Raw genomic sequence first — 57,059 nt, forward strand, 5'->3', positions numbered from 1 at the left:
CGCTTGCAGGCCATGATTGATATGAATGGCTCGCAGGGGGCGTTCTGCTTGTTCACAGACCTGTACGGCTAACGTGAGCAGCAGACAGGAGTCCAAACCGCCTGAGAGTGCCACCCAAATAGAGCGCCCCGGCGGGGTTTCCGCCAGGGCGTCATTAAGCAGGCCTTGAAGCGTACTACGCGGCTGAGGCGCCATAGCTCATCAAGCGCTTGTAGCGACGTTCAAGCAGCGCATCGGTATCCATTGCCTGCAAGCGCTCCAGGCTCGCGGTGAGCGCTTCCTTGACGCGCTCGGCGGTAGAGAGAGGATGGCGATGAGAGCCGCCTAACGGCTCTTTAATCAGCGAATCAACAAAACCCAGCTCCTTCAGGCGCTCGGCAGTGATCCCCATGGCCTGGGCGGCATCAGAAGCCTTGGTGGCACTTTTCCATAGAATCGAGGCGCAGCCTTCCGGTGAGATCACCGAGTAAGTGGAGTACTGCAACATCTGCAGCTCGTCACATACGCCAATGGCCAGCGCGCCGCCGGAGCCACCTTCGCCCACCACGGTCGAGATAATAGGCGTTTTCAGACGCGACATAACGGCCAGGTTATAGGCAATAGCCTCGGACTGACCACGCTCTTCCGCGTCGATACCGGGATAAGCACCGGGGGTATCGATAAAGGTCAGAATCGGCATTTTGAAGCGCTCGGCCATCTCCATCAGACGGCACGCTTTGCGGTAGCCTTCTGGGCGCGGCATACCGAAGTTGCGGCGCACTTTCTCTTTTACATCGCGGCCTTTTTGATGACCAATCACCATCACTGGTGCATCATTCAACCGCGCAATGCCACCCACCAGCGCGGCATCATCGGCGAAGTTGCGATCACCGTGCAGCTCGTCAAAGTCGGTGAAGATATGTTCGAGATAGTCCAGCGTATAAGGGCGCTGGGGGTGACGAGATAGTTGCGAAACCTGCCAGGGAGTCAAATCCTTGAAGATCGATTCCGTCAGCTTACGGCTTTTCTCTTCCAGCCGAGAGATCTCGTCAGAAAGGTTTACTTGGCTATCAGAGCTGACCAAACGCAGCTCTTCAATTTTTGCCTGAAGTTCGGCAATGGGCTGTTCAAAATCGAGATAATTAGGATTCATCGGCTCTGCCTGGTCAAAATAAGCATGCATATGTGTGAAAGAGTATAAAGAGCATTATCGCACCCTGGCCCTGCTGCGCAAGGTGGGTGCTCGCCCGATTACCCGTTGGCGATACTTTTAACGATAACGTAGCTGCACGCCCGCCTGGCCTTGTACATCCCGCAGTGCCAGCAGTAAATCGTCGCTCGGCGCGACTTTCCACTCATCGGCGAGCTCCAACCACGCGACGGCTGCTGGATGGCGGTACTGCAGGCGTACCGGTAAGCCTTCCTGATCGCGATACGGCGTCAGGCTGTCACGCAGGGTTTCAATTAAGCGACCATTGATCTGCCCCGCGTCCAGTGCCAGTTCCACGGCTTGGCCGTAGCGAATACGCGCTGTCACCATGGGTGTAACATCTTTGCCACGCAGGCGCAGACCGCCGGAGAACTCATCGCTGGAAACCTCGCCCTCAACGATCAACACTTGATCGGCCTCAATCTGACCGCGTAACTGCTCAAAAAGCTCCCCAAACAGCGAGGCTTCAATACGCCCGGTGCGGTCGTCAAGGGTAATAAACGCCATGGTGTCGCCGCGCTTGGATTTCATGGTGCGCACGCCGACCACCAGACCGGCGACACGCTGGGGATCGCGGGAGGGCTTTAAATCACTGATCCGGGTAGACACAAAGCGCTTTAATTCCCGCTCGTACTCGTCGATCGGGTGGCCCGTTAGGTAAAGCCCCAGGGTGTCTTTCTCCCCAGAGAGACGCTCGCGATCAGTCCACTCTCGAGCGTTGATATATTCGGCGTAAACGTTGCTATCGCTGTCGTCAGCTTCAACGAAGGCGTCACCGAACATATCCAGCATACCCAGGTTTTGATTGGTATGGTTCTGGGCGGCGGCTTTCAGCGCATCTTCCATGGCAGCGAATAGCACCGCGCGATTGGGACCGATGGTATCCAGAGCGCCGGAGCGAATCAGTGCTTCCAGGGTGCGCTTATTCATCCGTTTAGGGTCCATGCGACGACAGAAGTCGAAGATATCCTTAAACGGACCGTCTGCCTCGCGAGCTTCAACAATGGCACCAATCGGTCCTTCGCCCACGCCACGAATCGCACCCAGGCCGTAAACCACTCGGGCATCGGTATCGACGGTAAACTTGTAACCGCCCACGTTAACATCCGGCGGCGTCACGGTGAGCTTGAGGTTGCGGCACTCCTCAATCAGCGGCACCACCTTATCCAGGTTGTCCATTTCGGTGGACATTACCGCGGCCATAAAGGGCCCCGGATAGTGGGCTTTTAGCCACGCCGTTTGGTAGGAAACCAAGGCGTAGGCGGCCGAGTGCGACTTGTTGAAGCCGTAACCGGCGAATTTTTCAACCAGGTCAAAGATGTTACCGGCAAGATCTTTATCGATACCGTTGGCGGCGCAACCTTCCATAAAGCCATCGCGCTGCTTGGCCATCTCTTCGGGCTTTTTCTTACCCATGGCACGGCGTAGCATATCGGCCTGGCCAAGGCTGTAGCCCGCCATGACCTGAGCGATCTGCATGACCTGCTCTTGGTAGAGAATGATGCCATAGGTAGGTGCCAACACTGGTTTCAACAGCTCGTGCTGGTAATCCGGGTGGGGATAAGAGACTTCGGCTCGGCCGTGCTTACGGTTGATAAAGTCATCCACCATGCCCGACTGCAGCGGGCCGGGGCGGAACAGCGCCACCAGGGCGATCATATCGTCTAGCGAGTCAGGCAGCAGGCGCTTGATTAACTCTTTCATGCCACGGGATTCGAGCTGAAACACCGCGGTGGTTTCAGCGCGTTTGAGCATCTCAAAGGTCGGCGCGTCGTCCAGCGGGATGCTGTCGATATTGAGCGGCCCCTGGTCATTGACGCTGCGCACCTTATCGACCATCTCCAGCGCCCAGTCGATAATCGTCAGCGTGCGTAGGCCCAGGAAGTCAAACTTAACCAGCCCCGCCTCTTCGATATCGTTTTTGTCGAATTGCACCACCAAGCCTGAACCGTCCTCGTCGCATAACAGCGGAGAGAAGTCCGTCAGTTTGGTCGGCGCAATGACCACGCCCCCGGCGTGCTTACCGGTCCCCCGGGTGGTGCCCTCGAGCTTTAGGGCCATCTCCCAGATTTCCTCAGCTTCTTCGTCGTTACCGATAAACTCTTTGAGCGCGGGTTCCTGCTCGATGGCTTTGGCCAGGGTCATGCCCACTTCAAAGGGGATCAGCTTGGAGAGCTTATCCCCCAGCGAGTAGGGCCGCCCCTGAGCGCGTGCAACATCACGCACCACGGCCTTGGCGGCCATGGTGCCAAACGTCACGATCTGAGATACCGCATTGCGTCCGTAACGCTCGGCCACGTACTCAATTACCTTATCGCGTTTCTCCATACAGAAATCGACGTCAAAGTCGGGCATGGAGACACGTTCCGGGTTCAGGAAGCGCTCGAAGAGAAGGTCATAGCCGATCGGGTCAAGGTCGGTGATCTTTTGCGCATAAGCCACCAGCGAGCCAGCACCTGAGCCGCGTCCAGGGCCTACAGGAACGCTGTTATCTTTTGCCCACTGGATAAAGTCCATTACGATCAAGAAGTAGCCAGGAAAACCCATCTGGATAATAACGTTAAGCTCAAACTCCAGCCGATCGCGGTATCGCTGGTCGATCGCCTTGTATTCATCGCTGTCGCGGGGATAGCGTTCAGCAGGGAAGAGAAAATCGAGTCGATCCGTCAGGCCATCGTGAGAGACCTTGCGGAAGAACTCATCCTGGGTCATGCCCTCAGGAATTTCGAATTCAGGTAGGAAAATCTCGCCCAGACGCACGTTCACGCTGCAGCGTTCTGCGATCATGACGCTGTTTTCCAGCGCTTCGGGAATATCCGCAAACAGCGCCGCCATCTCGTCGGGGCTTTTTAGGTACTGCTCTTCGGTGTAGCGGCGTTCACGGCGTGGGTCATCCAGCGCTTTACCTTCGCCGATGGCGACGCGGGTTTCGTGGGCCCAGTAATCGTCGCGCTCTAAAAAGCGAACGTCGTTGGTCGCCACCACCGGTGTGCCTGTCTCAATGGCCAGCTTGACGCTGGCGTGAACGCAGGCCTCTTCCAATGGGCGCCCAGTGCGCACTAGCTCTAAATAAAAACGTTCGGGAAACGCAGCCTGCCACTCTTCGAGCAGCTGACGCGCTTCAGGCTCATGATCAGAGAGCAGGTGCCGGCCAATCTCACCCTCACGCGCACCGGAAAGCGCTATCAGCCCTTCGCTCTGCTCTAATACCCACTGCTTATCGAGAATGGCCCGCCCCTGGCGCTGGCCATAGGTCCAGCCTTTAGAGATCAGCTCGGTAAGGTTGCGATAGCCAACGTCATTTATGGCCAGCAGCGTTAGCCGATAGGGGTGAGACTCGTCATGAGGGTTTTGCAGCCATAAATCGCTGCCGATGATCGGCTTCAACCCCGCCCCCTGGGCGGCTTTGTAGAATTTAACCAAACCAAACAGGTTAGTTTCATCCGTCAGCGCCAGCGCTGGCATCGACCGCTCAGCAGTAGTGCTGACCAGCGATTTGAGTTTAACCAAGCCGTCGACCAGGGAGTATTCACTGTGCAAACGTAAATGAACGAACGGGACCGTCATGAGACTCTCAGAAATACGCTAGATGAAGAAGAAATACGTTAAAGCAGCGCCAACTGACGCTGCACCGGCGCAAAACTACGACGATGTTCGGCCAGTGCCCCGTGAGCTGCAAGCGCCGTCAGGTGCTCTTTGGTCGGGTAGCCTTTATGGCGCGCAAAACCATACTCAGGATAGCACTCATCCAAGGCAACCATTTGGGCATCCCGGGCAACCTTGGCCAGAATCGAGGCGGCGGCGATGGCCGCGTGGCGCGCATCGCCCTTCACCACGGCCTGCCCAGGCAGCAGATGGCCAGGTAATTTATTGCCATCGACAAGTAGATATTCCGCCGCCGGTGCCAGTGCATCAATGGCTCGACGCATGGCCAAGTGGGTGGCGTGGTAAATATTCAGCTCATCCACTTCGGCGGCGCTGGCTTCTGCCACAGCAAAGGCTAACGCTCGCTCGCGAATCTGACTGTCGAACGCTTCACGCTTGCGCGCAGTGAGCTTTTTGGAGTCGCTGAGACCTTCAATCGGATTAGCAGGATCAAGAATTACCGCGGCGGCTACCACGCTGCCGATCAGCGGCCCACGTCCTACCTCATCCACTCCTGCCAGACGCTCACCACTGTAGGTAATTTCTAGCGGTTGAAAATCCTTGTGCTCAATTAACCAATGCTCAATGGCCATCAACAGTCTCCAGTGGCTGACCTGCTACTAGCTGGCTGATCGCCTCGGCGGCGCGCCGACTGGCGTTGCGCTGTAGCGTAGCGTGCATCTCGGCAAAACGTGCTTCCAACGCATGGCGGCTTGCCTCATCTGACAGCATGGCACTGAGCTGGTCGGCAATCGCATCGGGTGAGGCGGCCTCTTGAATCAGTTCCGGCACCAGCGTCTCCTGAGCGATCAGATTGGGCAGCGACACCCACTGAGTTTTCACCATTCGCTTGGCTAGCCAATGCGTCATTGGTGCCATCTTGTAGGCCACCAGCATGCTGCGATGGCACAACATGGCTTCCAACGCGGCGGTACCCGAGGCCAGCAGCACGATATCGCTGGCTACCATCGCTTCACGGGCTTGTCCATTGAGCAGCGTGACGCGCTGAGCCAGCAATGGGTAGTGCGTCAACAATTCGCTAATTTCACGATGACGATCCACCGTCGCGGCAGGAACCACCACGCGCAGCGCTGGGTGGCGCTGGCAGAGCAGTTCGGCGGCGGCAAGAAAGGTATCGCCCAAAAACCGAATTTCATTGGCCCGAGAGCCTGGCAACAGCGCCAACACCTGGCTATCAGGCGCCAGCTCCAGCGCTTGGCGGGTGGCAACACGGTCATTTTCCAGCGGCATTTCGTCGGCCAGAGGGTGACCCACAAAGGCGACGGGGACACGGTGTTCGCGATAGAAGGCGGCTTCAAAAGGCAGCAGTGTCAGCATGCCGTCTACCGACTTGGCAATACCTTTTACCCGCCCCTGTCGCCACGCCCATACGGAAGGGCTCACGTAGTGGGCGGTCGTCATGCCCGCTTCACGGAGCTGGCGCTCCAGGCCTAAATTGAAATCAGGGGCATCGATACCGAGCATGATATCTGGCTGCCAGGCCAAGGCTTCGGCTTTCAGGGTTCGACGCACACGGATCAGTTCTGGGAGGTGCTTGAGCACTTCAACCAGCCCCATTACCGCGAGGGTCTCTAAAGGAAAGCGGCTCTCCATGCCTTCTGCCTGCATGCGCGGCCCACCAATACCGCGAAACTCGACATCTGGATGACGTGCTTTGAGTTCACGCATCAGCCCAGCGCCAAGAATATCGCCGGAGAGCTCTCCGGCCACGAGGTAGACGCGGTGCAGGGTCATCATTGCAAGATCACAGACGATGTAGCATGGGTTAGCGGGTAATGCCGCGGGTCGAACGCTCAATAGAGGCGGCAAAATGCTCGACTTCAGGCAGTTCAAAGCGGCTGCGCATTTCAACTAGCGCCTGCTCTGTCGTCAGCCCCTGACGATAGACCATTTTATACGCGGAGGTTAATGCACTAATCGCTTCGCGGCTAAAGCCACGCCGTTTCAAGCCCACCAGATTGAGACCACGTGCTTCTGCAGGATTGCCATTAATCATAATGTACGCGGGCGTGTCTTTGGTGATGATCGAACCGCCACCGGCCATGGCGTGATCGCCAAAGTGGCAGAACTGGTGCACTGCCGCCAAACCACCCAAAATGACATGATCGCCAACGGTGACATGACCCGCCAAGGTGACCTGGTTGGCCAAAATGCAGTCGTTACCGATCACGCAGTCATGCCCGACATGCACGTAGGCCATCAACAAATTGCGCGAACCAATAGTCGTTTCGCTGCGATCCTGAACGGTACCACGATGGATCGTGGCGCCTTCACGAATCACATTATCATCGCCCATGACTAACCGCGTCGGCTCGCCTGCGTATTTCTTGTCCTGGCAGTCTTCGCCTACCGAGGCAAACTGAAAAATACGCGTACGCTCGCCTAACGTGGTGGGGCCTTTCACCACCACATGCGGGCCAATCACCGAGCCAGCGCCGATAGTGACGTCTGGCCCGATGATGCTAAAAGGGCCTACCTCAACATCGTCAGCAAGACGCGCCGTCGGGTCGACAAGTGCAGTAGGATGTATCAAGCCACCTTCCTCTCGGCACAAATAATTTCTGCTTCGCAAGCCAATTCGCCATCCACCGTGGCTCGGCATGCGAACTTCCAAATACCCCGCTTGCCTTTGATAACGTCAGCTTCGAGCGTGAGCTTGTCACCCGGCATGACAGGACGCTTAAAGCGCACGTTATCACTGCCTACCAGATAATAAACGTAACCATCAGCAGGCAGTTTATTAACCGTTTTAAAACCGAGAATGCCACATACCTGAGCAAGGGCTTCGAGCACTAATACACCGGGCATAATCGGGTGATGGGGGAAATGGCCGTTGAAGAACGGTTCATTAATGCTGACGTTTTTGTACGCAACGATGGATTCGCCGGTGGTTAATTGCGTTACTCGATCCACCAACAAAAAGGGGTAACGGTGGGGCAAGTACTCGCGAATTTCATTAATATCCATAACCATCGTAGCGACCTCTAAAATGACAAAAAACCTGGAACTCATGAAGAGCTTCAGGCAAATATCAGCACGCCTGCTGATTAAAAGGCTGAGAATTATACCCCACTGCTACTTAGCCTCAAGCCAGCAGTGGTAAAACGCACAGCGACGACCCAAAGCGCTTACTCATTGCGCTGTTTTTTTTCCAGCCTCGCTAGACGTTTAGCGATGTCATCAAGCTGTTTAAATCGAACTGCGTTTTTACGCCATTGGGTGTTGGCCATGGCGCCGGTACCAGAGGAGTAGACCCCTGGTTCATGGATTGAGTTCGTGACTAAACTCATCCCCGTCACTTGAACACCATCGCAGATGGTCAGGTGCCCTGAGAGACCCACGCCACCCCCTAGCATACAGTGTTTACCTACCTTGGTAGAGCCCGCGATTCCCACACAGCCAGCTAAGGCACTATGATCACCAATGGTCACGTTATGAGCAATTTGCACCTGACTATCGATTTTGACGTCATTGCCAATCACCGTATCACCCAGCGCACCACGGTCGATGCTCGAACAACTGCCAACCTCAACGTCATTTCCCAGGACAACGCCACCCAACTGGGCAATCTTATGCCAGCCTGCGCCATCGTGGGCAAAACCAAACCCGTCGCCACCGATGACACAACCGCTTTGTAAGATGCCGCGTTTACCCACCACCACACCATGGCAAAGCGTGACATTGGCGTGCAAGCGCGTTTCTTCGCCGATAATGCTGTCAGCGCCTACCACGCTGCCAGCCCCGATCACCACGCGATCACCCAGTACCACACCTGCTTCAATCACAGCATGGGCTTGAATGGAGACATCGGCACCTAACTGAGCGTCTTCCGCCACTACTGCCGTGGGATGTACCCCCATAATGTCGCGAGCGGGTAAGGGATCAAACAACTGCGATAGTTTGGCGTAACCCAAATAAGGGTTATCAATCTCAAGACGCGGTACAGGGCAGTGTTTGCCATGCTCAGGGTGCAGAAGCACCGCCGCCGCTTTCGTCGTCGCCAAATCTTTCAAATAGGCGCGATTGGCTAGAAAGGCCACTTGGTCCGGCTGGGCCTCTTTTAGCGTCGCCAAGCCGCGTATCGGCTGCTGGGCATTACCGCTAACGGCGATGCCCAATTGGCGCGCAATGTCTGCGAGGGTAAGGTGATGAGAAGCGTGCGTCATGGGAGCCCAGAGAAGCGTTGGTGTGGCTAGGCCACATCAATTATCGTTTAAAATTAGTTCAAGGTATCAAAAATCTGGGTGACTTCGTTGGTCACGTTAGGTAGGTCAACCCCTGAGTGCAGTACGCCCTGAGGCTCGACCAGCACATCAATACCGTGGCGCTCGAGCACCTGCGCAACCGCCTGCTCCAGCTTCGGTTCAGCACCTTCTAAAAACTGCTGTTCAGAGCGTTGCTGGGCCTGCATGACTTCCTGGCGCAGCTGTTCAAAGCGGCTGCCCTTTTGCTGTAGCTCGCTAATCAGTGATTCACGCTGGGACTGCGCCATGGTTTCGCCTTCGTTCTGCAAACGCTCTTGCAGCTGCTGTAACTCATTACCCAGGTTCTGCGCTTCGCGCTGTTGATTGCCAATCTGCCCTTCCAGGCTGCTCATTGATGCCTGTGCAGATTGGGTATTCATCAGCGCTGCTCGCCAATCCAACACCGCGACTTCTGCAGCGTGAGCGGGCAAGATCATCGCGCCCAACAGGCATACCACCGCTGTTAGTCTACGCATCTTGTTATCTCCTTAGGTCACGCTAGCGCGTACCGCCATGGCACGCGGTCTAGCAATATTAGAACGACGGCTCTTTTGAACAATTGCCTCTTAGAACGTTTGCCCTAATGAGAACTGGAAGAACTGAGTATCGTCACCGCTTTCATCGTTCAGTGGTTCGGCAACGCTAAAGGTCAACGGGCCGACCGGCGTCAACCAGGATAGACCGATACCGGCGCTGTAGCGCAAATCACCTAAATCTACCCCAGAGTTACACTGCTGCCGGCCAGCATCTTCCTCAAGCACATCGTAGCAGGAGCTCAGGAAGGTATTCCCCGCATCCAGGAACAGCGTAGGCTGTACCGAGCGCTGGTTCTCGACGAACGGCATCGGGAAGAGGACTTCGGCACTGCCTTCGATGGAAACATTACCCCCTAGGGTGCGATCACGACCGCCTTCGGTTGCCGGTGTTGTGCGCTGACCAAGCGTATTCGAGGTGAAACCACGCACTGAGCCAAGGCCGCCTGCGTAAAAGTTTTCATAGAAGGGGAAGGGTTCGTTGCCGCCCAGCGTATCGGCATAGCCGACATTGCCGGTAAATTTGAACGCCCAGGTTTCATCATTATTAATCGGAAACAGCTGTTGAGCGCGCGCGCGCAGCTTGTAGTACTCCGAATCACTGCCCGGCACGCCGGTTTCCAGCGACAGGCGCTGATAGCTGCCATCGGTAGGCATAATACCGCGGTTAAGATTATTGCGTGTCCAGCTGGCGGTCAGCTTCAGGCTTTGCGCATCTTCGCCCTGATCTTCCACGTAGCGACGAATTTCTGAGGCCGTGTCGAAGTAGGTTTTCACCGTTAGGTCTTCAACGCTGGCCCCAAAGTTAAGCCGCGACAGCTCACTGACGGGATAACCAAAGTTGATACCAGCACCGTAAGCATCGGTTGAGAATGTCGATATATCAGAATTGGCATAGTCGGTTTCGCGATAGAACAGATTATAACCGCGCGATATGCCATCCAGCGTCCAGTAAGGGTCGGTGAAGCCAAAGTTCACGCTAGTAAAAGTGTCGCTGCGCTGAGCGCCTACGTTGACGCGATTACCCGTGCCTAAGAAGTTATTTTGTGACAAACCAACGCCATAAATAACGCCGGCACTTTGCGAGAAACCGACACTGGCCGAGATGGAGCCGGAAGGCTGCTCTTCCACGTTGTAGGTGACATCCAGCAGGTCGGGCTGCCCCGGTACGGGCTGAGTGTCGACTTCCACCTGGCTGAAGAAACCAAGGCGCTCTAGACGTTGACGCGACTGGGTAATGGACTCCGTGGAGGCAGGCGCCCCCTCCAGCTGAATCATTTCCCGACGCAGTACTTCATCCTGTGTCGTGGTATTGCCGTAGAACTCGATGCGGCGAACATAGGCCCGCTGGCCGGGATTAACGGCAATGACCAAATCGACGGTTTCACCGTCATCGGCCATTTCAGGGACACCCTGTACATCGGCAAAGGCAAAGCCCTCGGCGCCTAAACGCTGGCGCAATGCTTCTGTGGAGGCGTTCACCTCTCCGCGAGAGAAAATATCACCACTGCTGATTTCCAGCAGATTACGAGCTTCGTTCTCGCTGATTTGAAGGTCGCCAGCGAAACGAATATCGCCCACGCGATACTGGTTGCCTTCATCAATATTCAGGGTGATAAAGATTTCTGACTTTTCAGGGCCGATAGAGACTTGCGTAGAAGTAACATCAAAGTTGACGTAGCCACGGTCAAGATAGAACGAGCGTAGGCGTTCGATATCACCAGAGAGCGCTTCTCGGGAGTACTCATCTTTCGAGAACCAGCCGAAGATACGGCCAGGGCGGTCGTTTAGCTCGAACACTTCACGCAGGGTTTCATCGTCGAAATCCTGGTTACCGACGATATTGATCTGGCGGATCTTGGCGACTTCACCTTCATTGATATCGATGCTGACCTGGACCCGGCCCTCATCAATCTCTTCCACCTCAACATTAATGCCAGCGCTGTAGCGACCCTGAGCCTGATACACGCCCTCAAGCTCGCGCTCAATCTCGTCAAGGGTAGAGAGTTGCAGTACCTGACCTTCCGACAGGCCCGACTCACGCAGGCCGTTGCGCAGGTCTTCGTCCGAAATCTGGTCGTTGCCTTCGATGTTCAAGCGCGCGATGGTTGGCCGCTCGACGACCTGAATAACCAGCACATCTCCTTCGCGTGCCAACGCAACGTCGTCAAACAGCCCCGTTTCAAATAGGTCACGTGCTGCCGCGGCTAATTGCTGCTCGCTGACGCGCTCATTGGCACTCACCGGAAATGCATTGAAGACCGAGGCGGCGGACACCCGCTGTAGTCCTTCCACTCGAATGTCTGAAACATCAAAGGATTGTGCTTGGGCGCCGCTGGCGCCTGCCAGCAAGAGTGCCGCCATTCCAAGGGTCTTGATTTTCATGCAGTCAATTCGCTCGCGTTGGTCTGCCGATCATTCCAGAAAGGCACCATATACATTTGTGCAGGCAGATGACAAGGCATCTTGCGCGCTACACGCGTCATTACCACAGGCGCATCAGATCAAAATAGAGGGCCATCAACATTAGGGTACCGACCATGGCAAGCCCAATGCGCAATCCTACGGCTTGAGTTTTTTCAGATACTGGCCGTCCACGTACGACCTCCATAAAATAATAAAGCAAGTGGCCACCATCGAGCACGGGGATAGGTAATAGGTTAAGCACCCCAAGGCTGATAGAAAGATACGCTAGAAAGCCGACAAACGCTTCCATCCCAGCACGTGCCGAATCGCCAGACACCTGCGCGATGGTAATCGGCCCCGATAAATTAGAAGGCGAAATAAGCCCGACCAACATTTTTCGTATAGCGTCGACGGTGAGTAGTGTCATCTCACCGGTGCGTGAAAGCGCTTGGCCTAACGCTTCGATGGGCCCATAACGTATTTCACGCTGAAACTCTGCCGGCCACTCAACCTGCTGAGCTCCAGCACCGATATAGCCAATCTCAACCCCTGTATCCAAGTTGTTACGCCCGGGAGTGAGGCCAACGGTTGATTGCTCGCCGTCTCGCTCGTAGGTAAGTTGCAGCGTTTCACCAGGACTACCCCGGACGATATTAACGAAATGCATCCAATCATCGACTGGTTCACCGTTAATCGCCACCATTGTGTCGCCCGCCACCAGGCCCGCCTGCTCAGCGGCCTCACCACTCACCACTTGACCCAAAATAGCCGGAAACTCAGGCTGCCAAGGCGTTATACCGAGCGTTTGTAGTGGCTGTGGCGGATCCTGACGAACCAAGTAATCAGTGACTGGCAGGGTATAGCGCTGCGCACCTGACGAATTTTCAGGCCGCACGGCGATAGCTAAATCGCCACTGAAGCCAATAATCGACACCAGCTTTAGGTTAACATCTTCCCAAGAGCGCATCTCATCGCCTTGAATGGCGATAATTTCATCACCCTGCACAAGCCCTGCCTCTTCGGCAGGTGAATCAGGTGCAACGCTCCCCACCATCGGCGAAACCACCGTGGTACCCGCGACAAACAGCGCCCAGTAAGCGACGATAGCGAGGAGAAAATTAGCGATCGGGCCTGCCGCTACAATAGCAATGCGCTGCCACACTGTCTTGCGATTAAACGCTTGGTCGAGCTGATCGTCCGGCACCGGCGCTTCGCGCTCATCAAGCATTTTGACATAGCCGCCGAGAGGAATCGCGGCAATCGCATATTCAGTGCCCTGACGGTCAACCCGTGACCATAACGGCTTGCCAAAGCCGACTGAAAAACGCAGCACCTTAACCCCGCAGCGACGCGCCACCCAAAAGTGGCCGAACTCATGAAAGGTGACTAACAGGCCCAGCACCACAATAACCGCTAAAATATTCTGTATCAGGCCCACACTGGACTCCTTTAACGCCCCACTCTACAATGCCCAGCTCAGCAAATGCTTAAGCGGACCACCTTGCCACCAACTCTTGCGCTTGCTGTCGCGCCCACTGATCGGTGGCTAATACGCTTTCAAGGCTGTCTACATGGCCATGAATGGGCCGCGATAGGACGTCAGCCACTAGTTGCCCAATCGCCATAAAACCGAGCCGACGCTGCAGAAAGGCGTCGACCGCGACTTCATTAGCAGCGTTTAATACGACAGGCGCCATACCACCCTGCTGCATGGCGTCACGTGCAAGCCCCAAACAGGGAAAGCGCGTTTCATCAGGTGCTTCAAAATCGAGCCTTGCCACCTGAAAAAGATCCAGTGTTTCGACTCCGGCGTCAATACGCTCAGGCCACGCAAGCCCGTAGGCGATCGGCGTGCGCATATCTGGATTACCTAATTGGGCAATCACCGAACCATCCTGATACGCCGCCATGGAGTGAATCACGCTTTGTGGGTGCACCACCACCTGGATCTGCTCAGGGGTTGCATCAAATAGCCAACAGGCTTCAATAAGCTCCAGCCCTTTATTCATCAGCGTGGCGCTATCCACCGAAATCTTACGGCCCATTGACCAGTTAGGATGAGCGCAAGCTTGCTCAGGCGTCACGTTATTAATATCAGCCTGGCTCCAGGTACGAAACGGCCCCCCAGAGGCCGTTAGCATCAGTTGACTAATGCCGTGGCGCGCCAAGCCGCCGCGATGCTCCGCAGGTAGACACTGGTAAATGGCATTATGTTCGGAATCAATTGGTAATAGTGTTGCCCCCGAACGCGAAACAGCGTCCATAAATAGTGCGCCGCTCATTACTAGCGCTTCTTTATTGGCCAGCAGCACGCGTTTGCCCGCTTCGGCAGCGGCTAGTGCGGGCAGCAATCCTGCAGCACCTACGATAGCCGCCATTACACAGTCAACGTCAGCATCCCGGGCGACATTACAAAGCGCTTCAGGCCCAGCGTTTACCTCGGTTGGTTGGCCAACACGCTTGAGCTCTTGGCGCAGCCAAGCGGCATCGACTTCGCCATCCAGCACGGCGACGGCTGGCCGATACGTTAAACACTGGGCGAGCAGGGCCTCTTTGGAGGTGTGCGCAGTCAGGGCATGAACGACATAGCGGTCGGGATGACGGCCTATCACATCCAGCGTGCTGGTACCGATGGAGCCTGTCGACCCAAGTACCGTTATACGTTGCAAAGACGCTTGATGCGATTGCTGACTCATAAGGGCTGCACCCGAACAAGCACTTCGATATAGAACAGTGCAAACAGTGGGATCGCCGCTGTCAGGCTGTCAATTCGATCCAACACCCCGCCGTGACCGGGTAGCAATTGACTGGAATCTTTAATATTACGGTGGCGCTTGAGCATGCTTTCCAGCAGATCACCCAGCACAGACGTCAACGTCACCACCGCGGTCACCAAGATGAGGGTGAGGCTACCGACCATATTCAGTGATAGCCCGAGCGCAAAGAGAAACGCCAGAATAGCGGTTGCTGCCAACCCGCCCAACACGCCTTCCCATGATTTTCCAGGGCTCACATGAGGGGCCAGTTTACGCCTGCCCCAGTGGCGCCCTACAAAATAGGCGCCAATATCCGCACACCAGACCAACAGCAGTACAAACAGCAGCCAAACACTGCCGCTCTCGCGCAGAATGTTAAAGCCCACCCAGCAGGGCAACAGTACCCACAGGCCCATCGCCAAACGCCGTACGGTGGTTTGCCACTGCTGGCCTAAAGCGGGGTAGCGGGTTACCCAGTAGAGATTCAGTAGCCAGCCTGCAGCGGCCAGCCAAAGCGGCCATATCGACGTGGCCTCCCCCGTCAGCCACATGACCAGCATCAACCCCGCCATTGCGGCCACTAACAGAGCGCGCTGAGCCGTGCGTGTAACGCCCGCCAGGTTGGCCCATTCCCAGGTACCGAGTAGCACAATAAGCGCTGTGAACAACGCATAAGCGCCGCCGTCTAATCCAAACAGGCCAACCAGCACCAAGGGTGCTAACCAGGCTGCGGTGATAATCCGCTGTTTAAGCACCTTGCGCCTCTATTTGTTCGTCCGTCATACCAAAGCGGCGGCGACGCTGACAAAAGTCATTTAATGCGGCATCAAACGCCTCTGCGCCGAAATCGGGCCATAGCAGCGGGGAAAAGTGCAGTTCGGCATAGGCCAACTGCCACAGCATATAGTTGGATAACCGCTGCTCGCCGCTGGTACGAATACACAGATCCACCGGCGGCACATCATCACCCCCTATCGCTTTATCGAAGCGGGTTTCATCAATGGCGGCGGGGTCCAACTCCCCTGCGGCCACCTGTTCGGCTAAGCTGCGCGCCGCCCGGGCGATATCCCACTGACCACCATAGTTAGCCGCAATCACCAAATGCATGCCCGTGTTATGCGCAGTTAACACTTCAGCACGCTGAATATGCTTTTGTATCGCATGGGAGAAACCACGCTGTTCACCAATAATCGAGAGGCGAACATTGCGCTCGTTGAGCTTTTTGACTTCACGCTTGAGCGCCATCAAAAACAGCTCCATCAAGGCATTAACTTCTGCGGCGGGGCGCTTCCAGTTTTCGCTGGAGAAGGCAAACAGACTCAGCGTTTTCACCTCGCGCTCGGCGGCCCGCTGTATCACTGCACGCACCGTTTCTACCCCCGCGCGGTGCCCACGTACGCCTGAAAGCCCACGCGCGCGCGCCCAGCGATTATTGCCATCCATAATGATAGCAACGTGTGCCGGCGGCGCCTCCCCGGCCTGAGAAAGTGCACCGGTCTCGTCCTGCTGTTCTTCAGGAAACTGCGGTGACGTCATGGTTTCTCGCACCAAAGATCAGTCATAAAAAAACCAGCCAGAGTGTGGCAAAACGGGCAGCATAAGCTGCCCGTGGCTGCATAAAACACAGGTTTATACCTGCATCAAATCCTGCTCTTTTGCAGTCAGCGCTTTATCGATCTCAGCGATATATTTGTCGGTCAGCTTTTGGATGGCGTCTTCGCCTTCACGCTGATCATCTTCGGTAATGTCTTTATCTTTCAATAACGACTTAAAATCACCGTTGGCATCACGACGTACATTGCGCACCGCAACGCGAGCATTTTCGGCTTCGCTACGTGCTTGCTTAATGTAACCTTTGCGGGTTTCTTCGGTTAGCATCGGCATCGGCACCCGAATCACCGTACCGGCGCTGGCCGGGTTCAAGCCAAGGTCAGAGGTCATGATGGCCTTTTCAATTTTCGGCACCATGCCCTGCTCCCACGGCACAATACTCAGCGTGCGAGCATCTTCAACGTTAACCGACGCCACTTGGCTAAGCGGCACCTGGCTGCCGTAATACTCCACCGTAACGGCGTCTAAAATACTCGGGTGAGCACGGCCGGTACGAATCTTGTTGAAGTTACTATTCAGCGCCTCAACGCTTTTTTTCATGCGCGATTCGGCATCTTTCTTAATATCGTTAATCACGTCATTAACCTCTGTATATCAGCGTGCCTTCCTTGCCCCCTACAACCATATTCAGTAGAGCACCAGGCTTATTCATATCAAATACCCGCACCGGCATATTATGGTCACGTACCAGGCAGATTGCGGTCAAATCCATCACGCCCAACTTTTGATCCAAGGCGTCATCGTAAGAGAGCTGGTCATACTTCACAGCATCTGGGTGTTTTACCGGGTCTTTATTGTAGACGCCATCCACTTTGGTCGCTTTAATGACCACATCTGCGTCCACTTCAATGCCGCGTAAGCAAGCAGCCGAATCGGTGGTGAAGAAGGGATTACCCGTCCCTGCAGAGAACAGCACTACGTCCCCGGAGGTTAAATAACGAATAGCGGTTCGGCGGTCATAATGCTCTACCACACCGCTCATCGGGATAGCAGACATCACCCGCGAACGGATATTAGAGCGCTCTAAGGCGTCGCGCATAGCCAACGCGTTCATCACGGTGGCTAACATGCCCATGTGGTCACCCGTGACGCGATCCATACCGGCTTCATTGAGCGCCGCGCCGCGGAACAAGTTACCACCGCCAATCACGATACCGACTTGCACCCCAATGCCGACTAGCTGACCTATTTCCAGCGCCATGCGGTCAAGCACCTTGGGGTCAATCCCAAAATCGTGTTCACCCATCAACGCTTCGCCAGAAAGCTTGAGCAAAATACGTTTGTATTTTGACTTCGAACTCTCAGCAGTGCCTTTGCTGGGTGCTACGTGGGGGGTAGGCTCTTGAACATCACGTGACATGGCATCTCTCCTGAGGCAGACCTGAACACAGGCAGGCGGTGCAGCCCCTATGTATAAAACTGATAACGTATAAAACCGATAAAAAAGAGCCGGTCATACTAGCATCAATTATACAGAGGCCGGATACGCGAAGGCGTGCGCTCGCGCGCACGCCATCTTCTTTCTGAAACCTCTGACCTCAGCGACGGCCAGCCTGTTCCATAACTTCTTTAGCAAAGTCGACTTCTTCTTTCTCGATGCCTTCGCCAACTTCAAAGCGCGTAAAGCCAACCACTTCGCCGCCTGCCGCTTTGACGAACTCAGCAACGGTTTGGTTCGGGTCTTTAACAAACGGCTGTTCGGTTAGGCTGTTTTCCGCCAGGTACTTTTTCAAGCGACCCTGGACCATTTTCTCAGCGATCTGCTCCGGTTTACCGGCCATATCCGGCTGCGCCAGAATAATCGCTTTTTCCTGATCCAGCTGCTCTTGGGGCATGTCGGCAGGATGGGCAACCGCAGGATTGATCGCAGCTACGTGCATCGCAACGTCTTTAGCGACTTGCGAAGTGCCACCAGTCAGCACGGTTAGAACGCCAATGCGGCCACCGTGGACGTATTCACCCACTAAGCCACCGTCAGCAGCGTTAACAACGACGGCACGACGCACGCCAATGTTTTCACCGATTTTCTGAACCAACTGCTCGCGTGCTGTTTCAAGCTCGCCCGCCATGACGGCTGCAACATCTTCGCTTTTCGCAGTAAAGAAAGCACCGGCGATCTTGTCGGCAAACGCGATGAAATTGTCATCACGAGCAACAAAGTCAGTCTCGGAGTTGATTTCGACCATTACGCCGTAGCTACCATCTTCCGCTACACGCGTTACCACAACACCTTCGGCGGCGATGCGGTCGGCTTTCTTAGCCGCTTTTAGGCCTGAGCTTTTGCGCAGGTTTTCAATCGCAACTTCGATATCACCGTCGGTTTCGGTGAGTGCTTTTTTACACTCCATCATGCCGAGACCGGTACGTTCGCGAAGTTCCTTGACCTGAGAGGCGCTGATAGCTGCCATGAGAATTCACCTCTGAAATGGTTCTATGAGAGTTAAACGCAACACAGAGTATAGGCATGATAAATGACCATCATATATCACACTGCCCTATGTCTCTCTGAATTGCGGGGCCGGTAATGAGTGCCGGCAAATTCGTCCGCTCAGACAGTTCATCTGTCGCGGGAAAAAGGGGGCATAGCCCCCTTTTATCTTGATGCGGCACACCTGCTTACCGCACCCACTGCTGCGATTACTCGGCGGCAGTGTTGTCTTCAGCTGCAGCGGCCTCTTCGGTCACTTCAACAAACTCTTGTGCGTTGCCTTCTTTGGCACGACCACACGCATCCGCAATCGCTTTAACGTAGATCTGGATAGCGCGGATGGAGTCATCGTTGCCTGGGATTACGTAATCAACGCCATCGGGGTTGGAGTTAGTATCCACCACGCCGATAACCGGGATACCCAGTTTGTTGGCTTCGTTGATCGCGATGCGCTCGTGGTCAACGTCGATAACGAACAGTGCGTCCGGCAGGCCGCCCATGTTCTTGATACCGCCGATAGAACGCTCAAGCTTTTCTTGCTCGCGAGTTGCTACCAGGACTTCTTTCTTGGTCAGTTTCTCGAACGTGCCGTCTTCGCGCATGGTTTCAAGATCGCGCAGACGCTTAATCGACTGACGGATGGTCTTGAAGTTAGTCAACATGCCGCCCAACCAGCGATGGTTGACGAAGTGCTGACCGGCACGGTTCGCTTCTTCTTTAATTACCTTGCTAGCGCTGCGCTTGGTGCCAACAAACAAAATTTTGTTGTTGGATGCCGCCATCTTCTCGACCACATCGATCGCTTCATTCAGCGCAGGAAGAGTGTGCTCAAGGTTGATGATGTGAATCTTGTTGCGCGCGCCGAAGATAAACTTGCTCATCTTCGGGTTCCAGTACTTGGTCTGGTGACCAAAGTGAGCGCCTGCTTTCAGCAGGTCACGCATATTAACGTGAGACATGGTAAAACTCCTCAAACTCGGGTTAGGCCTCCACGCACCCCATGGATCCGACCGTTGACCGCGTTAAACGCTGCCAGCGGCACCCGGGACCATGTGCCGGTGCATGTGTGTTTTTAAGGCTTGATGTTTTTAGTGATCAAACAAGCAGTTGCTCTTTAATGAGCATGCTGCGGATTCATCGCCCTACCCTACTGCCGCCTTTCCCAGCTAAGAAGCTTGGAATCACGATTGCAGGAAAGCGCGCGGCTTTATACCATAGATCATTGCCAAGATGAAGTCGCACCCCGTTTGACGGTCTTAAATTGCGCCATTCAATTTTTCCATTCTGAATCCATATCGAGTATTCATGAACGTTCCTATCAAGACGCCTTCTGAAATCGAACACATGCGCGAAGCCGGGCGCCAAGCGGCTAGCGTTATCGAAATGATCACCCCTCATGTCCAGGCAGGGGTCAGCACGGGGGAAATCGACCGTCTTTGTCACGACTATATCGTTAACGAACTGGGGTCGGCCCCGGCACCGCTGAACTACCACGGTTTTCCCAAGGCAACCTGCACCTCTATTAACCATGTGGTGTGCCATGGCATTCCCGATGACGCCAAGAAGCTCAAGAACGGCGACATCATGAACCTGGACATCACCGTCAAGACCAAGGATGGCTACCACGGCGACTCCAGCGTGATGTTCGTGGTGGGCGAGACTATCCAGGGCGAACGGCTGTGCCGCATCACCCAGGAGTGCCTGTATAAGAGCATTGAACTGGTGAAGCCTGGCGTACGTCTTTCCGAACTGGCTCGAGTGATTCAAAAGCATGCCGAAGAGCACGGCTACTCGGTGGTGCGCGACTTCTGCGGACACGGTATCGGCGCTGATTTCCATGAGGAGCCGCAGTTTTTGCACTACGACGGCTACGCGCCGGACGCCGATATCAAGCTTGCTGCCGGCATGTGCTTCACCATCGAACCGATGATTAATGTCGGTGACTATAAAACCAAGGTACTGCGCGATGGCTGGACCGCCGTCACTAAGGATCGCAGCCTCTCCGCCCAGTGGGAACACACGCTGCTGGTCACTGAATCTGGTGTTGAAGTGCTGACCGCGCGTCGCGACGAAGACTTCAGTTTTTTGACCAACTGATGCTTCTTCACCACTACCGGTTTGAACCGGACACCTCGCTTTACGATTTAGACCTGTTTCGCACCGAGCTTGCAGGTTCTCGCTCCCCGGTCGCCCCGTTCAAGGCCGCGCTGCGTGAACTACAAGCACGCTTCGATGACCAGTTTCGCGCCGGAGCGGATATTCGCGATCTCGTTCGTGGTCGCGCCTGGTACCTAGATCAGCTATTGGCCATTGCCTGGTCGCAACACGAGTGGCCCGATGACGGCATCGCGTTGGTCGCAGTCGGCGGTTATGGTCGGGGCGAACTGCACCCGCACTCCGACATTGATCTGCTGCTGTTGCTGGAGCAGGACGACGACACCGCTTATCGTGAACCGCTTACCGCCTTTATCACGTTTTTGTGGGATATTGGCCTGGAGATTGGTCACAGCGTGCGCTCGCTCAACGATTGCGAACGGGAAGCCGAAGCGGACGTGACCGTGATTACCAACCTGCTTGAATCACGTTTGATCGCGGGACCGGAGGCATTGCGTGAGGCGATGCGTGAGCGCCTCAGCGCCGAGCACATTTGGCCCGCCGACCGCTTCTTTGAGGCCAAGTGGCAGGAGCAGATTGCTCGTCACTACCGCTACAACAACTCCGAATACCACCTGGAGCCCAACCTCAAAAGCTCCCCCGGTGGGTTGCGCGATATTCAGATGATCGGCTGGGTAGCCAAACGCCACTTTGGCACCGAACAGTACACCGACATCGTCGCTAACGGCTTTATGAATGACGCCGAACTGCGCATTTTGAGCCAGGGACAGGCGTTTTTATGGCAAGTGCGCTACGCCCTGCATATGCTCACCGACCGCGCCGAAGACCGCCTGCTATTTGACCATCAGCGCACGATTGCCGAGATGTTCGGCTTCCGCGACACGCCCGAACGCCTGGCTGTCGAGCAATTCATGAAGCGCTACTACCGCCATGTGACTGCGCTGGCGGGCCTCAACGACATGCTGCTGCAGCACTTTGACGAAGTCATCCTGCGCGGCAAAGAGGCACTGGAAACCGTCAAGCTGAATGAGCGTTTCGAGACCAAAGGCGGCTATATTCAGGTTCGCTCGCGCAACCTGTTCCGCGAGCGACCGGCAGCGATGCTAGAGCTGTTTCTGTTGATGGCCAAGCACCCCGAAATTGAAGGGGTCCGCGCCGATACCATCCGACTGATCCGCGATCATCGCCACCAGATTGACGACCACTACCGGGAAGACCCGCGCCACCAGCGGCTGTTTATGGCCATTATGCGCGCCCCTGGCAACGTACCGCGCCAGCTTCGCCGCATGAACCGCTACGGCATTTTGGGCAAGTACTTGCCCGAGTTTGGCCGTGCCGTGGGGCTGATGCAGCACGACCTGTTTCATATCTATACCGTCGATGCCCACACGCTGCGGCTGCTCAAGTTTCTGCACGGTTTCCGTAAACCGGAAGCGAAAGGCGACTTCCCAGTAGCGGCAGCGCTGATGCAGCAGCTTCCCAAACTAGATCTACTGTGGATTGCCGGGCTATTTCACGATATCGGCAAAGGACGTGGCGGCGACCACTCGGAAATTGGCGCCCGGGACGTGGAACAGTTCTGCCAGCGGCATCACGTCTCGCCTCACGACACGAACTTGGTCAGCTGGCTGGTGGAGCACCACCTGCTGATGTCAATGACAGCGCAAAAGCGCGATATTAGTGACCCCGATGTGATTCGCGATTTTGCGCTGGTGGTGCGTAATGAAACCCGCCTGGACTATCTGTACGTGCTCACCGTGGCCGATATCAACGCGACTAACCCGACCCTGTGGAACGGCTGGCGAGCATCGCTGCTGCGCCAACTGCATGCCGAGACCAAGCGCGCCCTGCGCCGTGGCTTGAATAATCCGCCCGACCGTGACGACTGGGTGCGGGAAACGCGCACCGAAGCACGCTCGCTGCTGCAAACCATTGGCGTTAACCGGCAACAAATCGACCAGCTTTGGGAATCGCTAGGGGAGGATTACTTTCTGCAGTACGCGCCCAGCGAAATCGTTTGGCAGAGTCAAGGCATTCTCAATCACAACCAGTCGCCGCTGCCGTTGGTGCTGATCAGTGCGCCGACGGCGGATATGTCCGAAGGTGGCACCAAGGTATTTATCCATACCCGCTCGGTGGATGACCTGTTCGCCGCAACGGCGGCCGCCATGGAGCAGTTGGGCCTTTCGATCCATGATGCCCGCATCGCCACCTCCCATAACGACTGGACGCTGAACACTTTTATTGTGCTAGACAGCCACGGCCAGCCCATCCGTGACCCGGGCCACATTGAAGAGATGCGCCAGCATCTGGTGGAAGAGCTTGATGACCCGGACGACTATCCAGATATCGTCACCCGCCACACGCCGCGTCAGCTCAAGCATTTCAAGGTACCCACGGAAGTGTTGATTGAGCAGGATCCGGCCAATGAGCGCACCATGCTGGAGCTAACGGCCCCCGACCGCCCCGGCCTGCTGGCTCGGGTCGGGCGTATCTTTATGGAGCAGGATATCTCGCTTTCGGCGGCCAAAATCGCCACCCTCGGCGAGCGGGTAGAAGACGTCTTTTTCATCACCACCAAAGCAGGCGAACCGCTGACCGACCCCGAGCGCCAGCAGCAGTTGCGTGAACGCTTGATTGAAGTGTTGGGGGTTTAAGGTAATTCACCGCACCCCGAGGCTGCCACAGAGATTGAACTGCCCAGCCTCGGGGCCGAGGGTAGGTTTCCGCGAGGGCGCTGTGAACCCGTCCATGGGCGCTACTTTCGCCATCCATGGCGAAAGACCCTCGCTTCAACCTACCCTCCATCTCGTCTATCGAGCGCCTTTAAAAGCATTCATTGCAAGATCACAACCTCGTTAGGTTTGAGCCTGAACCGGGGCTTGCCTATAATCGTCGCCTTACGCCAGCCAGCCACTAACGGACACATCATGAACGCCGATCTCGACGCCCTGCATCCCTACCCGTTTGAAAAGCTGGCGGCGCTAAAGGCGACGCTCACCCCGCCCACCGAGCTCGCCCATATACCGCTGACCATTGGCGAACCACAGCACGCGCCCTACCCAGCAGCGCTTGATGCCCTAGTAGCGCACCAATTGGAAATGGCCCGCTACCCGGCCACCAACGGCCTGCCAGCGCTTCGTGAAGCCATCGCTAACTGGGCAACGCAGCGCTTTCAGCTACGCGACCTCGACAGCGAACAGCATGTCGTTCCGGTCAACGGCACTCGGGAAGCAATTTTTGCCTTTGTGCAGGCAGCCCTGGATCGCACGCGCCCGGCAAAAGTTGCGGTACCCAATCCGTTTTATCAGATTTACGAAGGCGCGACGCTGCTGGCAGGCGGTGAACCGCTCTACTTAGACTGCACCGCTGAGAACAATTTTCGGCCTGACTTTAGTGCGGTGCCTGCCGCTACGTGGCGTGAGGTGCAGATGGTGTTTATCTGTTCACCGGGCAACCCCACCGGGGCTGTCACGCCCATTGAGGAGTTCAAGCAACTCATTGCACTGGCCGATGAGTACGATTTCATCATCGCCTCAGACGAGTGCTATTCGGAACTTTATCTGGACGAGACCGCGCCACCACCCGGCCTATTACAAGCCTGCGCCGAACTGGGCCGTAACGATTATCGGCGTTGCGTAGTATTTCACTCGCTCTCCAAACGCTCTAACTTGCCCGGCCTGCGCTCGGGTTTTGTGGCAGGCGATGCAGCTCTGCTAACCCCCTTCAAGCGCTACCGCACCTACCACGGCTGCGCTATGTCGATACCCATCCAGCACGCGTCTATTGCTGCCTGGCAGGATGAGCAGCACGTGCGCGCTAACCGCGACGCCTACCGGGAAAAATTTAGCGCGGTGACCGATGTGCTTGCGCCTGTCATGAGCTTCCCAGCACCTCAAGCCAGTTTCTATCTCTGGCCCGCAGTACCCGGCGGCGATGACATCGCTTTCACCCAGCGCCTATTTGCCGAGCAGCATGTCAGCGTACTGCCCGGCAGCTTAATGGGCCGCACGGGGACAAACGGCATTAACCCTGGCGCAGGACGTGTGCGATTAGCGCTGGTAGCCGAATTGGCGCCTACGCTGGAAGCGGCGCAGCGTATCCGTCATCTTATTGAGCGCGGTTAACCGCGATAACGCTTTAGTTCATGGAGGCTGTATGCTGACGCTCTATATTATTAATACCTGCGACACCTGCCGTAAGGCGCGAAAAGCCTTGGAAGGCAAAGGTATTGCGTTCAAGACCTACGACCTGCGCAAAGATGGCCTTTCGGCGGGTCTGCTTGAGCATATTTTAGAACGCGTACCGCTTGCCGATGTCGTCAACAAACGTAGCAAAACCTGGCGCGACCTCCCTCAAGAAGAGAAAGATGCCTTTGATACGTCAGCTCGCCAGATGCTGGTGAAACATCCCACGCTACTGAAGCGACCGCTACTAGAAGTAGACGACTCAACCATTCTGGTTGGCTACCGCGACGGCGATTACGACAAGCTGAGCAGTTAGTCGCTAGCCGCACTCATTCTTCATTCTCCACTATTCATCACTACAGGACACTCTCTTATGCTGAGCTTTGCGCTTGGAATTGGCACCCAAAACACCCAAGGCGACTGGCTGGAAATCTACTACCCGGCACCGCTGTTCAATCCCGATGCGAGCTTGGTAGCCGCTGCTCAGCAAGCGCTGGATGCGCCGCAAGGCAACGCTGCGATTAGCTTTTTGCCGGAAGACTGCACACGCCTGGCAAAAGCCTTAGAGGCCGCTGGCCACTCCGCTCAAGCAGAGCTCGCTGAAGCGCTTTCCGCTAGCCAGCGCCCGCTGGTGGCCATGTTTCTGGACACCGACCAGCCACCACAGACCGCTCCCGAGGTCTACCTCAAGCTCCATTTGCTTTCCCACCGTTTAGTGAAGCCCCACGGGCTGGATCTGACCGGCATGTTTGGTCTGCTACGCAATATTGCCTGGACCAACGAAGGCGCGATCGATATTGAAGAGCTGCCTACACGCCGCTTAAAGGCGCGCTTGGCGGGGCGCGCGCTCTCCGTGGACTGCGTGGACAAATTCCCCAAAATGACCGACTACGTGGTACCTACCGGTATCCGCATCGGCGACACTGCCCGCGTGCGTCTTGGCGCTTACTTGGGCGAAGGCACCACAGTGATGCACGAAGGCTTCGTCAACTTCAATGCAGGCGCCGAAGGCCCCGGCATGATAGAAGGCCGCATTTCGGCGGGTGTAATGGTCGGCAAAGGTTCAGACCTCGGCGGCGGCTGCTCGACCATGGGCACCCTCTCCGGCGGCGGCAATATCGTTATTAAAGTAGGCGAAGGCTGCTTAATCGGCGCCAACGCTGGCATCGGCATTCCCCTGGGTGACCGCTGCACGGTGGAAGCGGGGCTTTATATCACCGCTGGCTCCAAAGTGACGCTGCTTGATGACCAGGGCCAGGAAGTAAAAACCGTTTCTGCCCGCGAGCTGGCAAGCCAGGACGATCAGCTGTGGCGCCGCAACTCGCAGAATGGCCGCATTGAGTGCCTGACCAACAAAAGTGCCATCGCCCTGAACGAGGCGTTGCATGCCCACAACTGAGCCTGAAGCGCTGTCGCCGACGCTGCAACTTGCCTTTGAGCTGCTCAGCCGAGCCTCGGTAACGCCGGACGACGAAGGTTGCCAGGAACTCATGATCGAGCGTTTAACAGCGCTCGGTTTCAATGTTGAGCGGCTGCCATTTGGCGATGTAACGAATTTTTGGGCAGTGCGCGGTCATCACGGCCCCGTCGTGGCTTTCGCGGGCCACACCGATGTGGTGCCCAGCGGCCCTTATATCAACTGGCAGCACCCCCCGTTCGAGCCCTGCATCGACGCAGAGGGAATGCTGTGCGGGCGTGGCGCTGCCGATATGAAAGGCAGCCTCGCTTCCATGCTGACCGCCGTTGAACGCTTTGTCGCGAATCATCCAGAGCACGACGGCCGCATTGCCTTTCTGATCACTTCCGATGAAGAGGGTCCGGCGGTCGACGGCACTCGCGCGGTGGTTGAACATCTGCGCGAGCGCAATGAGCGCCTCGATTACTGCATTGTCGGCGAGCCTTCGTCCACCGATCGACTGGGCGATGTGATCAAAAACGGACGTCGCGGATCGCTCGGCGCCACGCTACACATCAAGGGCGTGCAAGGCCACGTGGCTTATCCGCATTTAGCGCGTAACCCTATCCATCAAGCGATGCCAGCACTCGACGCGCTGGTCAATGAGCATTGGGACGCGGGCAACGATTTCTTCCCGGCCACCAGCTTTCAGATTTCTAACCTGCGCGCAGGCACCGGTGCCACTAATGTGATTCCTGGCGATGTCGAAGTGGTGTTTAATTTTCGCTTCTCGACCGAAGTGACCCAGGAAGAGCTCAAAGCGCGCACGGAAACCATTCTCGCTCAGCATGGCCTGGAGTATCAGATAGACTGGACGCTTAACGGCGTGCCTTTCTTGACCGCTGAAGGCGAGCTTGTCGACGCCGCCATCAAAGGCGTTGAAGCGGTAACTGGCGAGCGCCCAGCGCTTTCTACCAGTGGCGGCACTTCGGATGGCCGCTTCATTGCCACCCTGGGTGCTCAGGTGGTCGAGCTAGGTCCGCTGAACGACACCATCCACAAGGTCAATGAGCGCGTTCGCGCTAGCGACCTCGACGACTTAAGCCGGATTTACGAAGCGACACTGCAGGCGTTGCTCATCTCCGGCGAGGTAAACGTATGATGGAGCGTTACCCCGATATAGAAATCTACCTGGCTAGCGTCTCGCTGGAGGCACTCAATGAGTGGCTAAAAAGCACGCTAATCGCACCGCCGCTCAGCCCGGTAGGCAAAGGCAAATGGCAAACCCGAGGTCAGTATGAGGGCGACTGCGTACCGGTATTATTAGTAGACAAAGCCGCCGATGGCTTTGCCAGCCTATGGTTTGATAGCAACCACACCCCTTGGATGACTGACCAAGAGTGCGCTCAGCAAGCCGCGGAGGCGCTTCAGACCGAAGTGCGATGCTCATTGGGCGGCTGGAACCCCGGCGATGACCCTGACCGCTTCTGGCAAGTGCTTCCAGGCGGCAAAGAGGGAGCCATAGAGTGGCCTGATTCGGGCCGTTAACAGACCCCATCAACGTAAACGACCCCGCCGAAGCGGGGTCGCTTACTATCCTACGATCAATTTAGCTAGCCATTAAGCTTACTCAATAATACTCACATCGTCGGCCTGCAAACCACGCTCATTTTTAATCACGTGATAACGCACAATTTGACCTTCAGCTAACATACGCGGGCCACGGCCGCGAATGGCGCGAAAGTGTACAAAGACATCTTCACCATTATCGCGGGTAATAAAACCATAGCCTTTGTTAGTATTGAACCACTTCACTTCGCCCTCTTCACGGCCATCATTGGGGTCGATGATGTCTTCTTCCTCATCATCGTCCATGGGAGCAGCCGCTTGAGGCTGGCGCGATGCAGGCTTAGGACGCGCTACCACATCAGACGCCACCACTACTGAGGGCGCAAAAGCGGCAGACGCCAATGTGCCAATACACAGAACAATAAAACATCCGATAGCAACAGCAATATAGACACCGCTACTGTCTGCCAACACCTCCATTAATTGCTCGGCGAGGGCACTATTGGTTAAACGAACAATCCCCGCCAACAGAAGTGGCGTGGGGGCGGCAAGTAATACACTGATTAAGAAACAGCGAAACACAACTTTTGGGTTCATAGACAATAAAAGCTCTCTTGTTGTATGGGTAACAGACGAAGGACAATACCCGCACTATCAGGCCCATTCCCAATAGTACTGGCATACTACTACATAAGGTTGCAATGTTATCATGACCCACGAATTATCGCCTGCCGAGCTAACCCAGCTTGTGGAATCTTTAGAAAGCCGCTTAGCGCATCAAGAACACTGGCTGGACACGCTGGACCAAGCGGTGATTCAGCAGGAGCGCCGCCTGGAAAAACTGGAGCAGTTGAGTGGGCTGATGCGCGAACGCCTGCGCGAGCAGCATCAAGCACTTCAAGCAAGCGAACCCCAGGGCGGCCAACGCCCCGAGGATGAACTTCCGCCACACTATTAAGCCAATGGTAGCGCCAACGACTGCGTATTTATTAGCCTCCAACAACACTCGCGGGATTACTACTTTCCAGCCCAAAGGCGTCTGCCACGGCTTGATAAGTAACTTGACCAGCATGCACATTAAGACCGGGCAGGAAGTGCGGGTCGTCACGTAGCGCCTGCTGCCAGCCTTTATCCGCCAGGGCAAGCACGAAGGGCAGCGTGGCGTTAGTCAGCCCCTGGGTAGAGGTACGGGCCACGGCGCCGGGCATATTGGCGACACAGTAGTGAACAATGCCATCAACGATATAGGTCGGTTCGGCATGGGTAGTGGGCTTACTGGTTTCAAAGCAGCCGCCCTGATCAATCGCCACATCGACCAGTACACTGCCGGGCTTCATATCGGCTAGCATGCGGCGAGTGATCAACTTAGGCGCAGCGGCGCCGGGCACCAGCACCGCGCCAATAATCATATCCGACTCACGGGTGGCCGTTTCAAGTGCATCGGCGGTGGAATAAACCGTTTTGATGCGTCCCTGATAGCGGTCATCCAGCACTTCCAGCCGCGCCAGAGATTTATCCAGAATGGTGACTTCTGCGCCTAACCCCAATGCCATGCGAGCAGCGTTTTCGCCGACGACGCCACCACCGATGACCGTCACTTTCCCCGGCGCCACACCGGGCACACCGGGCAGCAGCACGCCTGCACCGCCCTGGGCTTTTTCCAGGCTATGGGCACCGGCTTGAACGGCCATTCGCCCCGCTACGGTGCTCATCGGCGCGAGTAGTGGCAAGCCGCCACGGGCATCGGTAATCGTCTCATAGGCGATGCAGGTGGCGCCGCTTTTCATCAACCCACGGGTAAGGGGCTCTTCGGCGGCCAGATGAAGATAGGTGAACAGGGTATGCTGCGGAGTGAGCCGCGCCACCTCGTCAGGCTGGGGCTCTTTCACCTTGAGGATTAGCTCGGCATTGCACCACAGTGTGTCCACATCGGCTTCGATCTGAGCACCGGCGGCCTGGTAATCGGCATCGGTAAAGCCAGCGCCTTCACCGGCACTAGCTTGAACGCTGACCTGGTGGCCACGACCGGCTAACTCACGCGCACCAGTGGGCGTCAACGCGACACGATACTCGTGATTTTTAATCTCTTTGGGGACGGCGATTTTCATTGGATTTTTCCTGTGCTTTTAAAGGTCATTCGTCTTGTTAAGCAAATTACAGCACAGCGAACGTTGACCACCACCCCAGGAACGCAAAACAAAAAAAACGCCGGTTAAGGCGTTTTTTAGGAGAAAAATCTAGCGATTGCCGGTTCTGCACGAAAAATTCCACTCTTCTTTAAATCACTCAACGATAACGGCGCCACCATAGATGCGCCGATACTCTTCGGGCAAACGTTTGGGCCGCCCCGTTGAGAGCGCCACGCAGGCAAAGCGCGTGCGGGCATAAAGCAGTGTTTTGGAATCGCTGGTGCGCACTAGCTGAAAACGCCGTGTCAGACTGAAGCGTTCATCGCAATCGACAATCCAGGTCGCCAACTGTAGCTCATCGCCTGCAAAAGCAGGCGCGAGGTAATCCAGTTCATGACGATGAACCACCATCGCACGGTCAAGCTCCCGGTAACGCTCAAGCGAGAGGCCAAGTGCGACCGAGTGCGCCCAGCTAATCTGCTCAACCCAGCGCAGGTACTCGCTGTTGTTAACGTGCTGATAAGCATCAATTGCCTCATCAGCGACACGGATATCGATCACAAAAGGATCGGGCAGCGCCCACTCCATCCTTGGCTCCTCTTTATCCTGACTCTCGTGTGAATTAGTCGCGGAACACGCGCACTCCCAACGCTTTCAGGTAAGACGTCTCAGGAATAGCGGGATGCACCGGGTGATCGGGGCCTTGATGGCCCTGGAAAATCACCTGACCATGGCGGTCCTGATGGCGAACGGCGCCACGCACCACATCCATCAACCGCTCGGGCGCTAGGTGCATTGAGCAGGAGGCGGACATCAACAGGCCGTCGCGACCCAGCAATCGCATGGCTTCGCGGTTCAAGCGGGCATAGGCACGCTCGCCGTTAGGGATATCCTTACGCTTTTTGATGAACGCAGGCGGGTCAAGAATGACCACGTCAAACTCCTCACCCTCTGCCTTCAATGCTGCTAAGGCTTCAAATGCATCGCCTTCACTAACAGCCACTTTATCCTGAACGCCATTGAGCTCAGCGTTGCGTGCAACCTGGTCTAGCGCTGGGCCTGAAGAGTCTAGACACACCACCTCTTTCGCGCCATGAACGGCTGCCTGCACGCCCCAGCCACCCACGTAGCTGAAGACATCCAGCACGCGCTTATCGGCCACTTGGCGATTGAGCCATTCGCGATTAACGCGGTGATCGAAGAACCAGCCGGTTTTCTGGCCATTAAGTACCGGCACGACAAATCGTGCGCCGTTCTCTTCCAGCACCACTTCGTCAGGCAGCGTGGCCTTGATAACGTCAACGTGGGCCTCGAGACCTTCCTGACGACGACCGCCAGTGTCGTTACGGAAAACGATCACTTCAGGCTTGATGACTTTTTCCAGCGCATCAACAATCTCATCCGCCAACGCCTGCATGCCAGCGGTATTGAGCTGCACGACGAGAACATCGCCAAAACGATCAATCACCAAGCCTGGCAGCAAATCGCCTTCACCGTGAATCAAGCGGTAATACGGCTGCTCATAAAGACGCTGACGTAGTGCCAACGCTTGGTTAAAGCGGTGCACAAACAGCGAACGATCCAAGCGCATTTCAGGGTCACGCGACATAACGCGGGCAGCGATTAACGAATGGGGATTAACGTAAGCCACCGCCATGACTTTTCCGTTGGAGGCTTCTACCAGGGCGGTTTCGCCTGCCGCAAAGTTTTTCAGCGGCGTCTCTTTGATATCTACTTCATTGGAGTAGATCCAGAGATGGCCCGCTTTCAGGCGGCGGTCAGCATTTTTATTCAGGCGCAGGCGTTGGGTCACAGCAATCTCCAAAAAGCTTAGTCTTTAAAAACCTTGTCTTAAAAACCTTGCCTTAAAAAACATGGTCTTAAAAACATAGGCAAAGCAAAAATTAGCCAAGGCAAAACGTCAGTAAAACATTAGCACTTATTAGGCAGGCATTAGCGCTGGCAACCGGGGCAAAATACACTGGCTCGCTGGCCTAGCGTAATGCGGCGAAGCTCCGCGCCGCAGCGCAAACAGGGCTGGCCGTGGCGGCCGTAAACATTTAGCCGCTGAGCAAAGTAGCCGGGCTCGCCCTGGCCGCTGACAAAGTCCCTCAGCGTAGTGCCGCCCTGGGTAATCGCCGCCGCCAGCACCTCTTTCACGGCAAGGGCCAAGGCATCATAGCGAGCGCGAGAAACTCTCCCTGCCGCACGGCGCGGATCAATGCCCGCCATAAATAGTGCTTCCGCGGCGTAGATATTCCCGGCACCGACAACCACTTGGTTATCCATCAGAAACGGCTTTACCGCCACGCGCTTGTTACGCGAGAGCGTATAGAGCCATTTGCCGTTAAATGCATCAGACAATGGCTCGGGCCCCAAATGCGCGAGACGCTTATCCTGCGTTTCGTCATCGGCCCGCCAATCCACAAAGCCAAACCGGCGTGGATCGTGATAGCGCAACACATAACCGTTAGCGGTAACCACATCGACATGGTCATGCTTTTTAGGCAAATCCCCCACCTGGGCAATACGCAGGCTACCCGACATGCCCAAATGCCATAACAACGTGGCGCCAGCATCATCTGCAAGCTCACTAAACGGCTGAATGGGAATCTGCAGATATTTTGCCCGCCGCTTCAATACGCCAATGCGTGCGCCCACCAACCGCTCGGCCAAGTCATCCGGCACGGGTACGCGCAGCCGCGGCTGACGCACCAGCACTTCAGTGACTTCCTGACCTTCAATATAAGGCGCAATCCCGCGGCGGGTGGTTTCAACTTCGGGCAGTTCGGGCATATTTGAGCATCGTAACGGCTTGTGATGACAGCCTAATGAAGATGGATTCGCTAGGCATGCTGCGCATAAAAAGCATGCATGCAAAAACCCGGCTTGGGGCCGGGTTTTTGAACAGACGTTCGCCTGCAGAGAAAACCGATCATCATCGCTTACGCGATTACTTGATCTTGGCTTCCTTGTAGATAACGTGCTTACGGACAACCGGATCGAATTTCTTGAATTCGAACTTATCCGGGGTATTCCGCTTGTTCTTATCAGTGGTGTAGAAGTGACCTGTACCGGCACTAGACACCAACTTGATTTTATCGCGCATGGTTCAACTCTCCCAATAGGCTTACTTAGATAGCGTCGCCGCGCTTACGAATAGCGACCAAAACTGTGTCAATACCTTTTTTGTCGATGATGCGCATTCCTTTAGTGGAAACGCGCAGCTTGACGAAGCGGTTTTCAGACTCAACCCAAAAACGGTGGGTGTGCAGGTTTGGCAAGAAACGACGACGTGTCTTACGCTGGGAGTGTGAAACGTTATTTCCAGTTACCGGACGCTTGCCGGTAACCTGACATACTTTGGACATTAGAGCCTCCAACTGCTTGGCCAGGATATAAGAACCTGAGTGTTCAAAACTGTCGGGCAAACCGGAGCAGGGAAGGTGTCGGCGCCGTTAACCGCCAAGCTTTATCCAAATCCGTTATTCAACCCAAGTTTAAAGGTGGCACTTTATACCAGAGCACCCGACTAGCAGCAAGCAAAACCCACTAAAAAGGTTAAATAAGCGCCTTTTTGCTCATTTAACTTAGATATTGCTACGCAATGTACTCCGCGTCGATTTTGCTTATAGCCAGCCACGCTCGGCAAAAGAGACCACTTCTCCATCTCCCACCACGAAATGATCCAACACGCGCACTTCAAACAGTGCGAGCGCGTCTTTTAAGCGTTCGGTGATTCGTCGATCAGCATCGCTTGGCTCTGCCACACCCGATGGGTGATTGTGAGCCAGGATAACGGCGCCAGCACTAAGTTCTAAAGCGCGCTTGGCAACTTCGCGGGGGTAAACAGATGCGCTGTCTAGGGTACCGCGAAACAGCGATTCATAGCGAATAATTCGGTGCTGTGTATCCAAAAAAAGCACCGCAAACTCTTCATGGCCTAAATGACGCAGCTGGGAGCTCAGATAGTGGCGCACCAAGGCAGGCGATGTCAGTGCATTGCCACGCGCCAACTGGCTAGCCAAATGGCGCCGCGACAACTCAAGCGTAGCCTGTAGTTGGGCATACTTAGCGGTGCCTAGCCCATGGGCAGCGCAGAAACTTGCTTGATCAGCCTCCAACAGTTGGCGTAAGCCACCAAAGCTTGTGAGCAAATCCCTCGCCAAATCAACCGCTGAGCGCCCCTGCACGCCGACGCGCAAAAAAATAGCCAGCAACTCCGCATCCGAAAGCGCCTGGGCACCTGCGTTTAATAATTTCTCCCGCGGCCGCTCACCCTCTGGCCAGTGATTGATTCCCATCGCACCTTCCCGCTTTGTCCGCCCTTGGTAATTAACGCAATCCGCGTTCAAACCCAATCACGCAGCCTGCCTCAGTAAACCTAGCTTACCCTTGTTTCTCCCCAATATGCCAAATTGGTGGTGCCAGTGGTATGGTAAGCCTCCTCACGAACGCTGATGTGGATGACTGAACATGGCTTCTGTTGCTGACACAACAAGCACCCCGATAAACGCTTTCACCACTGGCTCAACACTCACCGGCAAACGGGTGCTACTCGGGGTTAGCGCGGGTATTGCTGCTTACAAGAGCGCGTTGCTTGTGCGCCTGCTTAAGCAAGCGGGCTGCGAGGTGCGTGTGGTAATGACCGATGGGGCTCAGGCCTTTATTACGCCGCTCACCCTGCAGGCGCTCTCCGGTGAGCCGGTGCGCACCTCCTTACTCGACCCGGAAGCCGAAGCGGGCATGGGCCATATTGAGCTGGCCCGCTGGGCGGATGTAGTACTCATCGCCCCAGCCACGGCCGACTTAATCGCTCGATTAGTGCACGGCATGGCTGATGATTTGCTCACCACGCTCTGCCTGGCCTCAGAAGCGCCCAAGCTGATTGCCCCGGCAATGAACCAGGCGATGTGGCGCCACCCGGCCACTCAGCGCAATGTGGCGCAGCTGCAGCAAGATGACTGGCAGCAAATAGGCCCTGCCGCGGGCGATCAAGCCTGTGGTGATGTGGGGCCTGGCCGCATGAGTGAGCCTGAAGAGATATTTAGCGCCGTGATGACACTGTTTGCAGCGCCACCTTCTCCTTATTACGGCTCCTCCGCCAGAACTCCTCATGTAGTGATCACCGCTGGCCCAACTCGCGAACCGTTGGACCCGGTACGCTATATTTCCAATCACAGTTCGGGAAAAATGGGCTTTGCTTTAGCTGCAGCGGCAGTGGCGCAAGGCGCTAAAGTGACGCTGATCAGCGGGCCAGTTAACTTACCCACCCCGCCGGGCGTTACGCGGGTTGACGTTGAGTCAGCCGAGCAGATGCACAGTGAAGCACAGCGGTTAGCGCCTCAAGCGGCGCTATTTATCGGCTGCGCGGCGGTTGCTGATTACCGTGCGGCGGCACCCGCCGAGCACAAGCTCAAGAAGCGGGACGATAGCGACACTCTCACCCTGACCCTGGTGAAAAATCCTGACATTATCGCCAGCATAGCGGCGCTTCCCGCTGGGCAGCGCCCGCTGGTAGTTGGCTTTGCCGCCGAAACCCAAGAAATAGAGCGCTACGCGCAGGATAAACTGCAGCGCAAAGGGCTGGATATGATCGTGGCTAACGATGTTTCCCAGGCGGGCCTGGGGTTTGGCAGCGACCAGAATGCCGCCTGGTTACTATGGCGCACCGCAGAAGGCGTTGAAAGCCGGGCGGAAGCACCCCAGCCGAAAACCCAGCTGGCCGCTACGATCATTCACCAGGCGCTCACCCTGCTATCGACGACAGCACCTGAAACAACCTCTACTAACGCTTCTGGAGAACCCCAATGAGTGCCCGCCCCCGCCTGCAGTGCAAAGTGTTAGATGAACGCTTGCACGACTATCTCCCCACCTATGCAACGGCAGGCTCTGCAGGCATGGATCTACGCGCCCTGCTGGACGCGCCGCTGACCTTGACGCCCGGCGACTGCCAGCTCGTGCGCACGGGCATTGCCATCTATATTGAAGACCCAGGCTTAGCAGGCATGATTCTGCCGCGCTCCGGTTTGGGGCATAAGCACGGCATTGTGCTGGGCAATTTGGTTGGTTTAATCGATTCGGATTACCAGGGTGAGCTGATGATTTCGGTCTGGAACCGGGGACAGAGCGACTTTACCCTTGCCCCCTTCGACCGCCTGGCACAGTACGTGCTTGTGCCTGTTGTGCAAGCCGAACTCGCTCTTGTGGACGCGTTTGAAGACTCCCTGCGGGGCAGCGGCGGGTTTGGCAGCACCGGCAGTCAGTAGCTATTAGCAATAGCCATTAGCAGTAGCGATTGGCAGGACGTGGTTAAGAAACCTTTGCAAGGCAATTTCTGTTTAGCTGGGAAGCTTATGAACGCACAGACCGTACCCGCTTCGATTTTTCGCGCCTACGATATCCGCGGTATCGTTGACGACACGCTCACCGAAGAGACGGTAGAAATGATCGGACGCGCCGTGGGCTCGGAAGCCGCCGCGCGGGGAGAATCCAGCGTGGTAGTCGCACGCGACGGTCGCCTTTCGGGCGCTCGGCTGCAAGCAGCGCTTATGCGTGGCCTAAATGCTGCAGGACGAGACGTTATTGATATCGGCATGGTCCCCACGCCGGTGCTGTACTTCGCCACCCACATCTTGCCAAACACCCAGTCAGGCGTGATGGTTACCGGCAGCCATAACCCGCCTGACTACAACGGCTTTAAAATCGTGCTGAGCGGCGAAACGCTCTCTGGCGATGCAATTACCGCCCTGTTTGAGCGCATCCAGTCTGGCAACCTGGAGAGCGGCCAAGGCAGCATCACCCAGCAGGATCTTCGCGAAACGTATTTAGCGCGTATTTTAGGTGACGTTAAGATCAACCGACCGATCAAAGCCGTGGTCGACTGCGGCAACGGGGTTGCTGGCGAGCTAGGCCCGCAGCTGCTGACCCGCTTGGGCATTGATACAACTGCGCTGTTCGATGAGATCGATGGCCACTTTCCCAATCACCACCCGGATCCTGGCAAACCTGAAAACATGCAGGATTTGATGCGCAAGGTGCAAGAAACGGGCGCTGATATCGGGCTTGCCTTTGATGGCGATGGCGACCGAGTAGGCGTGGTCACCTCCACCGGCAAGCTGATTTATCCTGACCACCTGCTGATGGTATTTGCCACCGATATGCTCACGCGCCAACCCGGGGCCAAAGTGATTTTTGACATCAAGTGCACTGGCAATCTAGTCAAAGTGATTAGTGATGCTGGGGGCGAGCCTGAGATGTGGCGAACCGGTCACTCCCTGATCAAAGCGCGAATGAAAGAGACCGGCGCTCAGTTGGGCGGAGAGATGAGCGGACATATTTTTTTCCAAGAGCGCTGGTATGGTTTTGACGATGGCCTTTATGCCGCCGCTAGGCTGGTAGAAATTCTCGCCAACCAGCCTGACGATGCGGATACTTTTTTCGCCACATTTCCCCAAGACGTTGGTACCCCAGAGATTAATATTGCGGTTACCGACGCTAACAAATTTTCTCTAATGGATAAGCTTGCTCGCGAGGGCGACTTCGGCGAAGGTATCAAAACCACGTTAGATGGCATTCGCGTTGATTACCCGGATGGCTGGGGGTTGTGCCGCGCCTCCAACACCACGCCTGCCCTGGTCATGCGCTTCGAAGGGAAGGACGATGCCGCCCTCGCACGTATCAAAGCGGTATTTAATAACGCGCTACAGCGCGTCGCGCCAGATATCGAGCTACCCCAGTAAGCAAATTGTTGGATAGATAGCTCTTGAAATAGCTTTTCATATAGCTCTTCACATAGCTCTTTACATAGTCAGGCGCTGAAGGGATCGCGCGCTTAGAAAGCGCGACCCTCACGACACAATCGACATAAACGTTATGCAGCATAATAAACGTTCGCAAGGGACAACCTCATGAGTTCAGCCAGTCGCGACCCGCAGGTCGTTGTGGAGGTGCTTTCCGAAGCCCTCCCCTATATTCAGCAGTTTTCCGGTAAAACCGTGGTGGTCAAATATGGCGGCAACGCCATGACCGAAAGCACCCTGATTGACTCCTTTGCCCGCGATATCGTGCTAATGAAGGAAGTCGGCATCAACCCGGTAGTGGTGCACGGCGGCGGGCCGCAAATCGGCGACCTACTCAAAAAGCTCAACATCGAGTCGCGCTTCGTCAACGGCATGCGGGTCACCGACTCGCAAACCATGGACGTGGTCGAGATGGTGCTGGGCGGTTTGGTTAATAAAAGTATTGTGAACCTGATCAACCAGAGCGGTGGCAAGGCGATCGGCCTGACAGGCAAGGACGGCGCGCAAATTCGTGCCCGCCAACTTAAGGTCGAGCACCAAAGCCCTGAAATGACGGCCCCGGAGATTATCGATATCGGCCACGTGGGCGAAGTGGAGTCGATCTCAACCGAGTTGATTGAGATGCTGGCGGCGCGCGACTTTATCCCGGTGATCGCCCCGATTGGCGTCGACGCTGCAGGCCATAGCTACAACATCAATGCTGACCTGGTAGCAGGCAAGATTGCCGAAGCGCTTAACGCTGAAAAGCTGATGCTGCTCACTAACGTCGCTGGTCTCATGAACGCCGAAGGCGAGGTGCTCACAGGCTTAACCACCGCACAAGTCGATGCCCTGATCGAAGATGGCACGATCTATGGCGGCATGCTGCCCAAAATTCGCTGCGCGTTAGATGCAGTAAAAGGCGGCGTGAATAGCTCGCACATTATTGATGGCCGTGTCCCCCACGCGGTATTGCTGGAAATTTTCACCAATGCTGGGGTGGGCACCCTAATCACGGACGCGAGCTAACCGCGACGGAGGGCACATCATGAGCGAAGATCAAAAACCTCGCCGCCGCGAGCAGATACTCCAAGCACTGGCATTAATGCTTGAAGAAGACAGTGGCAAACGCATTACGACCGCCGCTCTCGCTCGTCAGGTAGGTGTTTCAGAAGCAGCGCTCTACCGTCACTTCCCCAGCAAAGCACGTATGTTTGAGGGGCTGATTGATTTTATTGAAGAGAGCATTTTTGAGCGCATTACGCGTATTTTAGACGACGTACCCGACGCCACTACCCGTTGCGGCACCATCTTGGCGCTGCTGCTGGGCTTCGCCGAGAAAAATCCTGGGCTGGCCCGGGTAATGGGCGGCGACGTACTCACCGGCGAAACCGCCAGGCTACGCCAGCGGGTCAACCAACTGTTTGAACGCCTGGAGATGCAGCTCAAACAGATTCTGCGCGAAGCCGAGCTGCGTGAAGGTCTGCGCCCTACGATTCCCGCCTCCGCCGCTGCTAATTTACTAGCGGCCCAGGCAGAAGGCCGGATTTCGCAGTACGTACGCAGCGACTTTAAGCGCCTACCCACCGAACACTGGGAAGATCAATGGTCGCTATTATCTGCGCAATTACTACGCACGGCGGTACAGCCCGCATAGGCTAAGCCACAGGTGAAGGCTACACAAAAAACCGGCTCCCTTTGCAGGGGCCGGTTTTTTAAGAAGACAAATACTAGCCAGCTGATACTTAAGCCACCATCGGCTCGCCCATTTTCTGGCGCAGCTTTTTCATCGCGTTCTTTTCAAGCTGACGAATACGCTCAGCGCTGACCCCATAAACATCGGCCAGATCATGCAACGTCTCTTTACTATCGGCTAACCAGCGGCGCTGTAGGATATCCCGCGAGCGCTCATCAAGCCCCTCAAGAGCAACCTGCAACCGACGCGTCGAGTCTTCCTCGAAGTTGCTATCTTCCAACTGCGTGGCAGGGTCTGATGCGGCGTCATCCAGGAAATGCACCGGCGCCTGATAGGTACTCTCTTCATCATCGCCTGCGGGCGCATCAAAGCCAGCATCGTAAGAGGAGAGACGCCCTTCCATATCGCGCACGATCTCAGGCTTAACGTCGAGATCTTTAGCAATGGCGGACACTTCGTCGTTGTTCAGCCACGCCAAGCGCTTCTTCGCGCTACGCAGATTAAAGAACAGCTTACGCTGCGCTTTGGTGGTGGCAATCTTGACGATGCGCCAGTTACGCAGCACAAATTCGTGAATTTCCGCTTTGATCCAATGCACGGCAAAAGAGACCAATCGAACGCCCTGATTAGGATCGAAGCGCTTGACGGCTTTCATTAAGCCGACGTTACCTTCTTGAATTAAATCTGCTTGGGGTAACCCATAGCCAGAATAACTACGCGCAATGTGAACCACAAAGCGCAGATGTGACATAACTAAACGCCGAGCAGCTTCTAAATCACCGTCATCGTAAAGACGATAGGCGAGCTCTCGCTCTTCATCGGCGGTTAAAACCGAAATTCCATTGACTGCGCGGATATAGCCGCCCAGATCACCGCCGGGTGAAAGCTGCCCCACCGGTATAAGACTAGTGCTCATGTGCAGGTGGTCTCCCCTGTAACCCATCGTGGTTGACGTAGCACGTTATCAATAACCTATTACCTTAAATTCTGTCTTACAAAGACCTTATCGCGAGAATAAGGTTCACGCGCTATTGAATCGGCCTGCTGAATCATCTTGGGCGGATACTTGAGAGATGGCGAGTTACCGCCAACCAAGCACCCAACCAGCCTAGTAGTGTACTGCAAGATAGCAGAATTGTAGAGCCTGTCACGTCGAGTTGAGGTAATGAGAAGCTGGCACCGTAGCTCGCCGCCAGGGCAGCTACCGGGAGGGAAAGCCAATGATTGCCCAGGCCTAACAGACCCAGCGCTAACAGCCCACCACCAACACCGTACCAAGCCCCGCTGTACAGAAATGGGCGTCTGACAAAGGCGTGAGTGGCGCCAATCAGCATCACCACTTCAATCTCGCGGCGGCGACTTTCCACCGACAGGCGAATAGTGTTGCCAACCACTAGCAAAACGCCCAGGCCAAACAGCGCTCCCAGCGCCAGGGCAACGCGCCTTCCCAGTTCAGCCAGGTTTCTCAGCCGCTCCACCCAAGCCAGATCAAGACGCACCTCATCAACCCCGGAAAAGGCTTCAAGCGTAGCAGCCAACTGCTGCATGGCGGCCGGCTCGATGCTTGAAGGATGCACCACGATACTGATGGGTAACGGGTTGCTCTCCAAACCCGCCAAGGCATTATCCAGACCCAGCGACTGCTGAAACTCCGCCATGCCCTGCTCAGCGCTGATCAACCGGGTTTCGAGCACGCTCTGCTCAGCGTTGACCGCCTCTTCAATACGTTGCGCCTGGGCATCATCAGTGCTCAATTCCAGATAAACGGTAAGCGTGGCGCTTTCATCAAGCTCGGCATCCAACAAGCGCGCACTGTCCAGGGTCAACCACAGCGCAGCGGGCAGCACCAATGCAATGGCGATGGCTAACATCGTCAGCAGATTACCCAAGGGATAACGTACCAAGCGCTGAAAACTATCCCACGCCATGCTGCGATGGTGGCGCCCCCAGGCCCGCAGACGGCTGGAAAAGCGCGTTTGCTGGGAACGTGCACCTCGCTGTGAGGGTTTATCGGCTGGTGGTTTAGCAGCGGCTTTTCGCGGCGTTTTTAATGCCGCTCCCTGCTGGCGCCTTGGGGTCGCTGAGGACTTCATGCTGCCCCCTCGTCGGCCACCAAACGACCATCGCTTAAACGCAGTATGCGGTGACGCAACTGGGCAATCAGGGCCAAGTCGTGGCTGGCAATCATTACCGTGGTACCAATTCGGTTAAAATCCTCAAACAGCGCCATAATATCCGCTGACAGCTGTGGATCCAGATTACCCGTAGGCTCATCGGCGAGCAGTAGCGCAGGCTTATTGACCACCGCCCGGGCGATGCCAACGCGCTGCTGCTCGCCACCGGAGAGTTCTATCGGCAACGCTTTTTCACGGTGCAGCAGCCCTACTTTATCTAACGCGGCGCGTACACGGCGTGCGGCTTCACGCGGCTCAACCCCCTGAATCTCCAGTGGCAGCGAGACATTGTGAAAAATACTGCGATCAAATAGCAGTTGGTGATCCTGAAAGACCACGCCAATCTGACGCCGATAGAACGGCACCTGACTGGCATGCAGCTGGGCAATATCATGACCCGCCACGACGACGCGCCCGCGACTAGGCTTCTCAAGACGCATCACTAAGCGTAGTAGCGAGCTTTTACCAGCGCCGGAGTGGCCGGTAAGAAACACCATCTCGCCCCGAGCGACCCGAAAGTTGAGATGCGCCAGGGCTTCGAAACGACCGCCGTAGCGTTTTCCCACATGCTCAAAGGCGATCATGCGCTGGCATCGTCCCCTTGGCGGTCAAACAGCGCATGGACAAAATCATTAGCTTCGAAGGGGCGCAGGTCGTCGATCCCCTCCCCTACGCCGATAAAGCGAATAGGTGTTTCCAACTGTTTGGCCAGTGCAAAGATAATGCCGCCTTTGGCGGTACCATCCAGTTTGGTTAGCGTGATCCCGCTAACTGGCACGGCATCATTAAAGGTGCTGGCTTGGGATATAGCGTTTTGCCCGGTGCCCGCATCCAACACTAGCATCACCTCGTGTGGCGCGGTGTCATCTAGCTTCTGCATCACCCGGTGGACCTTTTTCAGCTCTTCCATCAGGTGGCTTTTGTTATGCAGTCGCCCGGCGGTGTCGGCGATCAGCACATCAACACCTCGCGCAGTGGCGGCCGCTACCGCATCGTAAATTACCGAGGCGCTGTCCGCGCCGGTGTGCTGGGCAATTACTGGCACGCGGTTGCGCTCGCCCCAGACTTTGAGCTGTTCGACAGCCGCAGCACGGAAGGTGTCACCGGCCGCCAACATAACGCTTTTTCCTTCGCGCTGAAAACGCTGGGTGAGCTTGCCGATGGTGGTGGTTTTACCCACGCCGTTAACGCCTACCACTAAAATAACAAACGGCCCCTTGCCCGCTTTCTCCAGCATCAGCGGCTTGGCGACAGGCGCCAGCATAGTGGTCAACTCTTCCTGCAAACCACGGTAAAGCGCCTCAGGGTTATTTAGCTCTTTGCGTGAGACGCGCGCTTCCAGGCGCCCAATAATCTCGGTCGTCGCGTCAATACCGACATCGGCCATTAGCAGCTGCGTTTCCAGGTCTTCCAGCAGCTCGTCATCAATCTGTTTCTTGCCTAAAAACAGATCGGCGATGCCGTCGGTTAAATTGGCACGGGTTTTCCCTAGGCCTGATTTGATACGTGCAAACCAGCCTTTCTGTTCGCCTTGCTGTTTACTTTTTTCGGCGACAGGCTTTTCCTGTAAAGCAGGACGTTGCGCCGTTTCACGAACGGACTCTGGGGCGGGCGTTAGCTCTGGCTCTGGCTCTGGCTCTGGCTCTGGCTCTGGCTCTGGCTCTGGCTCTGGCTCTGGCTCTGGCTCTGGCTCTGGCTCTGGCTCTGGCTCTGGCAAAGTATCCGGCACGGGCGGGACCTCTTCAACGGCTTCCGAAGAAGTATCTGGCGCCTCGATGTCACCCTCATCAGCTCGCTCTTGAGGCTGATCTTTTAGACGCTGCTCTTCCTCTGGCGCCTGCTGCGAGTCTTGGGGCGCCTGCTGCGGGTCTTGCTTATTCTTACGCTTAAAAAAACCAAACATGTGTGTTACTCGATATAAATAGTGAACATTAAGGTTATGCTAACACCCTAACCCGAGACTTTGGATAAGCAGCCCGCTACAATCCGCCTCATGACACGACAACGCTCCTCCCACTCATCCGCTTCCCGCCGCACGCCTGCTCAGCGAGGTGGCAAATCACTTGGCAAACTGCGCATTATCGGCGGTGAGTTTCGCCGCCGCCAGCTGCCCATATTGGATAGCCCCGGCCTACGTCCAACACCTGACCGCGTGCGTGAAACGCTGTTCAATTGGCTAGGGCAGCAGCTTTATGGTCAGCAGGTGCTCGACCTCTTCGCCGGTACCGGCGCACTCGGCATTGAAGCGGTCTCTCGCGGTGCGGCCTGTGTCGATTTTGTCGAGCGCGACCCGCGCGTGGCAGCGCAGCTTTCGACTAATCTGGCATCTCTGCATATTACCTCAAGCGCGGTGCATATTAACGATGTTCAGGCCTACCTGACACGTCCTGCACAGCCCTATTCACTGGTATTTCTCGACCCGCCCTTTCATCAGCAGTTGGCCGAACCATGCTGTAAAGCGCTGGAGAGTGGCGGCTGGTTGAGTGACGGGGCAATGATTTACCTAGAAACCGAGACATCGCTTGCCCCAGGGGTGCCCGCCAACTGGCAGTTACACCGCGAAACCCAGGCGGGTGAAAGCACCGCTCGGCTTTATCAACGTCAATAGCGTTAAACAGCGCTTGCCGCCGCGCGGTGGTGGCGTTACGCTCGCTTCATTCGTACCTATTAGCAAGCTTTCCGCTTGTTTTGTTGGGTACTTTTTGACTACCGTTTTTTGGGTTCTCGTTTTTACGCTAGGGAGATATACATGAGCTTGGAACTATTTAATCAGCTTGAACAGAAAGTCACCGATACTGTTGACGCGCTGGAAATGATGAAACTGGAAAATGAAGAGCTGCGTGGCGAGAACGCCAAGCTGAAAGAAGAGCGTGAAGAGTGGGAGCGTCGCCTCAATAGCCTACTCAGCAAATTCGATAGTCTCGACACGTCCAGCGCCTCTTAATTGACGCCACTCGCGGCCGACAGAGTCTCACGACCAGCTTAGAGTGTCCGCGACATCAGCAGTGCATCCTCGCGCCCAGCGGCACTTTGTGCTGCTGGGTCGCTTTGGGCCGAATGAGCGGCCTGAGCCGGGTAGTATCCTTTCCGGTACCCATCTTCGGTAAGCCCCATGCGCTGATAGAGCCGAATAGCGCTTAGATTTCCCACTCGCACTTCCAACAGCAAACGCTCGCTTGACCAGCGCTCAGCCTGCGTTAAAACGGCTTCCATCAATGCCAAGCCCGCCCCACTTCGGCGGTACTCAGGCACAACCCCTATCGCTTGAAGCTCCGCCTCAAACGGCAGTCGCGCCACGATGGCATAACCTTGCAGCTGTTCACCCTGCCACCAGCCCACTACACAGGTATCTTGACTGCCCAGTGCTTCCAGCATTTGCGAGTCGGAGGTACCGCTTTGCGCCTGACCCTCAAGAGCCGTCAATAAGGCTAGATGCTCAACACTAAGCTCAGTGATCATCAACTGCTGGCTCAGCGCCGGTTGAACTATCGCGCGTCCACTGCTGGTTTAAGGCCTGCAGCTTTGGCCATAGATCGCGCTTACTGCGGGTGCCGTCGAGAAGTGCAGCAAGCGCTGGCCCCTGCCAGACAGGCAGCGAGAGCGTGTGACTTTGGCCTTCGTTCACGTTCAGTATACGATCCAGCGGCGCTTGTTCAGCGCCCAGCTCGCCCCACCATATCAGCCGGGTTAGCTGCCACTCCCGCCGACTTACTTGGCCAGCAATAAAGGCCGCTAACCCTTCACGCGCTTCATCTAGTGGGTCCTCAACAGCAAAGGCATTGGTCATTTGCGGCCACGTAAAGTGCGTGACTTCCGGCAACGCGCTCTGCTGAATACCCGCTGCTTGAAGTAGATTAGCCAACAATTGCTGCTCAAGCGCACTCATTTCGCCCGCTTGCAGCACTAACCAGCGGCCATTAAGGCATAGACAGGAGAGGGAGAACTTAAGGGGCTTGGCGGGCGTAGCAAGTGTTGCATCAGCAGTAGGCTCAGCCGCATCGGAGTGAGCGCTAACCTGCTTGGTTTGGCTCTGCTTGGCTTGGTCCGATTTTTCTGAGCTGGGCTTATCCTTCAGCAACAACGCGCGTACCGCCGAGGGCGAGGCGATAGTCTCGCCTGACGCCTGAGGCTCAGGCGCGCTCCGCCGTGGCACAGGAGCATCATCCAACAACGCCTGCAGCCGCTCCCGGGGTGGCGTAGGGGCTGGCGCCACATCGTCCCACTCGCAGGCTTCAGTAGGCAGTGCATTGGGCAGTTGGTAGCGCGAGCCCCAGGCGGTAATGCCCATGGCGTCCAGATAGTGACGCCGAATAACTTCCTGGTTCACTTTTCGCCGCCACGGCAGTTGGGCGAATTCGGACGCTCTCCGCCACGCGCCTGCCACTCGGCGGGCGTATAAAGATGCAGCGCTAGAGCATGCACCGGCCCTGACAGTTCATCGGCCAACAGCGCATAAATCTGCTGGTGGCGCTTCACCGGCATCATGCCGTCGAAGGCATCGCTTACCAGCGTTACTTTGAAGTGGGTTTCAGAGTTCGCGGGCACGCTGTGCATATGGCTTTCGTTTTCAACCTGCAGCACATCGGGCGCGAGTGCCGCTAACTTCTGCTCAATCTGTGTCTGCAGCGTCATGGGAGTCTCCTTGAGATTACAAACCATTTTATTGTACGCGCTTACTGCCCGGCAGACGATGCCCGACGAGCGTGTAATGCACGCCTTGCCAGTGGCATACGTGCAACGCTTGCCAATAGCGCTAGCAGCGTGGTTACCGCCCCCAACCAGAGCGTTACCTGCACCGGCCACCCCAACGCCAGGGCGGCACCGACCAGAGCGACGCCGAACGACTGGCCCACCGTGCGCGTGGTGCTCATTACCCCTGAAACGTTAGCGCTGCGCTCCGACGGCAGGCTACTCATCATTTCGCGGTTATTGGGCGGCTGGAACAGCCCAAAGCCAATACCGCATAACGCGGTGCGCCATAAGCTCCCTGACACGCCGGTCGACTCATCGACTAACGCCAACGCAATCAGGCCAATGATCAGCAAGCTAAGCCCTGTGCTGGAAAGAATACTGGGATTGATCCGGTCGGCTAGGCGCCCGGCCACAGGGCCAACGAACATGATAGCCAGCGGCCAGGGAGTGAATAGCCAAGCGGTTTCCAGCGGTGAAAACCCCATCTGTTCCTGGTAGAAAAATGACAGGGCAACAAACGTAAGACCCTGGCCAATAAAGGCAAGCCCAGAGGCAGAAACGGCCAGCGTAAAGCGCGGCTCGGCAAATACACTAAGCGGCAGTAATGGATAAGGCGCACGACGCTGGCGGGCAATAAACCCGGCACAGGCCAGCACCGTCAGTAGCGCCCAGCCACCGCTTTGCCAAATCGGCGCGGCGTGGCTCACGGCGTCCATGGCAATAAAGAAGCTGGCCAGCATAACGATCGAGAGCAATGCCCCAGCGACATCAAAACTGCCTTTGCGCGGCTCTTCTCGGGGCAACGCACGCTTGGCCAGCCATAGCGAGCAGAGACCAAGCGGCACATTTAAAGCAAACAGCCAGGGCCAGTCAGCAAAGGACAAGGTTACGCCGCTCAATGTGGGCCCCGCGGCGTAACCTCCGGCCACGACCAGCGCACTCAAACCAAGCGCACTGCCCAGCAATCGCGAAGGGAAAATAGCCCGATAAAGCGACGGACCAATGGAGAGCGTTGCAGCGGCGCCTAGCCCCTGGAAAGCGCGAAACACCAGCAGCGTTTCCAGGTTGCGTGATAGCGCCGCCCCCAGCGCAGCAGCAACAAAGGTAGCCAGCCCGAACAGGTAAAGCCTGCGCCGCGTGATCAGCTCACTGATGCCTGCGAAGACGAGTAAAAACGCCGCACAGACCACTTGAAAGAGGTTGGTGATCCATACCGCTCGGGATGCCGACACATTTAGATCCGCGGCGATGGTGGGCAGCGCCAGATTGATCATAGTGGTGTCCACCACCGCCATTAAGGTACCGGTTACCAACGCCAGCACGGCCAAGGCACGTTCAGGCCCAGGCAGGCCATCGTCGCCAGGGCGGGTTTCAAACAGTCGCATAGCGAAGTCCTAAGGAAGAGTGTTCCTAAACGAAATGGCTAAAACCATTGTTTTCAGCATGCTTATTTTCAAAACTACTGACTTCAAAACTAGTATTTTCAAAACAAAAAAACCGGCCTAAGCCGGTTTCATAGTGCGCTAAATAGCTGTATCAAACAGCCGCGCAGGCAGCACTGAGCTTGCCTAAAATATTAGCATGCTAATCCTGCTCACTGTCTAATAACAATGCATCATCGACTTCGGAAATCTCAAGGGCTGTTTCGTCGTCCAAATCAATTGCTAGGTAGCTATGTTCAACGCGCACAAATTCTTGAAACAGTGCCCAATCAATCTTGTCCGGCCACTGACGCTCATCCTCTTCCCAAGCGCGCAACTCAGTCTCGAGAATTTCCACGCAGCGCTCGCGCACAAACGTTTCCAGCGCTTCTGGAGTATCCATCTCTGGAATCAGATAAATGGTACTTTCACGTTCGACGTCGTCCAGGGTCAGGTCGTCGTCTCCCATGGTGGGTTCCAGCGCGTTGATCCAGTCCACAAAGGGCTGGGTCGGCCTGACGCTCAGTGCGGAGCGGTTAAGCAGTTTCATGGGATTCTCCTCGCCGTCGAAACGTTGACCATTATGGGCGCTATAACGCGCCCTTACCAACTTTTCATCCGCTATCGAATGGTTTAAACCACTTCGGGGCGCATCGCAGGGAATAGCAGTACATCACGAATGGAAGGGCTGTCGGTAAACAGCATCACCAGGCGATCAATACCGATACCTTCACCCGCGGTAGGCGGCATGCCGTACTCCAATGCGCGAACATAATCCGCATCGTAGTACATCGCTTCCAGGTCGCCAGCGTCTTTTTCCGCTGACTGGGCGCGGAAACGTTCTGCTTGGTCTTCGGCGTCGTTGAGTTCCGAGAAACCGTTGGCGATTTCACGCCCACCGACAAAAAACTCAAAGCGGTCGGTGACGAAGGGGTTAGCGTCGTTACGCCGCGCCAACGGGCTGACCTCTGCAGGGTACTCGGTGATAAAGGTCGGCTGATCGAGCTTATGCTCGGCAACCTCTTCGAATATCTCCGTTTGCACCTTACCCAGGCCCCAGCTCTCCTTGACCTTGATGCCGAGCTTTTCAGCGATGCCCCGCGCGGCGTCCAGCGAATCCAGATCGGCATCAACAATGCCGTCGCCGTGATCAAGGATCGCCTGGCGTAGCGTCAAGCGGACAAACGGCTGCCCAAAATCGTAGCTCGCGCCCTGATACTCAATCACCGCGCTGCCCAGCACTTCTTCAGCCGCGGTGCGCAGCATCGCTTCGGTCATGTCGAGCAAATCGCGGTAATCCGCATACGCCCAGTAGAACTCCACCATAGTGAATTCTGGGTTGTGACGGGTCGAAAGCCCTTCATTGCGGAAGTTGCGGTTAATCTCGAACACTTTTTCAAAGCCGCCCACCACCAGGCGCTTGAGGTAAAGCTCCGGTGCAATGCGCAGATACATGTCGATATCCAGCGCATTGTGATGAGTAATGAACGGCCGTGCCGCCGCGCCACCAGGGATCGGCTGCAACATCGGCGTTTCCACTTCCATAAAGCCACGGGCTTCAAAAAAGCGACGCATGGAGCTGATCACTGCGGCGCGAGTCTCAAATACTTTGCGCGACTGCGGATTCATGATCAGATCCACATAGCGCTGGCGATAGCGGGCTTCCATATCGGTCAGGCCGTGAAACTTATCGGGCAGCGGGCGCAGGCTCTTGGTGAGCAGCTGAGCCTCTTTCATCATCACGTACAGATCGCCCTTGCCGGATTTATGTACCGGTCCATGAGCGGCGACGATGTCACCGATATCCCAGCTTTTAACGTCTTCAAGCACGTCAGCGGGTAAGCCTTTCTTATCCACGTAGAGCTGGATTTGCCCTGCCACATCCTGAATAACGATAAATGGCCCACGTTGACGCATCACGCGACCCGCCACCGAGGCATGGTGATCCAGCGCTTCAAGCTCGGTCTTGTCTTTATCGCCAAAGGCGTTTTGCAGCTCGACGGTTAAGCTATCGCGGCGAAAGTCATTGGGAAACGCACTTTTTCCCTGCTCAGCGGCGCGCTCGCGGCGAGCGGCCAGCTTGGCACGGCGCTCGGCGATCAGATGGTTTTCGTTGTCTGCAGGAGACACGTCTTGGTTAGCCATGGGGCACCCTGTTCATGTTCAAACGCTAAAAAATTACAAACCTTGCTTTAAGCTGGCGACGATAAACTGATCAATATCCCCGTCGAGCACTTTATCGCAGTTGCTGGACTGCACGCTGGTGCGCAAATCCTTGATGCGCTGATCATCCAGCACGTAAGAGCGAATCTGGCTGCCCCAGCCGATATCCGCCTTGGAGTCTTCGGCTTCCTGCTTGGCGGCGTTGCGCTTTTGCATCTCGTGCTCCCACAACCGCGCCTTTAACTGCTTCATGGCAAAATCGCGGTTGGCATGCTGGCTGCGCTGGCCTTGGCAGGCCACTACGATGCCGGTCGGCTCGTGGGTGATCCGCACCGCTGAATCGGTAGTGTTAACGTGCTGGCCGCCCGCGCCACTTGAGCGGTAGGTATCAACGCGCAAGTCCGAGGGATTAATTTCCACTTCAAAACTGTCGTCAATTTCCGGGGACAGGAATACCGAGGCAAAGGAGGTGTGCCGACGACCGCCGGAATCAAACGGACTTTTACGCACTAGCCGGTGCACGCCGGTTTCGGTACGCAGCCAGCCGAAGGCGTAGTCGCCCTGAACATGAACCGTCGCTGACTTAATGCCCGCCACTTCACCCGCGGAGATTTCGGTGATATCGGCTTTAAAGCCGTGGCTCTCCGCCCAGCGGAGGTACATGCGTAGCAAAATATTGGCCCAATCCTGCGCTTCGGTACCACCGGAGCCGGACTGAATATCTAGGTAAGCGTTATTTTGGTCCATATCACCGGAGAACATGCGCCGAAACTCAAGCTTCTCCAGCGCGGCTTGCATGCCGTCCAGCTCTTGGCGCACTTCGTCGACCGTGCCTTCATCCTCTTCCATCTCGGCGAGCTCTAGCAGATCCCGGCTATCGCCCAGGCCCTGCTCAAGGTCATCAATGGTGGCCACAATGGCTTCGAGGGAGGCACGCTCTTTGCCTAACTTCTGCGCGTAGTCTGGATCATTCCAGACATTAGGGTCTTCCAGTTCGCGGGTAACTTCTTCTAGCCGATCTTTCTTTTCGGCATAGTCAAAGATACCCCCTAAGAACGTCTGTCCGCTCAGACAGGTCCTTAATCTGGTTATGAATCGGGTTGGTTTCCAACATGGGGTCGCCCTAGCGTTTGCTGTGCCTGATCGTACAGGGTGTATTCATCACAAAGGCGCATAGTGTAGCTAAATTGGCCTCCAACAGCCATGAGCGCCGTCATTATCGAAATTCCGCATAGCTGCATGTGTAATTTCTGATAGACGCCTGCTTTTAAGCAATGTTAGTACTGAAAGAGTACTCAAATAATCAAACAAGCGTATTAGAGCAATCTAGGAGGGATCAATATGACCAAAACTCGCACCCTTATGGGCCCTATAGCGATGGCGTTGGCTTTTAGCGTTGCCACTCCTCTCCAAGCGGATACCCTCCGCTTAGCCATTATGGGCGAACCAGCCTCTCTAGATCCCCATAAAATTAGCGGCACCTGGGAAAACGATGTGGTGGGCGACCTTTTTGAAGGGCTTGTCACTGAAGCAGCCGACGGAACTCGCATTCCCGGCGTTGCTGAATCCTGGGAAATCTCCGATGACGGCACTGTCTACACCTTCACATTGCGTAACGACGCTAAGTGGTCTGACGGTGAACCGGTGACTGCTGATGACTTTGTTTTTGCCTTTCAACGCATTCTAGCACCAGCCACCGCCGCCGATTATGCCTATTTGCTCTATCCGATTAAAAATGCCGAAGCTGTCTATGCTGGCGAAGCTGATACCAGCACCTTGGGTGTAGAGGCTTTAGACGCGACCACTTTACAAGTAACCCTTGAACGTTCGACACCTTATTTTTTAGACCAGCTTTCCCACTATACCGCCTACCCGGTGCCTAGCCACACGGTAGAGGCTTATGGCAACGATTGGTCACGCCCCGGCAATATGGTATCTAACGGTGCTTTCCAGCTAAAAGAATGGCAGTCGCAAACGCGCATAACGGCAACACGTAATCCTCATTTTCATGACGTTGATAACGTCGCCCTTGAAGAAGTTGTCTATTACCCTATTGAAGAGCGCAATACAGCGCTAAATCGCTTTCGCGCAGGCGAGATCGATATCGCCAGGGAGTTTCCAACTCAGCAGTACGACTGGCTGATGGATAACCTACCGGAGGCGGTTCAGGTGGCCCCCTACCTGGGCATCTATTACTACGCCTTTAATGCCCGAGACGGCCATGCGACCACGGATCCGCGTGTACGTGAAGCGCTTAGCCTAGCCGTTCGGCGAGAAGTTATTACTGATCAAATACTCGGCACAGGCGAAGTGCCTGCTTATAGCTTTGTTCCGCCCAATGTCAGCCACTATAAGGCTCCCAGCGTCGACTTCGCCGACCTTTCTCAGGATGAACGACTAGAACGCGCCCAGGAATTACTTCAAGAAGCAGGGTACGGCCCTGATAACCCGCTTGAGCTCATGCTGCGCTATAACACCAGCGAAGATCACCGTAAGGTCGCCATCGCAGTGGCCGCCATGTGGAAACCCCTCGGCGTTGAAGTTGAACTTTATAATGCTGAGGTAGCGGTACATTACGCTGACATCCGTCAGGGCGATTTTGATGTTGCTCGGGCGGGTTGGATTGGTGACTACAATGACGCCCAAAACTTCTTAAGCCTATTGGAGAGTAACGTCTCCAATAACTATGGTGCCTATAGCTCGTCTGAATTTGATGCGCTGATGAGCGACGCTGCTAATACCCAGGACATGGATAGCCGCGCCGAACTGATGGCCGAAGCAGAGACCATCGCCCTTGAGGATAGCGCCACATTGCCCATCTACTACTACGTCTCGCGTAACCTTGTCAGTCCCGACTTAACTGGCTGGGAAACAAATATTGAAGATATCCATCGCTCACGCTGGATTGGCTTCGACAATTAATTCCCTTCAATTCGTCGTCTTCATCACGACTTACTGCCGCTACATCCTCAGGCCCTGGGCCTGAGGAGCGAGGCCCGATAATGCTCAGCTATACCTTTAAACGCTTACTCCAGGCGATTCCGACGCTGTGGATTGTGATTACGCTGTCGTTCTTTTTAATGCACCTAGCGCCCGGTGGCCCCTTCGATGGCGAGCGTCAACTGCCTCCGGAAATAGAGGCCAACCTAATGGCCTCGTACGGACTGGACAAACCCGTCTGGGAGCAATATTTCACTTACATGGGTAACCTGCTTCAAGGCGACCTTGGCCCCTCTTTTAAATACAAAGATTTTTCAGTCACCGAGTTAGTCGCTCAAGGCTTTCCTGTAAGCCTGGAGCTTGGTCTATGGGCTATCGGCCTCGCGCTTCTGGTCGGAATCCCCATGGGGGTTATTGCGGCACTTAAACGCAACTCTAGCATTGACTATATGTTGATGGGCACAGCGCTGGCCGGAGTAGCCATTCCCAACTTTGTGATTGCTCCACTACTGGCACTGGTGTTCGGCGTATTTCTCGCCTGGTTACCGGTAGGCGGCTGGAACGATGGCCATTGGAAAAACATGATACTCCCCGTCGTGGCACTCTCTATTCAGCAGATTGCGTATATCGCGCGAATGATGCGTGCCAGCATGATTGAAGTGCTCAGCAGCCATTTTGTTCGCACAGCACGCGCCAAAGGGCTTAGCGAGAGCGCCGTGATCTTTCGTCACGCCCTACGTCCAGCAATGCTGCCTGTTATCTCCTATCTAGGGCCAGCCATTGCCGGAATTATTACCGGTTCGGTGGTGATCGAACAGATTTTCGGCATTCCTGGCATTGGTCGTTACTTTGTTCAGGCAGCGCTCAATCGCGACTACACCTTGGTGATGGGCACGGTGGTTTTTTACGGCGGCCTGATTGTACTTTTCAACCTAATCGTAGATTTACTCTACTCGGCTCTGGATCCGCAAATTCGCTATGATAATGAATAATGCAACCGCGGCCCCTCCGGTCGCCAGCAACAGTCTGGGGCGTGAAGCATGGCGGCGGCTTCGCCAGAACAGTGCAGCAACCGCCAGCCTTGTGCTCCTTGTCATCATTGCCCTGGCCTGCTTATTGGGCCCCTGGCTAACGCCCTGGGCACTTGACGAAGTTGACTGGAATGCTTTCCTGACCCCACCAAGCTTCGAAAATGGCCACTATGCAGGCACTGACGCCAATGGCCGGGACTTGCTCACACGAGTATTTCATGGGGGGCAAATTTCGCTCTCCGTCGCGTTAGTCGCGACCCTTGTTTCCCTGGTTATCGGTGTCCTTTACGGCGCGGTTGCTGGCTATGTTGGTGGCCGAATTGACAACTATATGATGCGCTTTGTCGATATCATGTACTCACTGCCCTTTATGTTTATGGTCATCCTGCTCATGGTGGTGTTTGGGCGTAACATCCTGCTGATCTACGCTGCCATTGGCGCCGTTGAATGGCTCGATATGTCACGCATCGTGCGCGGCCAAGTACTCGCCTTAAAGCGCCGTGAGTTCGTTGAAGCAGCCCATGCGCTAGGCGTAAGCAGCTTCAAGATAGTTACACGCCACCTGATTCCCAATGCCATCGGGCCGGTGATCATCTATGTCACTCTCACCGTCCCCAAGGTCATTTTGCTGGAAAGCTTTCTCTCCTTTCTGGGTCTCGGTGTTCAAGAACCCCTGACCAGTTGGGGAGTACTGATTAGCGAGGGTAAGGACATGATGGAAACGGCGCCTTGGATGCTGATTATCCCTTCTGCCTTTCTAGCTATCACGCTGCTGTGCCTGAACTTCCTAGGCGACGGCCTGCGTGACGCCCTTGATCCCAAAACACGTTAACAAAAGACTCGCTAGCAAAACGCAAGGAATCTTCATGTCACAGCCACTGATAGACTTTGACCGACTGCGGGTCGACTTCGACCTTCCCAATGGAACGGTTACCGCTGTCAAAGACGTTAGCTTTACTCTTCATCAAGGCGAGACGCTTGCTTTAGTTGGTGAATCAGGCTCGGGCAAATCGATCACTTCGACTGCCGCGATGGGGCTACTCCCTGAGCTGGCTCGAGCCTCCGGCGCCATCCGTTGGCATGGCGGCCCAGGCGATGAAAATTTGCTCACGGTTAACCGTAAGCGCTTGCGATCCATTCGTGGCAATGAGATCTCAATGATCTTCCAAGAGCCGATGACCTCGCTCAATCCGATGCACCGCGTTGGTAGACAGATTCGCGAAGTACTTCATAAGCACACGCCTTTACGAGGCAACAACGCTTACTTGCGTGTACTAGATCTATTGGATCAAGTGGGCATTCCTGAGCCTAAGCGACGCATCGACAGCTATCCCCACGAACTTTCTGGTGGACAGCGTCAGCGTGTGATGATTGCCATGGCGCTGGCCTGTGAACCCCAGCTGCTAATTGCGGATGAGCCTACTACCGCACTTGATGTGACTGTTCAGGCACAGATACTCGCGCTGCTAAAAGACCTCCAGGCCCGCTACGGCATGGCGATCCTGTTTATCACCCACGATTTGGGGGTTGTCCGGCACCTTGCCGATAGCGTTTGCGTCATGCAACACGGCGAAATCGTTGAAGCAGGAGCCACTAAAACACTGTTTCAAGCTCCTCAGCACCCCTACACTCGGATGCTGATTGACGCCAACCCAAGTGGCCATAAGTCACCCGTTCCCGACTCAGCCCCCGCTCTGCTCACCGCGCAGCAAATTGGTGTTCGTTTCCCTATCACAAAACGCCTGTTTGGCCCCAACCGTTATTTTGAAGCGGTGAAAAACATCGACCTCAAGCTGCGCAAAGGCCAAACCTTAGGCATCGTGGGCGAATCGGGTTCAGGCAAAACCACCTTAGGCCGCGCGCTGCTTCGCCTGGTGAAAAGTCACGGCAAGGTACATTTTGATGATATCGACGTTGGCCAACTTGACCGAGCGGGAATGCGCCCGTTGCGATCGCGCATGCAAGTTGTCTTTCAAGACCCCTTTGGCTCGCTTTCCCCACGCATGACGGTAGGCGAGATTATTGGCGAGGGGTTACGCGTTCATCAGCCGCTGCTGAGGCGTGCCGAACGCGACGCCCAGGTTATCCAAGCTCTCGAAGAAGTCGCCCTGGATCCCGCCCACCGCCACCGCTACCCTCATGAGTTTTCCGGTGGCCAGCGCCAACGGATTGCCATCGCCCGGGCATTGGTCGTCAAGCCTGAGTTCCTGTTGCTTGATGAACCGACCTCTGCCCTTGACCGCTCTGTTCAAATGACGGTGATTGAGCTATTACGCGATCTACAGCAACGCCACGAACTGACCTACTTATTTATTAGCCATGACCTCGCCGTGGTACGCGCACTGGCCGATGAGGTGATCGTCATGCGACAAGGCGAAATTATTGAGCAAAACGACACGCAATCGCTGTTCAACAATCCACGCGAGACGTATACCCGCGAACTGATGCGTGCAGCTTTTCTGGAAAGCCCAGCAGCATAAGTGACTGCGCGAACGCCAGTGCCCTTTAACAAAAAACCCGGCCGGAGCCGGGTTTTGGTCGTTCTGGAAAACGCTGAAGTCTTAAAAGCGATAGGTTAACTGCGCGCCAAAACCGTGAGCTTCGTTTTTGTAGTCTGCGGAGTAAGTGGCACCACCTGCTCCATTTAGCGAATCATTACGCTGCTGATCTACAAAAGTGCCACGCTCGGTTAGATAGGAGTAAGCAAAGTCTAACGTCATATCAGGCGTAGGGCTCCAGCCTGCGCCCAGAGAGAATATACGACGATCATCAGAGGGAATGCGTACGCTACGGTCTTCATCATTAGATGGCGTAAAGTCTAGTGTTACCCCAGCGCGGAGCGCCAATGTGGGTGTTAGCTGATACTCGCCGCCAGTGGCAAAGGCCCAAACATTTTCATAGTTTTGCGGCTCTTGGGTAATAAGACCACCTT

At 55.7% G+C, this 57,059-nt stretch carries 57 protein-coding genes (2 of these 57 running past the window's edge); 19 read left to right on the forward strand and 38 right to left on the reverse strand.

The window, feature by feature from the left end:
* The 18 genes from tilS to rpsB form a co-directional block, all read right to left on the reverse strand.
* Positions 1-195: the 5' end (the start) of a tRNA lysidine(34) synthetase TilS gene (gene tilS, locus V8L71_RS06415; protein WP_336273561.1), read on the reverse strand. The gene continues 1,146 nt to the left of window position 1, outside the view; the window shows 195 of its 1,341 coding nt (coding positions 1-195); its start codon is at positions 193-195; its stop codon lies off the left edge, out of view.
* Positions 176-1,132 (reverse strand): acetyl-CoA carboxylase carboxyl transferase subunit alpha, encoded by a 957-nt coding sequence (accA, locus tag V8L71_RS06420; RefSeq protein ID WP_336273562.1) that lies wholly within the window; start codon positions 1,130-1,132, stop codon positions 176-178. The genes tilS and accA overlap by 20 nt, the downstream gene beginning before the upstream one ends.
* Before the next feature lie 117 nt (positions 1,133-1,249).
* Positions 1,250-4,756: a DNA polymerase III subunit alpha gene (dnaE, locus tag V8L71_RS06425; protein WP_336273563.1), complete on the reverse strand. Its 3,507-nt coding sequence runs from the start codon at positions 4,754-4,756 to the stop codon at positions 1,250-1,252.
* A 38-nt stretch (positions 4,757-4,794) separates the two neighbouring features.
* A complete protein-coding gene (rnhB, locus tag V8L71_RS06430; RefSeq protein WP_336273564.1) occupies positions 4,795-5,427 on the reverse strand; it encodes a ribonuclease HII in 633 nt (210 codons plus the stop codon).
* The gene (gene lpxB, locus V8L71_RS06435) at positions 5,417-6,589 is read right to left on the reverse strand and encodes a lipid-A-disaccharide synthase (protein WP_336273617.1); all 1,173 of its coding nucleotides are present in this window, start codon (positions 6,587-6,589) and stop codon (positions 5,417-5,419) included. Before lpxB ends, rnhB begins: the two co-directional genes overlap by 11 nt.
* 31 nt (positions 6,590-6,620) lie before the next feature.
* The gene (gene lpxA, locus V8L71_RS06440) at positions 6,621-7,388 is read right to left on the reverse strand and encodes an acyl-ACP--UDP-N-acetylglucosamine O-acyltransferase (protein ID WP_336273565.1); all 768 of its coding nucleotides are present in this window, start codon (positions 7,386-7,388) and stop codon (positions 6,621-6,623) included.
* Positions 7,385-7,828 carry a 3-hydroxyacyl-ACP dehydratase FabZ gene (gene fabZ, locus V8L71_RS06445; protein ID WP_008959868.1) on the reverse strand — a complete coding sequence of 148 codons (444 nt, stop codon included), beginning with the start codon at positions 7,826-7,828 and terminating at the stop codon, positions 7,385-7,387. The genes lpxA and fabZ overlap by 4 nt, the downstream gene beginning before the upstream one ends.
* Before the next feature lie 155 nt (positions 7,829-7,983).
* Positions 7,984-9,021 carry a UDP-3-O-(3-hydroxymyristoyl)glucosamine N-acyltransferase gene (gene lpxD, locus V8L71_RS06450; protein ID WP_336273566.1) on the reverse strand — a complete coding sequence of 346 codons (1,038 nt, stop codon included), beginning with the start codon at positions 9,019-9,021 and terminating at the stop codon, positions 7,984-7,986.
* Positions 9,022-9,074: 53 nt separating this feature from the next.
* The gene (locus V8L71_RS06455) at positions 9,075-9,575 is read right to left on the reverse strand and encodes an OmpH/Skp family outer membrane protein (protein ID WP_336273567.1); all 501 of its coding nucleotides are present in this window, start codon (positions 9,573-9,575) and stop codon (positions 9,075-9,077) included.
* Positions 9,576-9,665: 90 nt separating this feature from the next.
* Positions 9,666-12,017, reverse strand: coding sequence for an outer membrane protein assembly factor BamA (gene bamA / locus V8L71_RS06460; RefSeq protein ID WP_431313165.1), 2,352 nt, complete (start codon positions 12,015-12,017; stop codon positions 9,666-9,668).
* Positions 12,018-12,117: 100 nt separating this feature from the next.
* The gene (gene rseP / locus V8L71_RS06465) at positions 12,118-13,476 is read right to left on the reverse strand and encodes an RIP metalloprotease RseP (RefSeq protein WP_336268881.1); all 1,359 of its coding nucleotides are present in this window, start codon (positions 13,474-13,476) and stop codon (positions 12,118-12,120) included.
* Between the two features lie 49 nt (positions 13,477-13,525).
* Positions 13,526-14,734: a 1-deoxy-D-xylulose-5-phosphate reductoisomerase gene (gene ispC / locus V8L71_RS06470; protein ID WP_336273568.1), complete on the reverse strand. Its 1,209-nt coding sequence runs from the start codon at positions 14,732-14,734 to the stop codon at positions 13,526-13,528.
* On the reverse strand, positions 14,731-15,549 hold the full coding sequence (locus V8L71_RS06475; RefSeq protein WP_336273569.1) for a phosphatidate cytidylyltransferase: 819 nt from the start codon (positions 15,547-15,549) through the stop codon (positions 14,731-14,733). The genes ispC and V8L71_RS06475 overlap by 4 nt, the downstream gene beginning before the upstream one ends.
* On the reverse strand, positions 15,542-16,330 hold the full coding sequence (gene uppS / locus V8L71_RS06480; protein WP_336273570.1) for a polyprenyl diphosphate synthase: 789 nt from the start codon (positions 16,328-16,330) through the stop codon (positions 15,542-15,544). Before uppS ends, V8L71_RS06475 begins: the two co-directional genes overlap by 8 nt.
* A gap of 93 nt (positions 16,331-16,423) precedes the next feature.
* Positions 16,424-16,981 carry a ribosome recycling factor gene (frr, locus tag V8L71_RS06485; protein ID WP_008959876.1) on the reverse strand — a complete coding sequence of 186 codons (558 nt, stop codon included), beginning with the start codon at positions 16,979-16,981 and terminating at the stop codon, positions 16,424-16,426.
* A gap of 4 nt (positions 16,982-16,985) precedes the next feature.
* The gene (gene pyrH / locus V8L71_RS06490) at positions 16,986-17,765 is read right to left on the reverse strand and encodes a UMP kinase (protein WP_176302523.1); all 780 of its coding nucleotides are present in this window, start codon (positions 17,763-17,765) and stop codon (positions 16,986-16,988) included.
* 178 nt (positions 17,766-17,943) lie between these two features.
* Positions 17,944-18,813 (reverse strand): translation elongation factor Ts, encoded by an 870-nt coding sequence (gene tsf, locus V8L71_RS06495; protein ID WP_101147413.1) that lies wholly within the window; start codon positions 18,811-18,813, stop codon positions 17,944-17,946.
* Positions 18,814-19,042: 229 nt separating this feature from the next.
* Positions 19,043-19,792, reverse strand: a complete 750-nt coding sequence (gene rpsB / locus V8L71_RS06500; RefSeq protein WP_008959879.1) for a 30S ribosomal protein S2 — start codon at positions 19,790-19,792, stop codon at positions 19,043-19,045.
* Between the two features lie 346 nt (positions 19,793-20,138).
* Here rpsB and map point away from each other — a divergent pair, with 346 nt between their 5' ends.
* The 7 genes from map to V8L71_RS06535 all read left to right on the forward strand — a co-directional run bounded on the left by map (position 20,139) and on the right by V8L71_RS06535 (position 28,079).
* Positions 20,139-20,930 (forward strand): type I methionyl aminopeptidase, encoded by a 792-nt coding sequence (map, locus tag V8L71_RS06505; protein WP_101147414.1) that lies wholly within the window; start codon positions 20,139-20,141, stop codon positions 20,928-20,930.
* Positions 20,930-23,605, forward strand: coding sequence for a [protein-PII] uridylyltransferase (locus V8L71_RS06510; RefSeq protein ID WP_336273571.1), 2,676 nt, complete (start codon positions 20,930-20,932; stop codon positions 23,603-23,605). The genes map and V8L71_RS06510 overlap by 1 nt, the downstream gene beginning before the upstream one ends.
* A 273-nt stretch (positions 23,606-23,878) precedes the next feature.
* Positions 23,879-25,075: a succinyldiaminopimelate transaminase gene (dapC, locus tag V8L71_RS06515; RefSeq protein WP_336273572.1), complete on the forward strand. Its 1,197-nt coding sequence runs from the start codon at positions 23,879-23,881 to the stop codon at positions 25,073-25,075.
* Positions 25,076-25,106: 31 nt separating this feature from the next.
* On the forward strand, positions 25,107-25,451 hold the full coding sequence (locus V8L71_RS06520) for a Spx/MgsR family RNA polymerase-binding regulatory protein (RefSeq protein WP_336273573.1): 345 nt from the start codon (positions 25,107-25,109) through the stop codon (positions 25,449-25,451).
* A gap of 57 nt (positions 25,452-25,508) precedes the next feature.
* Positions 25,509-26,534 carry a 2,3,4,5-tetrahydropyridine-2,6-dicarboxylate N-succinyltransferase gene (dapD, locus tag V8L71_RS06525; protein WP_336273574.1) on the forward strand — a complete coding sequence of 342 codons (1,026 nt, stop codon included), beginning with the start codon at positions 25,509-25,511 and terminating at the stop codon, positions 26,532-26,534.
* The gene (dapE, locus tag V8L71_RS06530; protein ID WP_101147421.1) at positions 26,521-27,693 is read left to right on the forward strand and encodes a succinyl-diaminopimelate desuccinylase; all 1,173 of its coding nucleotides are present in this window, start codon (positions 26,521-26,523) and stop codon (positions 27,691-27,693) included. The genes dapD and dapE overlap by 14 nt, the downstream gene beginning before the upstream one ends.
* A complete protein-coding gene (locus tag V8L71_RS06535; protein WP_336273575.1) occupies positions 27,690-28,079 on the forward strand; it encodes a hypothetical protein in 390 nt (129 codons plus the stop codon). Before dapE ends, V8L71_RS06535 begins: the two co-directional genes overlap by 4 nt.
* Positions 28,080-28,157: 78 nt before the next feature.
* Here the strand turns inward: V8L71_RS06535 and V8L71_RS06540 are convergent, their stop codons facing one another.
* The gene (locus V8L71_RS06540; protein WP_281362637.1) at positions 28,158-28,697 is read right to left on the reverse strand and encodes a cold-shock protein; all 540 of its coding nucleotides are present in this window, start codon (positions 28,695-28,697) and stop codon (positions 28,158-28,160) included.
* Positions 28,698-28,809: 112 nt separating this feature from the next.
* On the opposite strand from V8L71_RS06540, the gene V8L71_RS06545 reads away from it, so the two are divergent.
* Entirely contained in the window at positions 28,810-29,058 is a 249-nt protein-coding gene (locus tag V8L71_RS06545; protein ID WP_101147424.1) for a SlyX family protein, read from the forward strand.
* A gap of 31 nt (positions 29,059-29,089) precedes the next feature.
* Here V8L71_RS06545 and ald read toward each other — a convergent pair whose 3' ends face one another.
* The 7 genes from ald to radC form a co-directional block, all read right to left on the reverse strand.
* Positions 29,090-30,208 carry an alanine dehydrogenase gene (gene ald, locus V8L71_RS06550; protein ID WP_101147425.1) on the reverse strand — a complete coding sequence of 373 codons (1,119 nt, stop codon included), beginning with the start codon at positions 30,206-30,208 and terminating at the stop codon, positions 29,090-29,092.
* 174 nt (positions 30,209-30,382) lie between these two features.
* Entirely contained in the window at positions 30,383-30,817 is a 435-nt protein-coding gene (locus V8L71_RS06555; RefSeq protein ID WP_336273576.1) for an acyl-CoA thioesterase, read from the reverse strand.
* A 34-nt stretch (positions 30,818-30,851) separates the two neighbouring features.
* Positions 30,852-32,042 (reverse strand): class I SAM-dependent rRNA methyltransferase, encoded by a 1,191-nt coding sequence (locus tag V8L71_RS06560; RefSeq protein ID WP_336273577.1) that lies wholly within the window; start codon positions 32,040-32,042, stop codon positions 30,852-30,854.
* 140 nt (positions 32,043-32,182) lie between these two features.
* Positions 32,183-33,025, reverse strand: a complete 843-nt coding sequence (gene mutM, locus V8L71_RS06565) for a bifunctional DNA-formamidopyrimidine glycosylase/DNA-(apurinic or apyrimidinic site) lyase (protein ID WP_336273578.1) — start codon at positions 33,023-33,025, stop codon at positions 32,183-32,185.
* 157 nt (positions 33,026-33,182) lie between these two features.
* On the reverse strand, positions 33,183-33,338 hold the full coding sequence (gene rpmG, locus V8L71_RS06570; protein WP_007111734.1) for a 50S ribosomal protein L33: 156 nt from the start codon (positions 33,336-33,338) through the stop codon (positions 33,183-33,185).
* Positions 33,339-33,363: 25 nt separating this feature from the next.
* The gene (gene rpmB, locus V8L71_RS06575) at positions 33,364-33,600 is read right to left on the reverse strand and encodes a 50S ribosomal protein L28 (protein ID WP_022520205.1); all 237 of its coding nucleotides are present in this window, start codon (positions 33,598-33,600) and stop codon (positions 33,364-33,366) included.
* 258 nt (positions 33,601-33,858) lie between these two features.
* The gene (radC, locus tag V8L71_RS06580) at positions 33,859-34,533 is read right to left on the reverse strand and encodes a RadC family protein (protein WP_101147429.1); all 675 of its coding nucleotides are present in this window, start codon (positions 34,531-34,533) and stop codon (positions 33,859-33,861) included.
* 172 nt (positions 34,534-34,705) lie between these two features.
* On the opposite strand from radC, the gene coaBC reads away from it, so the two are divergent.
* The 5 genes from coaBC to slmA all read left to right on the forward strand — a co-directional run bounded on the left by coaBC (position 34,706) and on the right by slmA (position 39,667).
* Entirely contained in the window at positions 34,706-36,043 is a 1,338-nt protein-coding gene (coaBC, locus tag V8L71_RS06585) for a bifunctional phosphopantothenoylcysteine decarboxylase/phosphopantothenate--cysteine ligase CoaBC (RefSeq protein WP_336273579.1), read from the forward strand.
* Entirely contained in the window at positions 36,040-36,498 is a 459-nt protein-coding gene (gene dut, locus V8L71_RS06590; RefSeq protein ID WP_336273580.1) for a dUTP diphosphatase, read from the forward strand. The genes coaBC and dut overlap by 4 nt, the downstream gene beginning before the upstream one ends.
* An 87-nt stretch (positions 36,499-36,585) precedes the next feature.
* Positions 36,586-37,971, forward strand: a complete 1,386-nt coding sequence (locus V8L71_RS06595) for a phosphomannomutase/phosphoglucomutase (RefSeq protein ID WP_008959897.1) — start codon at positions 36,586-36,588, stop codon at positions 37,969-37,971.
* A 168-nt stretch (positions 37,972-38,139) separates the two neighbouring features.
* Positions 38,140-39,039 carry an acetylglutamate kinase gene (gene argB / locus V8L71_RS06600; protein WP_008959898.1) on the forward strand — a complete coding sequence of 300 codons (900 nt, stop codon included), beginning with the start codon at positions 38,140-38,142 and terminating at the stop codon, positions 39,037-39,039.
* A gap of 19 nt (positions 39,040-39,058) precedes the next feature.
* Positions 39,059-39,667, forward strand: a complete 609-nt coding sequence (gene slmA, locus V8L71_RS06605; protein ID WP_336273581.1) for a nucleoid occlusion factor SlmA — start codon at positions 39,059-39,061, stop codon at positions 39,665-39,667.
* An 88-nt stretch (positions 39,668-39,755) separates the two neighbouring features.
* On the opposite strand, the gene rpoH is transcribed toward slmA, so the two are convergent.
* From rpoH to ftsY, 4 genes are all read right to left on the reverse strand, one after another.
* Complete coding sequence (gene rpoH, locus V8L71_RS06610) at positions 39,756-40,622, reverse strand: RNA polymerase sigma factor RpoH (protein WP_008959900.1); 867 nt, start codon at positions 40,620-40,622, stop codon at positions 39,756-39,758.
* A gap of 133 nt (positions 40,623-40,755) precedes the next feature.
* Entirely contained in the window at positions 40,756-41,799 is a 1,044-nt protein-coding gene (gene ftsX / locus V8L71_RS06615) for a permease-like cell division protein FtsX (RefSeq protein WP_336273582.1), read from the reverse strand.
* Positions 41,796-42,464 carry a cell division ATP-binding protein FtsE gene (gene ftsE / locus V8L71_RS06620; RefSeq protein WP_008959902.1) on the reverse strand — a complete coding sequence of 223 codons (669 nt, stop codon included), beginning with the start codon at positions 42,462-42,464 and terminating at the stop codon, positions 41,796-41,798. The genes ftsX and ftsE overlap by 4 nt, the downstream gene beginning before the upstream one ends.
* On the reverse strand, positions 42,461-43,783 hold the full coding sequence (ftsY, locus tag V8L71_RS06625; RefSeq protein WP_336273583.1) for a signal recognition particle-docking protein FtsY: 1,323 nt from the start codon (positions 43,781-43,783) through the stop codon (positions 42,461-42,463). Before ftsY ends, ftsE begins: the two co-directional genes overlap by 4 nt.
* 90 nt (positions 43,784-43,873) lie before the next feature.
* Between ftsY and rsmD the strand changes: the two genes are divergently transcribed.
* Positions 43,874-44,488, forward strand: a complete 615-nt coding sequence (gene rsmD, locus V8L71_RS06630; RefSeq protein ID WP_336273584.1) for a 16S rRNA (guanine(966)-N(2))-methyltransferase RsmD — start codon at positions 43,874-43,876, stop codon at positions 44,486-44,488.
* Positions 44,489-44,629: 141 nt separating this feature from the next.
* Positions 44,630-44,824 carry a cell division protein ZapB gene (zapB, locus tag V8L71_RS06635; RefSeq protein ID WP_008959905.1) on the forward strand — a complete coding sequence of 65 codons (195 nt, stop codon included), beginning with the start codon at positions 44,630-44,632 and terminating at the stop codon, positions 44,822-44,824.
* A gap of 38 nt (positions 44,825-44,862) precedes the next feature.
* On the opposite strand, the gene V8L71_RS06640 is transcribed toward zapB, so the two are convergent.
* From V8L71_RS06640 to prfB, 7 genes are all read right to left on the reverse strand, one after another.
* Entirely contained in the window at positions 44,863-45,339 is a 477-nt protein-coding gene (locus tag V8L71_RS06640; protein WP_336273585.1) for a GNAT family N-acetyltransferase, read from the reverse strand.
* On the reverse strand, positions 45,329-46,207 hold the full coding sequence (locus V8L71_RS06645) for a hypothetical protein (protein ID WP_336273586.1): 879 nt from the start codon (positions 46,205-46,207) through the stop codon (positions 45,329-45,331). Before V8L71_RS06645 ends, V8L71_RS06640 begins: the two co-directional genes overlap by 11 nt.
* Entirely contained in the window at positions 46,204-46,512 is a 309-nt protein-coding gene (locus tag V8L71_RS06650; RefSeq protein ID WP_008959908.1) for a BolA family protein, read from the reverse strand. The genes V8L71_RS06645 and V8L71_RS06650 overlap by 4 nt, the downstream gene beginning before the upstream one ends.
* A gap of 41 nt (positions 46,513-46,553) precedes the next feature.
* Positions 46,554-47,957, reverse strand: coding sequence for an MFS transporter (locus tag V8L71_RS06655; RefSeq protein WP_336273587.1), 1,404 nt, complete (start codon positions 47,955-47,957; stop codon positions 46,554-46,556).
* 199 nt (positions 47,958-48,156) lie between these two features.
* Positions 48,157-48,543 carry a hypothetical protein gene (locus V8L71_RS06660; RefSeq protein ID WP_008958714.1) on the reverse strand — a complete coding sequence of 129 codons (387 nt, stop codon included), beginning with the start codon at positions 48,541-48,543 and terminating at the stop codon, positions 48,157-48,159.
* An 83-nt stretch (positions 48,544-48,626) separates the two neighbouring features.
* Positions 48,627-50,138, reverse strand: coding sequence for a lysine--tRNA ligase (gene lysS / locus V8L71_RS06665; protein ID WP_336273588.1), 1,512 nt, complete (start codon positions 50,136-50,138; stop codon positions 48,627-48,629).
* A 33-nt stretch (positions 50,139-50,171) separates the two neighbouring features.
* Positions 50,172-51,270 (reverse strand): peptide chain release factor 2 gene (gene prfB / locus V8L71_RS06670; RefSeq protein WP_336273589.1). Its coding sequence is split into 2 segments (ribosomal slippage): positions 50,172-51,194 and positions 51,196-51,270, totalling 1,098 coding nucleotides; the frame shifts between segments, so codons are not numbered across the junction.
* 227 nt (positions 51,271-51,497) lie between these two features.
* On the opposite strand from prfB, the gene V8L71_RS06675 reads away from it, so the two are divergent.
* The 4 genes from V8L71_RS06675 (at position 51,498) to V8L71_RS06690 (ending at position 56,607) form a co-directional block, all read left to right on the forward strand.
* A complete protein-coding gene (locus tag V8L71_RS06675) occupies positions 51,498-53,078 on the forward strand; it encodes a peptide ABC transporter substrate-binding protein (protein WP_336273590.1) in 1,581 nt (526 codons plus the stop codon).
* A gap of 80 nt (positions 53,079-53,158) precedes the next feature.
* Positions 53,159-54,088: an oligopeptide ABC transporter permease OppB gene (gene oppB, locus V8L71_RS06680; protein WP_336273591.1), complete on the forward strand. Its 930-nt coding sequence runs from the start codon at positions 53,159-53,161 to the stop codon at positions 54,086-54,088.
* On the forward strand, positions 54,081-54,959 hold the full coding sequence (locus V8L71_RS06685; protein WP_336273592.1) for an ABC transporter permease: 879 nt from the start codon (positions 54,081-54,083) through the stop codon (positions 54,957-54,959). The genes oppB and V8L71_RS06685 overlap by 8 nt, the downstream gene beginning before the upstream one ends.
* Positions 54,960-54,993: 34 nt before the next feature.
* Entirely contained in the window at positions 54,994-56,607 is a 1,614-nt protein-coding gene (locus V8L71_RS06690; RefSeq protein WP_336273593.1) for an ABC transporter ATP-binding protein, read from the forward strand.
* A gap of 81 nt (positions 56,608-56,688) precedes the next feature.
* On the opposite strand, the gene V8L71_RS06695 is transcribed toward V8L71_RS06690, so the two are convergent.
* Positions 56,689-57,059: the end of an OmpP1/FadL family transporter gene (locus tag V8L71_RS06695; protein WP_336273594.1), read on the reverse strand. Its footprint extends 982 nt past the window's final position; 371 of the gene's 1,353 nt are visible here — the last part of the coding sequence; its start codon lies beyond the right edge, outside the window; it ends in the stop codon at positions 56,689-56,691.

It is taken from the genome of Vreelandella indica, assembly GCF_037070225.1.
Taxonomy (GTDB): Bacteria; Pseudomonadota; Gammaproteobacteria; order Pseudomonadales; family Halomonadaceae; genus Vreelandella; species Vreelandella arctica.

What these genes read in the sequence shown, in the direction of transcription:
- accA (WP_336273562.1), bottom strand. Translation starts at nt 1,132, where the DNA reads ATGAATCCTAATTATCTCGATTTTGAACAGCCCATTGCCGAACTTCAG.
- dnaE (WP_336273563.1), bottom strand. Translation starts at nt 4,756, where the DNA reads ATGACGGTCCCGTTCGTTCATTTACGTTTGCACAGTGAATACTCCCTG.
- rnhB (WP_336273564.1), bottom strand. Translation starts at nt 5,427, where the DNA reads ATGGCCATTGAGCATTGGTTAATTGAGCACAAGGATTTTCAACCGCTA.
- lpxB (WP_336273617.1), bottom strand. Translation starts at nt 6,589, where the DNA reads ATGACCCTGCACCGCGTCTACCTCGTGGCCGGAGAGCTCTCCGGCGAT.
- fabZ (WP_008959868.1), bottom strand. Translation starts at nt 7,828, where the DNA reads ATGGTTATGGATATTAATGAAATTCGCGAGTACTTGCCCCACCGTTAC.
- lpxD (WP_336273566.1), bottom strand. Translation starts at nt 9,021, where the DNA reads ATGACGCACGCTTCTCATCACCTTACCCTCGCAGACATTGCGCGCCAA.
- V8L71_RS06455 (WP_336273567.1), bottom strand. Translation starts at nt 9,575, where the DNA reads ATGCGTAGACTAACAGCGGTGGTATGCCTGTTGGGCGCGATGATCTTG.
- bamA (WP_431313165.1), bottom strand. Translation starts at nt 12,017, where the DNA reads ATGAAAATCAAGACCCTTGGAATGGCGGCACTCTTGCTGGCAGGCGCC.
- ispC (WP_336273568.1), bottom strand. Translation starts at nt 14,734, where the DNA reads ATGAGTCAGCAATCGCATCAAGCGTCTTTGCAACGTATAACGGTACTT.
- uppS (WP_336273570.1), bottom strand. Translation starts at nt 16,330, where the DNA reads ATGACGTCACCGCAGTTTCCTGAAGAACAGCAGGACGAGACCGGTGCA.
- pyrH (WP_176302523.1), bottom strand. Translation starts at nt 17,765, where the DNA reads ATGTCACGTGATGTTCAAGAGCCTACCCCCCACGTAGCACCCAGCAAA.
- tsf (WP_101147413.1), bottom strand. Translation starts at nt 18,813, where the DNA reads ATGGCAGCTATCAGCGCCTCTCAGGTCAAGGAACTTCGCGAACGTACC.
- rpsB (WP_008959879.1), bottom strand. Translation starts at nt 19,792, where the DNA reads ATGTCTCACGTTAATATGCGTGACCTGCTGAAAGCAGGCGCTCACTTT.
- map (WP_101147414.1), top strand. Translation starts at nt 20,139, where the DNA reads ATGAACGTTCCTATCAAGACGCCTTCTGAAATCGAACACATGCGCGAA.
- V8L71_RS06510 (WP_336273571.1), top strand. Translation starts at nt 20,930, where the DNA reads ATGCTTCTTCACCACTACCGGTTTGAACCGGACACCTCGCTTTACGAT.
- dapC (WP_336273572.1), top strand. Translation starts at nt 23,879, where the DNA reads ATGAACGCCGATCTCGACGCCCTGCATCCCTACCCGTTTGAAAAGCTG.
- V8L71_RS06520 (WP_336273573.1), top strand. Translation starts at nt 25,107, where the DNA reads ATGCTGACGCTCTATATTATTAATACCTGCGACACCTGCCGTAAGGCG.
- dapD (WP_336273574.1), top strand. Translation starts at nt 25,509, where the DNA reads ATGCTGAGCTTTGCGCTTGGAATTGGCACCCAAAACACCCAAGGCGAC.
- dapE (WP_101147421.1), top strand. Translation starts at nt 26,521, where the DNA reads ATGCCCACAACTGAGCCTGAAGCGCTGTCGCCGACGCTGCAACTTGCC.
- V8L71_RS06535 (WP_336273575.1), top strand. Translation starts at nt 27,690, where the DNA reads ATGATGGAGCGTTACCCCGATATAGAAATCTACCTGGCTAGCGTCTCG.
- V8L71_RS06540 (WP_281362637.1), bottom strand. Translation starts at nt 28,697, where the DNA reads ATGAACCCAAAAGTTGTGTTTCGCTGTTTCTTAATCAGTGTATTACTT.
- V8L71_RS06545 (WP_101147424.1), top strand. Translation starts at nt 28,810, where the DNA reads ATGACCCACGAATTATCGCCTGCCGAGCTAACCCAGCTTGTGGAATCT.
- ald (WP_101147425.1), bottom strand. Translation starts at nt 30,208, where the DNA reads ATGAAAATCGCCGTCCCCAAAGAGATTAAAAATCACGAGTATCGTGTC.
- V8L71_RS06555 (WP_336273576.1), bottom strand. Translation starts at nt 30,817, where the DNA reads ATGGAGTGGGCGCTGCCCGATCCTTTTGTGATCGATATCCGTGTCGCT.
- mutM (WP_336273578.1), bottom strand. Translation starts at nt 33,025, where the DNA reads ATGCCCGAACTGCCCGAAGTTGAAACCACCCGCCGCGGGATTGCGCCT.
- rpmG (WP_007111734.1), bottom strand. Translation starts at nt 33,338, where the DNA reads ATGCGCGATAAAATCAAGTTGGTGTCTAGTGCCGGTACAGGTCACTTC.
- rpmB (WP_022520205.1), bottom strand. Translation starts at nt 33,600, where the DNA reads ATGTCCAAAGTATGTCAGGTTACCGGCAAGCGTCCGGTAACTGGAAAT.
- radC (WP_101147429.1), bottom strand. Translation starts at nt 34,533, where the DNA reads ATGGGAATCAATCACTGGCCAGAGGGTGAGCGGCCGCGGGAGAAATTA.
- coaBC (WP_336273579.1), top strand. Translation starts at nt 34,706, where the DNA reads ATGGCTTCTGTTGCTGACACAACAAGCACCCCGATAAACGCTTTCACC.
- dut (WP_336273580.1), top strand. Translation starts at nt 36,040, where the DNA reads ATGAGTGCCCGCCCCCGCCTGCAGTGCAAAGTGTTAGATGAACGCTTG.
- V8L71_RS06595 (WP_008959897.1), top strand. Translation starts at nt 36,586, where the DNA reads ATGAACGCACAGACCGTACCCGCTTCGATTTTTCGCGCCTACGATATC.
- argB (WP_008959898.1), top strand. Translation starts at nt 38,140, where the DNA reads ATGAGTTCAGCCAGTCGCGACCCGCAGGTCGTTGTGGAGGTGCTTTCC.
- slmA (WP_336273581.1), top strand. Translation starts at nt 39,059, where the DNA reads ATGAGCGAAGATCAAAAACCTCGCCGCCGCGAGCAGATACTCCAAGCA.
- rpoH (WP_008959900.1), bottom strand. Translation starts at nt 40,622, where the DNA reads ATGAGCACTAGTCTTATACCGGTGGGGCAGCTTTCACCCGGCGGTGAT.
- ftsX (WP_336273582.1), bottom strand. Translation starts at nt 41,799, where the DNA reads ATGAAGTCCTCAGCGACCCCAAGGCGCCAGCAGGGAGCGGCATTAAAA.
- ftsE (WP_008959902.1), bottom strand. Translation starts at nt 42,464, where the DNA reads ATGATCGCCTTTGAGCATGTGGGAAAACGCTACGGCGGTCGTTTCGAA.
- ftsY (WP_336273583.1), bottom strand. Translation starts at nt 43,783, where the DNA reads ATGTTTGGTTTTTTTAAGCGTAAGAATAAGCAAGACCCGCAGCAGGCG.
- rsmD (WP_336273584.1), top strand. Translation starts at nt 43,874, where the DNA reads ATGACACGACAACGCTCCTCCCACTCATCCGCTTCCCGCCGCACGCCT.
- zapB (WP_008959905.1), top strand. Translation starts at nt 44,630, where the DNA reads ATGAGCTTGGAACTATTTAATCAGCTTGAACAGAAAGTCACCGATACT.
- V8L71_RS06640 (WP_336273585.1), bottom strand. Translation starts at nt 45,339, where the DNA reads ATGATCACTGAGCTTAGTGTTGAGCATCTAGCCTTATTGACGGCTCTT.
- V8L71_RS06650 (WP_008959908.1), bottom strand. Translation starts at nt 46,512, where the DNA reads ATGACGCTGCAGACACAGATTGAGCAGAAGTTAGCGGCACTCGCGCCC.
- V8L71_RS06655 (WP_336273587.1), bottom strand. Translation starts at nt 47,957, where the DNA reads ATGCGACTGTTTGAAACCCGCCCTGGCGACGATGGCCTGCCTGGGCCT.
- V8L71_RS06660 (WP_008958714.1), bottom strand. Translation starts at nt 48,543, where the DNA reads ATGAAACTGCTTAACCGCTCCGCACTGAGCGTCAGGCCGACCCAGCCC.
- lysS (WP_336273588.1), bottom strand. Translation starts at nt 50,138, where the DNA reads ATGGCTAACCAAGACGTGTCTCCTGCAGACAACGAAAACCATCTGATC.
- V8L71_RS06675 (WP_336273590.1), top strand. Translation starts at nt 51,498, where the DNA reads ATGACCAAAACTCGCACCCTTATGGGCCCTATAGCGATGGCGTTGGCT.
- oppB (WP_336273591.1), top strand. Translation starts at nt 53,159, where the DNA reads ATGCTCAGCTATACCTTTAAACGCTTACTCCAGGCGATTCCGACGCTG.
- V8L71_RS06685 (WP_336273592.1), top strand. Translation starts at nt 54,081, where the DNA reads ATGAATAATGCAACCGCGGCCCCTCCGGTCGCCAGCAACAGTCTGGGG.
- V8L71_RS06690 (WP_336273593.1), top strand. Translation starts at nt 54,994, where the DNA reads ATGTCACAGCCACTGATAGACTTTGACCGACTGCGGGTCGACTTCGAC.